The sequence below is a fragment of the Lysinibacillus sp. UBA5994 genome (assembly GCF_002429725.1).
Lineage (GTDB): Bacteria > Bacillota > Bacilli > Bacillales_A > Planococcaceae > Lysinibacillus > Lysinibacillus capsici.
The window spans coordinates 1-43,868 of sequence record NZ_DJAU01000014.1 but is presented as its reverse complement, the minus strand read 5'-3'; the positions used below and the strand labels follow the sequence as shown (position 1 = coordinate 43,868).

Here is a 43,868-nt window from a genome sequence, read left to right as displayed (position 1 = left end):
TGACATGTGAATTTCCTCCTAATATGTTTGGTTTTTATCCTCCGCATTTATCATATACAACAAGCTACCCTAATCTTAGAGCACCACTTACTGCATCAAAATGCGTGTGTAGTAATAACACCATTTGCAACTATATCATAGCTTTTAACGATTCGCAACAATTTAGTGATGGAATTTCAGTAAAAGCTCGATTTCTGTTTTACCCTTTTGCAGTTGTTTAGCTATTTCCTCTGGTGATTTTCCCTGTTTTGCTAATTCTAGAGCCTGTTGTTCCACTGTCAGCAATTTTTCAGCTTCTTTTTGCTCCTCCACTTTTAGAGGTGGAGCTGTTTTCACCATTTTCGAGCTTGTATGTTGCTGACGTGAATAAGCATTTGCGACAATATTTTTAGGTACATAGATACGTGCATCTTTCTCTAAAGATAGAGAACTATCACTTTTCACCTCGTGTACTACAGGCAAAGTTGGCTGCTCCTGAGGTGTCATATATTGTTCCGTTTGCAGCAAGCTACTAGCAGCTATTTCCGACTGTGAGACACTTTGTAGCTCTTTAATAAGACGGTCATTTTCATCTTTCATTTCAGCTAAATACACACTAATGGTGTCGTCCATTTCTCTCATTAAACGTTCTTGCTTCTTTTCCAAATCTTTAAACTTTGCTAACTTTGTATTTAAAATAATAAGAAAGTAAAATGAAATTAGCTGTAAAAAGAATAGCACCGCTATTAGAATGGTTGTCATTGTAAACTCCTATCCACTAAAATCCACGAAATTCCCTTTAAACGGATGTTGTGCCTGTTTTTCTTGTTGATCCTTTTTTTTCTTTTTATGAATCCCTGTTAAATACTCACCACCTGCATCTTCATCCTCACTAATTTCATCCATACCTTCTGATGTGTTGACAATTTTTTGTTTGCGCTCTACTTCTTTTTTTAATGCTTCATTTGCATGTGCTTGTTGAGCCAATACTTGCTGCTGTGCCTGATCAACCATTTTTCCTGCTTCAAATGTTTTTGGAATAGCAATCTGTAACTCGACACCTTTTAAACTCATTGGAATCTCTCCCTCAAGGATATTTACGCATTAATCATTTCACTAGATAATAGCTTTCGTAGCTTTAATAGCGCTTTTGAATGAATTTGTGAAATACGAGAGGTTGATAGTTCAAGCATTTCACCAATCTCTGTCAAGGTTAACTCCTCCGTGTAAAATAAACTAAGAACAAGCTGTTCTTTTTCATTGAGTTTCTGAATATTTTCCGCAAGATCATCTAACAATTCTGATTTAATGATGGCTTGCTCAGGTGTTTTTGTTGTATCGTCTCGTATGACAAATGACTTGCCATCTGTTTCTTCTTGGTCCTGTTGTTCATTAATAGAAAGAACATTTGAAAAAAAATGCTCTTGCACAGTTTGATAGACATCTTCAACAGATACTTCCATATGCTCCGCAAGTTCCTCAGGTGTTACATGACGCATATATTTTTGTTCTAGTTGTTCAATTTGTGCATCTAATTTTTTGGCTTTTTCACGCGCTGACCGTGGTAACCAGTCTTCTTTTCGTAAACCATCAATGATGGCTCCTCTTACTCTAAACGAAGCATATGTATCAAATTTTAAATCTCTGTTAATGTCAAATTTATTTAATGCATCAAAAAGTCCTACCATCCCTAAGCTCGTTAAATCGTCTCGTGATACGCTTTTTGGCAGACCTGCACCAATACGTTGGACATGATAAGATACTAAAGAAATGTATTTTTTTATAAGTAAATCACCAGCATCGGGATCACGCTCATGTATCCAGCGATTCCACAGTTTTTGCTCATCGTTCAGAATTGGTTGTGTCATGAAATCCACCTCTCTAAAAAACGCTTTTTCACGCCTGTTTACTAACGACTACTTGCGCTCTTAAAATTTATCATTCAACAGGATTTCTTAGTTGTTTTTTTTAAAAATCCACATTTAAGCTAATCTAGACGTGAGCCTGAATCGTTAAAGCCCGATAAGCAGTTGCCATCTTTCCTATATTATAACAAGTATCGACTATAATTTCATTTGTTTCTCTTAGTCTCTAATATATTCCTTTGTTTTTGAAAGACATAGAAAAACTGTATCCTAATTGTGTAATGACACTTGGATACAGTTGGATATGATTAAGCTTTTACTAAGAAGCTACTGAATTCTTTTGATATAGTTTTAGCACTACTGTAAAGCAAAGAACAAATTAAACAAAAGGGCAATAATACCCAATATAAAAAAACCACTCTTTATCAATAAATTATGCTTTAAATCGAACTAGAGACAAAGTTTCCATTGAATATAGTTGCCTTACGTAGAGATCTTCGAGCAATTGCTTCAGCAGAGCAAGAAGCCTCCACAAACACCATATTTGCACTATCTCCCACTTTTGGCCATGTTTGCTCACCTTCTTGATTGAGTGGGGTTTTTCCCCCTGTAATAAATTGAAGGGTTTGGGCTAATGAGCGTTCATCTCCCCAACCTGAGCATTTTGCCAAACGACCAGCTCGTTCTAATAAATCTCCGTTACCAAATGGGGACCAAACATCAAAGATATTGTCACACCCAATTGCAACGGGTACTCCTTTACTGTGTAATAAACCAACAGGTGGAAACTTTCTACGCAGGGGGACACTCGTCACAATCGTAATACCTGCATCACGTAAGATGTCCGCCATTTCTTCTGCCTCAGAGTGTGAAACATCTCCTAGCCCAAAGGCATGGCTAATGGCTACTTTGCCTTGTAAACCAGCTTCCTTTGTTAATTGGGCTAATCTCTTCATTGTAAAAGTACCTAATTGATCTGGGTCATGCAAATGCAAGTCAATCCCTGCGTTTCCTTCAACAGCGAGTTCCACCATTTGTTGTAAGGAAGCCTCAATATCTCCATCCACAGTAGCTGGATCGACACCTCCTACAAATCCTGCCCCAAAACGTAGAGCCTCCCTTATTAAATTGGTTGCCTTTGTTCGTAATAGACCATGTTGAGGAAAGGCAACGATTTCATAAGACAACTTTCCTTCAAAATTTTGTAAAGCTTTTTAACCTCTTCTAAATTTTTCAACCCTACCTCAGGATATAAATCCACATGCGTACGTACATGTGTAACTCCAAACTGGACATAACGACTAAGTAGTTTCTCAGCGCGTTGTTGCGTAGTTGTATGTAAGGTTGGAAGTACCTCTTTTTCAATTTCACAACGTTCAAAAATATTATTCACTGGTGTGACTGCCCGCCATTTGTCGCTCAACAGAGTTTTATCCAAATGACAATGTTTTTCTATAAATGAAGGTAGTGCTAATAGCTGTTTCATATCTTTTTTTGGATAATCATCATCTAATAATAGGCTATCAGCAGAAACTATTTCTGCAATTTTCCCATCTTTAATGAATAGATGAGAACAAGCCGAGTTCGTTTTAGTAATCGTGTCGTTTTCAAAGTGATAATCTGTTTCAAGACGTACATTTGTTAACCAAAAAGTAGAATTCATTTCAGATTTATCCTTTCTTCTTCAAAAATTAAAGCTCACCCGCAACTATTTTCCCTGTAAAGAGCACCGCCACTCTTCTTGCTCTTCTTGCAACTGCTTCTGCGGAGCAAGTTGCATCTACAAACACGACATTCGCCATATCTCCAATTTTCGGCCATTGGGGCTGTCCATCCTTGTTTAAAGGTGTTATGCCTCCAGCAATATACTTTAGACTTTGACTAAGTGAACGTTCATCACTTAAGCCAAAGCGTTCAGCTAGCGTGCCTAGTTTTTCTAGGCTGTCACCTATACCAAACGGGGACCAGTGATCTGTAATACTATCTTCACCCAAAGAGATTTGAACACCTTTTTGATCTAATAACGGAATAGGAATGGTATGATCCAATGGAACAGACGAAGTAATGTCAATACCGTGATGAGCTAGTAACGCTGCCACTTCACTTGCTTCATTAGTTGAAACATCGGCTAAGGCCATGGCATGACTAATTGTCACTCGGCCATGCCAACCCGCTTCCTCCGTTAATGCAGCTAATCGTTTAAAGGTAAAAATACCAAGATGACTAGGATCATGGATATGCAAATCAACATTTGCATCAGCTTCTACCGCTAATTCCATCACCGTTTGTAAGGATTTTTCTATATTTTCATCAATCGATGCAGGGTCTACACCGCCTACTAGAGACGCTCCACTTTGCAAAGCTTCCCTTACTAAAGAAATGGATTTACTACGTAAGAGGCCATGTTGTGGGAAAGCGACAACCTCTAAATCAACTTTATCTTTGTAAGCCTCTTTAGCTCTTAAGACTGCTTCTAAATTTTTCAATCCAATAAATGGATCAATATTACAATGAGTACGAATATGTGTTGATCCTGCATGTATAAGCAAATCTAGTAATTTTTTTGCTCGTTCCTCTGCAACAGGCAATAACCCTGGCAGTAGAATCTCTTCTTCTTTTAATCTTGTAATAAGACCTTCTGTGGGAATCGAAGGAGCCTTCCATGGTCCACCAAAATAGGTTTTATCTATATGAATATGCATATCTCTAAAAGAAGGGAGCATTAAGTAACCATGTGCATCTCGCTTAGGCAAATCAGTTTTTAAAGGCTGATCTACGCTAAGAATTTGGTTTATTTCACCACTTTCTACTTGTACATTAAAAAGAGCAGTTTTTGTTCCTATAACGACCCCATTATCGTAATGATATCCTGTTTCTAATCGTACATTTGTTAGCCAATACGCTGTTGGTATCATTGATTGAACCTCCCGAAATTCATTAAAGATTGATAGCTAGATGAACCATTTGAATGGCCCTCTCCTGATGGGGTAAAGAAAGTTCATGATAGATATAATCTTGACTAGGATTACTAGCATTAAAATAATAAACTGTAGAAATTTTAGAATAGTAAATGGCACTCAAACACATAGGACAAGGTTCTGTACTTGCATACATTTCACAACCTTCTAAATTGGTCGTTTTCAGTGCGTGACAAGCTTGACGGATTGCTTGAATCTCTGCATGATTCGTCAAATCATTGGTGATTGCAACCTCATTTACACCAGAGCCAATAATCTGTCCATTTTTAACTACAATTGCACCAAAAGGAGCACCATGTTTTGTTCTTTCATTTTCTTTAGCTAACTCAAGTGCTTGTTTCATAAAGTCATGAGATCTCATGTCGTTCCCCTCCTAGAAAAAGCGAAATTCTCTTTTCTTTTTATATATTGAAATGGTCCATTTATTGGAAATATGTTACTGCCAATACATCCTCCTGTGAAAAACTAAGCACTGCCGTCTGAGGTGTTTCTCCTACAAGACCAGTAAATGGTGCCATAATCAATATCTTTTCAGTTGATAAATTCCCCGGACAAGCTACATTTTTATATTTTGGAGTTTTTAGATCTAAAGCTATTTCCTTTGTATAAATATGCTAACATGAGGACTATATATATGAATAATATAAAAATAATTAATTTCACTTAAGTTTTTCGTATACTACAAACTCCAAAGCCAAAATAAAAAAGAGTCGTTAGTCACGACTCTTACTTTTACGCATTTACTTGTTGATCTTCTTCTCGATTCATCATCGTTCTTACTACTTGTGCAATTTCCTCGGAATTTTCATCTTGAAATTCAACCGTGGAATTAGCTATTGGCACTTCTTGTTTTACGCCTTCTATTGATTCAAGTTCCTTTTCTTCTATATCGACTTCAACCGCTTCCTCATCTTCCTCTGGTGTAAACAAGATGTAAGCAATTAGAAAACGTACAATAAACATTACAAAAAATGCGATGATTGCTACAATAAAAGAGCCAATCAGGATTCGCAGAGGCGTAAATGGTTTTTGAAATGTACTAAAAAAATAAATAGAAAAGGCAATTAATGCTCCCCATAGATTGTAAAATATAGAACCAAACATTAGATTTCACTCACTCCCTGGTTAACTGTTCGGATATGTAATATCGACGTTGCAGGATTAAATTCAATCGTTCTACCACTATTTCCACCAGTATCCTCGGCCACTAAAGGGATGCCCTGCCTCTTTAATTCATTTTTGACAGCTTCTACATTACGGGGACCAATACGCATTGTATCTTTGTCGGAAGTAAATTGGAACATCTGCGCACCCCCTGCAATTTTTGCCTTGAGTTTAAATTTTTGAACGCCTTCTAACTTTAGTAAATCAATCATTGCAGCAATCCCTGAATCTGCAAATTTCGCGACATTGATTGACTCAGCTCTTCCTAAACTTGAATCTGGTAACATCACATGGATTAAACCAGCAATTTTTTTTGACTCATCATACAAAATAACACCAACACATGAACCAAGACCAGAAGTTCGAATCGTGTTAGGTAGCTTTACTACATCCATTTGTGCAATTCCCACTTTAATCACTTGTCCACTACTATTGGTTAACATATCACGAAACCCCTAATGCTTTAAAAATGGCATCAAACGAGTCAGGATCTGGTAGTAGGAAGAAATGGCCCCTCACCGTTTCATGGTCTTCCACACCTTCTTCAAAAATGGATGTATTTATCACAATAACATTATCACTGACATGAGATAATTCTATTAAACCAATGCTTATTATAGCTCCAAACATATCAACACTTAGACCTGGCACAGTTGGATAAATTTTTAAATTAGTAAAATCCGATAAGGCAGATAAATAGGAGCCCGATAAAATATTACCCATTTCTTGCATAGCTGATAAACCTAACTCTGAAACAGGTCGTTTTTTAAAGTCAAAAGAGTCATCGAAAATAAGCCGACGTATAAAGCGGTTTGCTTGTTCGATAGGTAATATAAAGAACATACTTCCCTCTGCATCACCTTCAATACGAAGGTAAATGCCAACAACTACGTTTTCTGATCCGCCAGCCAACTCCATCATATCGTTAAAGGACACCATCTCTACCTTTGGAACACGCATATCAATTTTTTTCCCAAGTAAATTGGAAAGTGCTGTCGCGGCATGCGCAGCACCGATGTTTCCAATCTCCTTTAATACATCTAAATGTAGTGATGTAATTTTTTGATTAAATGTCATTATCGATCCCTACTTTAGTGGATTTAATACTTTTTCTAAATGTAATAAGATTAATAATCGCTTCTCTACTTTAGCAACGCCTGAAATAAATTCTTCTTCAAGTGAGCCAACGACTTCTGGTTGCGGTTCAATAGCACTTGCTGGAATATCGATAACGTCGTTAGCGGAATCAACTACAAAGCCTACTTCCATATCTTCTAATGAAATAATAATAATGCGTGTTGTTTCTTCATGTTCAGAAATAGGTAATTCAAAACGTTCACGTAAATCCACAATTGGTGTGACAACACCTCGTAGATTGATTACACCTTTTACGTATTTCGCTGTTTTCGGTACACGAGTAATATGCATTAATTTCTCAATTCCTTGAACATGGGACACTGGAATTGCATATTCTTTATCTGCTAACTGAAAAACTATTACTTTAATACTTTCTTGCTCCACTGCATTTGTCATACTTTACACCTCTCTTATTCATTCACCTTATTTAATTAGTGCGTTGCAATCTACAATTAAGGCTACTTTACCATTGCCTAAGATTGTTGCTCCTGAAATGGCAAAGATATTTGTTAAGTAATTTCCTAAAGACTTCAAGACAATTTCTTGTTGGCCAATGAATGAATCCACCACTAAACCAGCAAGTTTTTCACCTTTACGGACGATCACTACTGAGTGGAATTCTTCATCTTGATGCTCTTGACGAGGTACCTCAAAGATTTCCTCTAAGAATACCAACGGCACAACTTTGCCACGGAAGTCGATTACTTTTTGATTATGCGCATTCATAATCTCTGATGAACGGATAATAGATGTTTCAATAATAGAAGATAGTGGAATTGCATAAATTTCCTTTTCAATCTCCACAAGCATAACTGAAATAATTGATAATGTCAGTGGTAATTGAATCGAGAAGATGGATCCAACATCCTGTGTTGATTCAATTGAAATATTGCCACCTAGTGATTCAATCGTTGTTTTTACAACATCTAAACCTACTCCACGACCAGATACATCTGAAATAACATCTGCAGTGGAGAAGCCTGAAGCTAGAATAAGCTCATTAATTTGTTTATCAGACATTGAATAGGATTGTTCTTGTGTAACAATACCTTTTGAAATAGCTTTCGCTAATACTTTTTCTCGATTTATGCCCGCGCCATCGTCTTCAATTTCAATAAAGACATAATTTCCGCTATGATAGGCACGCAATACGACCGTTCCTTCTTCAGGCTTGCCTTTTGCACGACGAGCAGTTGGATTCTCAATGCCATGATCCACAGAATTACGAATCAAGTGAACAAGCGGATCTCCAATTTCATCAATTACTGTACGATCTAGTTCGGTTTCAGCACCAATAATTTCAAGGTTGATTTTCTTATTTAAATCACGTGATAGTTGACGAATCATTTTCGGGAAACGATTGAAAACTGTTTCTACAGGTACCATTCGCATTGTTAAAATAATAGTTTGCAAATCACCCATCACACGACTCATACGCTCTACTGTTTCATTTAGTTCGCCATGATTTACTTCAGTAGAGATAGATTGCAATCGACCACGATCAATGACAAGCTCTTCAAACAAGTTCATTAAAATATCTAGACGTTCAATATTTACACGAATTGTTTTATTACCTACAGGTGCATGATTTTTGTCAGCCTTGGAAGGTGTAGCTTCTTTAGCAGGTTTTGCAACAGGCTCGGCTTTAGCAGCAGGCGTATTTGTTGGTATTGCGGCTACCTCAGCCACTGCTGTTGCAGTTGCTGCTACTTCTTGGTGCGCTTCAAATACTTTTTCACTAAATTTCCTTTGGTCAATTGTAGTCACAATAACCCCATCAACTTCAGAAACTTTCATTAGCTTTTTCTGCATATCCTCAGCTGTTGTTTTTGTGACAAAAGCTACATAAAATTGTTGATCAAACTGCTCATCTTCTAGCTTTTCAACAGATGGACTTGATTTAATGACATCCCCATCTTTTTCTAAAATCTCAAACACCATAAATACACGCGCTGCCTTAAGAAGGCAATCCTCACGTAATGTTACTGAAATTTCAAAAGCATTAAAGCCTTGTTCAGCCGATTGTGTAATGACTGTTTGTTCAAACGAATCATATTCTAATACACTTTCAACAACCGGTGCAGCAACCGTTGCTACCACCTCTGGTATTACTTCCTCACCTAGTTCTATACGCTTTAGTTGTGCGACAGTTGAGGAAACATCACGCTTACCATCTCCACCGTTAGCAATATCCATTACCATTTCTTCTAAATGATCAACAGATTCAAATACGACATCTAAAATTTCAGGTGTAACATGAATCTTCTCGTTACGGATGGCATCTAAAACATTCTCCATTTTATGGGTTAAATCTGCTAAATCTTCGAAGCCCATTGTGGCAGACATACCTTTTAATGTGTGTGCAGAGCGGAATATTTCCCCAACAATTGCCAAATCGTCTGGATTTTTTTCTAATTCTAATAAATGTTCACTACACGCTTGTAAATGCTCTTTACTTTCTTCAATAAACATCTCTAAATATTGATTGACTTCCATAAGAGGACACCCCTTTTAAGGCAAATATTTCATTATTGTTTGTGCAATATCATCTACATCTGCAACCTCATCAACAAGTTGCGTTTCTACTGCTGCTTTTGGCATACCATATACAATGCAAGTTTCTGCTGATTCTGCAATAGCAATGACATTGCCAGTATTTTTTAATGCTTTTAGACCATTAGAGCCATCATGACCCATACCTGTCATAATCACTGCTACTTTATCAAAATCTTTATATTGACTAACATCTTCGAACATTACATCTACAGAAGGTCGGTGGCCAGATCTTGGTGCTTCTTGATTATCAAGAACAATGCCAAAAGTTGTCCCTACTTTTCTAAGTTTTAAATGATATCCACCTGGTGCAATATAAGCTACTCCATTTTGCAAAATATCGCCCTGTTCAGCTTCTTTAACAGAAATTTCACTTAGCTGATCAAGTCGGTTAGCAAGCGATTTAGTAAATCCAGCAGGCATATGCTGTACAATTAATATAGGAGCTTGAATAGACTTAGGAATTTTAGTAACAACCTCCTGAAGTGCGCGAGGTCCTCCTGTTGATGTGCCAATTAACACAATCTTCTTTCCTATTTTACTCCATTCTACCATTGGTTTAGTTACGGCTACCTTAGTAGAAACAACATTAGTAGACGTATTTGTTCGTCCATGCTGTTGTGGTTCCTTTATTACGGTACTCACCCTTGTCACTTGTTCTTGTTGTCGTTTACTACCAGAAGGTTTTTTCAATTTGGAAATTGGCACCGTTGCAGCTTGTTCCACTTTGTGCACAAGTTCATTTTGAATTTTATGTAAATCAAGGGAGATGGTCCCGCTCGGCTTGGCAACAAAATCTACTGCCCCGCCCTCAATTGCAGCAATTGCATTTTCTGTCCCACGTTGAGTGGTACTTGAGAGCATTACTACAGGAACTGGACATTGTATCATAATTTCTTTTAAAGCATCGAGCCCATTCATTTCAGGCATCTCAATATCCATTGTCACAACGTTTGGCTTCAACGATTGTATCTTTTTGATCGCATCTTTTCCATTTCGAGCTGTTCCAACTACTTCCACCTTCGAGTTGCCAACAAAAAAGTCACTAATTAGCTTTCTCATAAAAGCAGAATCATCCACAACTAAAAGCTTGCTTTTATGCAAAAAGTCCAATTAATCACGCCCTTTCGAGAAAATACTTCTAAGTTTCGTTAAAAATTTTTTCGTTGTTTGATCATGTGCATGTATTTCCCCCGCACGTTGCTCCATAAAACGAACGACTATAAGTTGCAATGTCTTTGATATTAATGCGTCTGGATAAGCAAGTGAGAATGGCACTTGCTCGCGCACTGCCTTACGCACAACAGGGTCTTCAGGTAATGAACCAAGAATGATCGTTTCTTTGTCTAAAAAACGTTTCATTGTTAACTGTAAACGTTCATTCGTTTCTATTCCTTCTTCTTTACTGAAAGCGCGGTTACAGAGAATATAAAACTGCTTATCTGGATCTCGAACATGAATATATTTCATCATGGAGTACGCATCTGTAATAGAAGTAGGTTCCGCTGTTGAAATGACGATAATTTCATCAATAGATGTGAGTAAATCTAACGACCAATTAGTAGCACCAGCGCCCATATCAAATAAAATATAATCATAGTTTTTTTGAAGTTCTTCAAATGCTTGAATAAGTCGTTCAAACATACTATGAGACCAATCAAGCACACTCGTCATACCTGACCCACCTGAAATATACCTTAAATCGTAAGGCCCTTCAAATATTACCTCATCTAGTAGCTTATTTCCTTCTAAGTAATCTTTTAAACTATAAGAAGCATTTTTCCCAATTAAGATATGGATATTCCCCATCCCAATATCCATGTCTACAATGACAACTCTTTTTCCCTTTTGGGCTAAAGTCATGGCAAAGTTCATTGTGAAGTTACTCTTACCTACTCCACCTTTGCCACTTACAACTGCAATCGCTCTACCTAGTTCGCCTTGCTGTTTCATCATTTTTAAGCGTAATGCTTCAGCTTGGTCTCTCATTTTTCTTCACCTTGAAAAAACAAATTAAGTACTGCTTCTAAATCAGCTTCTTCAATATCTTCTGGTACTTCTTGACCATTCGTATAGTAAGCAAGTCCTTTATTATATTTAATCATTAAATTGATCATTGTGCCAATAGAATTTGTTTCATCAATTTTTGTAAAAATAAATTTTTGAATTGGTAATTGCTTAAATTGATCTACAATATTCTCCATATCCCTTTCTTTCGTTGTCATTGCAAGCACTAAATAAGATTCTGCATGATCATCGAATTTTATGAGGCGTTGGAGATCATCAACATACTTGACTTCTTTATAATTTCGACCAGCTGTATCAATAAAAACCAAATCTAAATGTGATAATCTCTGGATTGCTTGTTCAAAATCTGTTGCATTGTAAGCAATTTCTACAGGAGCTTGTAAAAGACCAGCATATGTCTTGAGCTGCTCTATTGCCGCAATCCGATAAGTATCTGTCGTAATAAAGCCAATCTTTTTCTTTTTTTCTAACACAGCTCTAGCAGCCATTTTGGCAATGGTTGTAGTCTTTCCAACCCCTGTTGGCCCTAAAATGTTTATATATTTTCTTTCGTAGGATAATCCTCCGACTGGAAGTACTTCTAGCTTCTTACGTAGTAAATTTTTTGCTATCAATTTACATTGTGAAAAATTTATTTCGGATGCTTCTTTAAAATGCATAAAAAGCTCATCACCTATCGTTGTGATGAGCTCTTCACTTAGCTCTTGCTGTCTTAAGTATTCAATGAAGGGTAAGAGTTCATCGGGATATTGAGCTTGGGTAGTCTTTTTATGCATCGATTGCATTAATGATTTTAAATCAGCAATTTCTTTTCTCAATTCTTCTGACATGCTAGCGTCCTCATGTACTGCTGCTACATCAAGGGGTGGTTCCTGATGCATTTTTGCTTGAATAGCATTTGTAATCTCTTGTAACCTTGCATTTTCTTTTTTTACTACAGGCAGTACAGCTGGTGTTGGAACTGAAGCCACTTGCTGGGGCTCCATTGCATCAATACCCGCAACCACTTCAAAACTTTTCTTTTTTATCATGCCAAAAAATTTCTTTGTGATGACGACTTTTGAATTTAAAATGACTGCGTCCTCACCTAATTCTGCTCGCACTTGCTTCATCGCCTCTGGTATGGATGATGCATAATACTTTTTCATTTTCATTGAACATTCACCACCCCAACACTTTGAATTTCAACCGAAGCATCCAATTCATTATAGGATAGAACCGGAATTTGTGGGAAATAACGCTCCGTTAGTTGTCGTAAATACATCCGAACGGCTGGCGAGCATAATATAATAGCTGATTGCTCCATAAACGAAACACGCTCTACTTCCGCTGCAATAGTTTCTAATACTGTTTGAGAATCTTGTGGGTCCATAGCTAAATAATTACCGTGATCCGTTTGTTGGATACTATCAGCAATCATTTTTTCTACTTTACCTGAAACCGTAATCACCTTTAATACTGAACTATCCCCAACATATTGCGCTGTAATTTGACGAGCTAAAGCTTGACGCACATATTCAGCTAAGATATCTGTATCACTCGTTAATTTTGCATAGTCTGCAAGTGTCTCAAAAATAATAGGTAAGTTACGCACTGATACATTCTCTCGCAGAAGCTTACCCAGTACCTTTTGGATTTCTCCAGTAGATAAAGGTGCAGGTGTTAATTCTTCTACTAAAATTGGATGGGATTCGCGTAAGTGATCGATTAACTGCTTTGTCTCTTGACGGCCTAATAACTCATGAGCATTTGCTCGAATTATTTCAGTTAAATGTGTTGACACCACACTTGGTGGGTCCACAACTGTATAACCATACATTTCCGCATCCTCTTTTACTTGCTCTGTAATCCATTTAGCTGGTAATCCAAATGATGGCTCGACAGTATCAATACCCTCAATAGAATCATCGTCTCCAGGGCTCATCGCTAAATAATGATCTAGTAAAAGTTCGCCTCGTGCCATTTCGTTCCCTTTTATTTTAATTCGATATTCATTTGGTTGAAGCTGAATATTGTCTCGAATACGGACTACTGGGATCACGATACCTAACTCCAAAGCAAGCTGTCGACGAATCATGATAACACGGTCTAATAAATCCCCACCTTGAGCGGCATCTACTAAGGGAATTAATCCATAACCAAATTCGAATTCAATTGGGTCCACATTTAATAAATTCACAACATTCTCAGGGCTCTTCATGCCGTCAGTAGCCACTTCTTCTTCAATCTCCTGTAATTCTTCTTCATCCTCTGGCTTCTTACGTTCCATCATATAAGCTCCCGCAATTAATGAAAGACCTATTGGCAGCGTTACCCAGTTTGGTATTGGCGTAAATAGCCCTAGTAATACAATGGTACCTCCTGCTACATAAAGCAGCTTAGCTTGAGCAAACAATTGGCCTGTAATGTCTTGACCAAGACTACCTTTAGAAGAGGCTCGTGTTACGACAATCCCTGTAGCAGTCGAAATAAGCAAGGCAGGAATTTGGGATACAATACCGTCCCCAACTGTTAGTTTCGAAAAATGTGTTGCTGCTTCTGCAAATGGAAGCCCCATTTGTACAACGCCAATGATGATACCAAATAATAGATTGATAATAACCATTACCATTGAAGCGATGGCATCCCCTTTTACAAATTTCGTGGCACCATCCATTGCACCGTAAAAGTCCGCTTCCCCTGCAACTTTTTCACGTCGCTCGCGCGCTTCTTTTTCGGAAATAATCCCCGCATTCAAGTCAGCATCAATACTCATTTGTTTACCTGGCATCGCATCAAGTGTGAAACGTGCCGCTACTTCTGCTACTCGTTCTGCACCTTTTGTAATTACAATAAACTGAATTAACACTAAAATTAAGAAGACGACTAAACCAACAAGTATATTTCCTCCAACTACGAAATCACCAAAAGTTTCAACGACCGAACCTGCATCTCCATTTGCTAAGATGGCACGAGTAGTGGAAACACTTAGTCCTAATCGGAACAAAGTTAATAGTAAAATTACCGAAGGAAAAATGGAAAAATCCAATGCTTCTTTCATACTCATTGCTGTGAGCAGTACAATTAATCCTAATGTAATATTAATGACAATTAAAAAACTTAACATCCACGGAGGAAGAGGGATGATGAGCATCGCAACGATTAAAATAACCGCACCTAAAACCCCAATATCGCGAACTTTCATTTGTGTCCCTCCTACAAAAAGCCTTAAATTTTTCGCTTAATACGGTAAACATAAGCGAGTATCTCTGCTACTGCTTTGAAAAATTCTTCTGGTACCTGATCGCCTATTTCTACCTGGTCATACATAGCTCGTGCTAAAGGTCGATTTTCAACCATTATTACATCATGTTCTTTGGCGATCAGTTTAATTTTTTGAGCAATAAAGTCTGTCCCCTTCGCAATAACACGAGGAGCATCCATACTGTCCTCATTATATTTGAGGGCAATTGCATAGTGAGTAGGGTTGGTAATAACTACATCCGCACTCGGAACCTCTGACATCATACGTCTCATCGCCATCTCACGTTGGCGTTGTTTGATTTTTGATTTGATTAGGGGGTCACCCTCACTATTTTTATATTCATCTTTAATATCTTGCTTAGACATTTTAAGATTTTTTTCATACTCATGTTTTTGATACATCCAGTCTAAAACGGATACACAAAGTAATACTAAAGAAGCTGCTATACCCATAATACCAACAAGCTTCCCTACCGTAATGAGAGTCATCCATGGACTTTTAAACGATAACGCCAAAACTTCTGGTAAGTTTGACCAAATAATAATTGTTGTAACACTTCCGATAAAACCAATCTTTAAAACAGACTTTATTAACTCCACAATGGCTTTGACAGAAAATATCTTTTTTAACCCTTTAATAGGGTCCATCTTTTTCAAATCAAACTTCATTGGCTCTAACGTAAAAAGAAAACCAAATTGCAAAAAGTTACCTGCAAGTGCTCCGACAAATGCAATTGCCATAATGGGCACAATGATAAAAGCCATTTGAATCAAAGTTTCTGTAAATAGGTGCATCACACTATCAATAGTCAGTGATTCGATGCGTATGTTATGAATAAAGGTTTGCCTGAAAAAAGCTAATAGCTCGTCACGCAAAGAGCCTGCAAAGAAAAACAAAAAGATAAATACCATTAACATTACAATGGCGCTAGAAATATCTTGACTCTTGACAACTTGCCCTTTTTTCCGAGCATCCTGTCGTTTCTTAGGGGTTGCCTTTTCTGTTTTTTCACCCGCAAAAAATTGTAGCTCTAAATTCAGTAGTAGTCTCATATTATCCACCACCTAAAATGGCCATTAAATCACGCATCCCATAAATCATAATCGTAATAAGCTTTTGAATAACTTGAATCATAACGGCCATCATTGTAAATAACACTAAAAAACTAACACCAATTTTAATAGGAAAACCGACAACAAATATGTTTAATTGCGGTACTGTTTTTGCAGTGATCCCTAAAGCTAAATCGACCAAGAATAAGGTCGCTACAACAGGAGCAGCCATCTGGAATGCTATGGCAAAAACTGCTGTGAAAGTTGTGATAATAAATTGAGGAAAGTTTTCATTCATAAAACTAGGGAATTGATCCATCGGGAAAAATTGATAGCTGTAGTAGATTCCATTAAGAATCATATGATGGCCATCAATCGCTAACAATAAAAGCAGTGCTAGCATATTAAAAAACTGACCGATTAATGGACTTTGAGCACCTGTTTGCGGGTCAATTATATTAGCAATGGCAAAACCCATTTGAAAATCGATAAAGCTTCCTGCAATTTGAATTGCGGACATGATGATATAGCCCATTAGACCGAGTAATAGTCCAACTAGTGCTTCTTTCACCACTAATAATATGTAATCATCATTGAATGCAAATGGCTCAACATCAATTGTATAGTACATCATCCAAGCTAAAACCAGTGCGAGAGTAATTTTGACTTGAGGTGGAATGGTTCTATAGGAAAAAAAAGGAACCGTAGCAAAAAAGGCTGAGACACGTACAAGTACTAATAAGAAAACCGTTAAATGCGGAATTAATTCATTCATGTACTCACCCTATATAACGAGTTAAATTCTCGAATATGTCTCTCGCATAGCTTGTAACTTGAGATAGCATCCAAGGGCCAAAGAATACGATGGCCACTAAGACAGCAATAATTTTTGGTACAAATGCTAACGTTTGCTCTTGTATCGAAGTTGTGGCTTGAAAGATACTTACCGCTAAACCCGAGATTAAAGCAACTAATAGTAGCGGACCGCTTGTTAGAAGGATAATCATTATAGCACGCTCTGCAATGGAAATAACCAACTCACCTGTCATACTGTATCATCCCCTAAAAACTTTGTAGTAACGATTTCATAACGAGATACCAGCCATCAACCAGTACAAATAATAATATTTTAAATGGCAATGAAATCATTACTGGCGGTAACATCATCATCCCCATCGACATTAATGTACTTGCGACAATCATATCGATCACTAGGAATGGAATAAAAATCATAAAACCAATTTGAAATGCTGTTTTAATTTCGCTTAAAGCAAAGGCAGGTACAAGCATAGTCAGTGGGATTTCCTCCACTGATGCTGGTTTTTCTGCTTGATTATATGTTAAAAATAAATCAAGATCTTTTTGCCTAGTATGCTTACTCATAAACTCTTTAAATGGCACACTAGCACGGTCATAGGCTTCTTCTATACCAATTTCTTCAGCAAACAATGGTTGTAATGCCTCTTTATTGACCTCTTGAAAGGTTGGTGCCATGATAAAAAATGTTAAAAATAGTGCCAGCCCAATGATCACTTGATTTGGTGGCATTTGCTGTGTTGCCAATGCTGTACGCACAAATGATAAGACTATGACTATACGAGCAAAGGATGTCATTAAAATTAAAATACTTGGTGCAAGTGATAAAACTGTTAGTAACAGTAAGAGCTTTACAGATGTAGAGACATTCGTTGGATCGCTGTTGGAAAAAATATTGATTAAATCATTCATTTACCATCCTTCTCCTTCTGCTTCCATCTCTCTATCTCATCACTACGCTCCTGTTTTATTTCTGATAGCTTTTTTTCCAATAGATTGCCAAATGAATCCTGCTTTTGCTGCTCATTTTGCACCTTCGCGCTATCTTTTCTCTTAAACTTAGAAAATACTTCTGCAATATACGGTGATGTTGCTGCAAATTCTTGTCTTTCGTTATATAGGGCTAAAAGAGCTTCAACTTCTTCAGGATCTGTAATTTCTCGTAAAAGTTGAACGTCTTCTCCGACCCCAACTAAATACAATGTTTTACCTACCTGTAAAAGCTGAACTGACTTTTGTGCACCTAACGATAAACCGCCTAAATTTTGTACCATTTGATTACGTTGGAAGTTTAAATTTCGTTTATTTAAAAACTTCATCAATCCATAAAATAAAGCTACAACAAAAATAAGCGCCAAAACCATTTTTATGTATTCCCATGCAGATATATCTCCAGCTGCTGTTACAGTTGTTTCTTGTTTAGCAGCTGGATCAGTCGTATCTCCATTACAAGCTTCTGGGTCTTTAATGCAATCCGTGACACTATTTGTATCAGCGTCTGCATAGACAGAAGTCGGTGTCGGGTACAAAAACAGGAAGGATACAAGAAATGCGAAAATCATCGTTAAACGAAATGATTTTAACATTTTCATGCAATCATCCTAGCGCTTTTTGAATCGCTTCAATTACACGATCTGCTTGGAAAGGTTTTACGATAAAGTCTTTCGCACCAGCTTGAATCGCATCGATTACCATTGCTTGTTGCCCCATTGCTGAACACATGATTACAGTTGCACTTGGATCTGTTCCCTTAATTGCTTTAAGAGCTGCAATACCGTCCATCTCTGGCATTGTGATATCCATTGTTACTAAATCTGGTTTTAGTTCATTGTACTTTTCGACAGCTTGTAAACCATCTGCTGCCTCTCCAACAACTTCAAATCCATTTTTTGATAAAATATCCTTGATCATCATGCGCATAAATGCAGCGTCGTCTACAATCAAAATTCTTTTAGACATGGTTAACTCCTCCAATTGAAACTATCTTAAATTATTTAAACGCTCTGCTTGACTTAAAACATCTGTAATACGGACACCAAAGTTTTCGTCAATAACAACGACTTCCCCTTTAGCAATTAAACGACTATTGACTAAAATATCAACCGGTTCTCCCGCTAATTTATCCAGTTCAATAATTGAACCACTTGATAGTTCTAAAATCTCTTTAACAGAACGTTTCGTACGTCCTAACTCTACAGTAACTTGCAATGGAATATCAAGTAGCATATTTAAATTTCTAGCTTCAGATTGAGAGATTACATTTGTATCGAAGCTAGCAAACTGCGCTTGTTGCACATTTACAGGTTGTGCAGGTCTTGCTGGTTGTGCAAATTGTTGTGGCTCCTGATAAATCGGTTGCTGCATCGGTGCTGACTGCTGTTGATAAACTGGTTGTTCAGATGGTGGTGCTACAGGTATTTGCTGTTGAACAGGCGGTGGTGTAACTGGTGGAGCCTCAGGTGCAATAGTTGCTGCCACAGGTTCCTCAAACACTCCTGTTTCACCTAATAAAGATTTTACAATATTTTGACTAAATTTAAGCGGTAATAATTGCATTAAATTCGAATCAATTAAATTACCAATTCTTAATCTAAATGACACTTTCACCAGCAAATCGTCTTCTGGAATATTTTCTCGACCTTCATCTTGCGAGATGTTCATTAAATCAATTGTCGGTGGAGAAATATCTACTTTTTTGTTGAAGACCGTCGACATAGATGTAGCAGCTGAGCCCATCATTTGATTCATAGCCTCTTGAACAGCACTTAGCTGAATTTCACCTAAGTCTGGCTTCGGATTTAATCCATCGCCACCTAACATTAAATCTGCGATAATTGCTGCATCAGATTGTTTAATAACAAGTAAATTCATACCTGTTAAACCAATTGTATATTCAACTTGTACAGCTACATATGGATGAGGAAATTCCTCTTCTAATTTATTACGATTAATCATCGAAATACTTGGAGTTGTAATATCTACTTTTTGACCCAATAACGCTGAAAGAGCTGTGGCAGAGCTACCAAAGGATATATTGCCTACCTCTCCTAATGCATCTTGTGCAAACGAATCAAGGTAATCCTCCACTCGTATCTCATTTATTTCTTCATTTGTTGAAGCATCAGTGTCGTTGTTTTTATCTCCCAACGTCTCGCCCCTTAATAGCGCTTCAATTTCTTCTTGGGAGAGCATTTCATCACTCATCTTCGTCTCCTCCTTTCAAAGGGTCGATAATCTGGATTGCTAATTTTTTGCCCTTTTTACCTGGTTGAACAGTGAACTTCGGCAATGTACCTACTTTTAGTAGTAATGGCGCTTCAATTTTTTGATCTAACTGTATGACATCCCCAACTTGCATTGTTAGGAAATCTTCAATAGTGATGTCCGTTAATCCTAATTCAACTGAGAGTGGTAATTGGGCTTGTTTCACACGTGTTTCAAGCATTTTTGTTTGCTCTGGTGACATCTCTTTCGTATTGGTTTGCATCCAATAGCGAACCGAAAGATTTGGAACAATTGGCTCCAATACAACATGCGGAATACAAATATTAATCATCCCACTTGTCTCACCAATTATCGTATTTAATGAAATTACGACAACCGTTTCATTAGGTGAAATCATTTGTAAAAATTGTGGATTTACTTCAAGTTCCACTAATATAGGATCAATTTCCGCAACATTCTCCCATGCTTCGCGTAAATTGTCGAATGAGCGTTCAAAAAGGTTTGTCATAATTTTTGTTTCTATTTCCGTTAGGTTATCTACATTACTATGACTTGCCCCACTACCGCCCATTAGGCGATCTAACATCGAATAGGCAATATTCGGATTAATTTCCATCAATATATTACCATCTAATGGTGGCACTTCAAATACATTAATGAGTGTCATATTTGGAATGGAACGAACAAACTCTTCAAATGGTATTTGGTCTACTGATGCAACCGTAATTTGTACATAGCTTCTAAGCTGTGCAGAGAAAAAGGTTGTCAATAGTCGTGCGAAATTTTCATGTATTCGGGTCAAACTTCGGATTTGATCTTTTGAGAATCGAAGTGCTCGTTTAAAATCATAAACTTTAACCTTACGTCCCTCGTCCTCTTTTTTTATGTCATCCGCTGACATTTCCCCTGTCGATATAGCGGAAAGCAGCGCATCTATCTCGGATTGAGATAACACATCTCCTGCCATTTGCCCACCTCCAATTCAAGCAGTTTCTGTTTTATTGAGTAATGAAGGAGGTAAAATATACTTCCTGGACTTCTCCCTCTTGCATCAACTCATTTAATCTTGTTTTTAATGATTTTTGGAAAATCTGTTTCCCTTGCTTACCTTCTAAGTCCTTTTGCTCCATTTCAGAAAGCTCTTGAATGGCGATATTTTGCACTTGGAAAACGCGCTTTGTTAATTCTGCAGCAGCATCTTTGCTTGTCGTTTGAATTTTCAATGACAAGCGAACAACTCTTTTATCTGCAAGATTTGTCGTGATCTCTGGTATCTCCACTGTTGCCTCTACAATCTCATCAATGGACGGCTCAACAGCTCCTGTGGGTTTATTAAATTGCGTAAGCAATACAAACAAAATAACCCCAATCAGAATGACTGCTACTAGTAAAATAATAATCATTGTTAGCATTTTATTATTCTTCATCTTCTTCACCTCGTAGATGCGGGTTGGATAGTATTTGTATATTGTTATAAAAGGCAGTTACCTTTTGTCGCACCTCATCTTCACTCTCTAAAACAATTAATTTTGTTCCAGTTGTTAATGTAATAGTCGTATCTGGAAATGATTCGACTGTTTCTATGTATAAAGCATTTAATGTAAATGCTTTGCCATTTAGACGTGTTAGTTCAATCATGAATTAGGGCCGGGTCTAGCATGAGAGCCGGCCCGACCCTCCCTCATATGAAAATATGTTTGTTAAAACGTCCGTTTTGAAAGGACTATTTTATTATCGTTTTAAGTTTACTAGTTCTTGTAATATTTCATCAGATGTTGTGATGATACGCGTATTTGCTTGGAAACCACGTTGTGCCACAATCATCTCAGTAAATTCCTCTGAAAGGTCTACGTTCGACATTTCAAGTGAACCTGCTATCGGTTTGCCTAAACCTGCTTGACCACCTGCTTGTAAATAGGGTTCTCCAGAGTTTGCTGAAACTGTATAGTAATTACCGCCAACTTTCTCAAGACCACCTGCGTTGGAGAATTTAGCCATTACCAATTGACCACCCCATTTCAAGTCTCCATTTGCATCAACAAAAGTAACTTGACCGTCTGGTGCAATACTCATCGATTTTGCATCAGTTGGAATACGGATACGTCCCCATTCTCCACTGTTTTCTGTGGCCGCTGTTGGTAAACCCCAAGTGCCATCAACATTTAAATCCTCACTTGTTACTTCATCCAACTCCGCTGGTGCATCGAAGTCAGTAGACATTGAATCTAAATTTTCAGAGTTAGCAGCCGCAGACCCCATTAGATATTTACCATCTGCATTAACTAGAAAACCTTGTTCATCCATATAAAAATTCCCTGCACGTGTATAGAGAGTATTTGTAAATGGCGTTTCACCAGTTCCTTCACCAGTTCCTGACACTAAATCACCTACTATGAAGAAACCTTCTCCCTCTATAGCTAAATCTAATCCGCGTCCAGTATATTGTCGTGATCCTGGATTATGAATAGTATCGATAGATGCAAGTTCTGCCCCTAACCCAACTTGTTTTGGGTTAATACCTCCTATAGTACCTGAAGGAGCTGAAGCACCCGCTGATGTTTGCGACATTAAATCTTTGAAAATTACTCGCCCTTTTTTAAAGCCATAAGTGTTCACGTTGGCAATATTATTACCAATCACATCTAGCTTTGTTTGGAAGTTTTTAAGACCTGAAATACCTGAATACATAGAACGTAACATATGTTTTCGTTCTCCCTTCGTTTTATATAGGTGAGCTTCTATCACTCAGCATCACCAAGGCTTCCTTACGTAAGAAGGTCCAGCCTTTAAAGCACAATCGTGCCATCAATATTTGTAAATAACTGCTGTTTTGCTTCCGTGCGATCCATTGCTGTAATGACAGTAGCGTTTTTAGCACTGACAATTAAAGCTGCTTGATCCATCAAGACTAATGGTTGTTTGACACCTTTTGAGTGTGCTTCAAATACCTTATCCGATACAACCTGCCATTCATGTTCAGTGATATTAATTTTACGCTCAATAATACGTTCATTCGCATGCTTACTCACCTTTAGCTCTTGTTTAGAAGCTTCCTGTAAATGAGCCTTAAACGATTGTTGTGTATTAATTGGCTTAGGCTGTGTTGAGCGAATAGATGGATGCAAGGGTACACGATGAATTGAAAATTTATCCATCACTTTTCTCCACCTTTATTCGCTAATCACTGTAAAATCTTTATCTGTTAGTCTTTTATCATTATCTAATACATAATTAATGACCCCATCTTTATTGGAAACAGAGACGATTCGTCCTTTTAGTTCTTGGTCACCGTCTTTATACGTTACATTTTTACCAATCAATTGGCTAGCTTTCACTAATGGAGATTCAGGTACATTATTATTGCCATTGGAACTAGAATCGCTAGCTCCACCTAAAATACCAGATATATTACCAGGAGCAATCTCTTTCCCATCAGCTAATTTGAACACAACATTTCCATCTACAAATTTAAGGGATTCAATGACGCCTGTTCCTTCATTAACCACAGGATTACCTTTTTCATCTTTCTCCTCTGTAATCTCATGCCATTTGACTTCTTTGCCAATAAAAGTTGTATAACTCATCATCTGTGTTTGTTGCTGAGATGCTAGTAAAGATTCCATTGCCTTTGTCATATTTTGCATTTGCTCTAAAGAAGAGAACTGCGCCATTTGAGAAATAAATTCTCGATCATCCATTGGATTTGTTGGGTCCTGATGCTGTAATTGTGTAATTAACAATTGTAGAAAGGCATCCTTACCAAGCTCACTATTGCCTGTTTGCTTCACTGGCTTCTGATAATTTGAGTAATAAAAATCATCAGTTATAGCCGGATTTGTCACCTTCGTAGTAGTATCTGCCATTGTTACACCTCCTCACTTATTAAATAGTCACTAAAGGACATTCCTTCATCTTCATCATCACTTTTTTGATCCTGTTCTTCGTCCTGCTGTTGTTTAAAGAAATTATTGAAGAAGCTTTGATCACGTTGTTGACGATCGGCATCTTGCAGAGATTGTGCAATATCAAGACGATCTACTTGTATATTTTGCTGAGCAAAAGCCTGTTTTAGCTGGTGTGCTTGGTTATCAAGCAATTCACGTCCATGGGCTGTAGAAGCCAGTATACGGGCTGTAAGAACTCCATCATTTTGTACAAGTTCAATACGAACTGTCCCTAGATTTTCTGGATACAATTTTATGGTTAAGCGTGTAATGCCTTGAGCATTCGAAATCTGCGCTCGATTGATAATGGCTTGCATTTCTTTTAGTAAAGCTTCGGATTGAGCAGGCTTAGCCGTTGGTAACGTTACATGGAATGTGTCTGGTTTCGTTTGTACAGTTTGTGGTGTAACCATGTCATTTGTATTTGTTTCACTTTGTTTCGTCATTTGGACTTGCTGAACAACTTGCTGGAAGCCTTGTAATGGCAATGTAACAGTTGTTTTAGTTGTTGTTACCTGCAAAGTTTCTACCTGCGTTTGTAAAGTCGTTAATAGGCTTCTCACCGTTGTTAACAGGTCTTCTTGAGGTGCTGTTAAGTCTGTCTTTTGTCCTACCAATTGCGCTAATTTCAACACTTGAAGAAGTTGTGATGCCTCTTTTGGTGTCACTTGACCTTCGCCTTGTAAAGCAGTGCTTATATTCGCCTGTAGTACCGGCGCTTGGGCATCTACTAAAGTTAAGAGCTCCCAAACATCCCTTGCTTCCTTTTCTTCTCCTAGTAGCTGTTGGACGATTTTTTGAAGCTGCTCTTCATCAATCCCTAATGCATTTAATATATTTTCTAAATGAAGCATTTCATCCAGTGCCACTGCCTTACCGTCTTCTCCAAATTGAAGCAATAATAAACCATCATCGTGAGAAATCCCCAGTAAATCTAGTACTTCCTCCATTGATTCAGCATTTAATAACGCTTGTAAATCCCCAAGTTCATTTGATGAAGTCGTTTTTGATGATTGAGTTGTTTCATTTGAAGAAGTTAATACTTGCCCAAAAACAGAACCAAAATTTGATAAATTTTCTTTCTTCGGTGTGCTGCCTATTTTTCCTTCAGCGTTTCCAACTGTTGTTGATTTTGTTGCTGCAGTTTTAGTAGGTACTGTTTTATTAATCATTTGCATCATTGCTACATCCACTATTTTTCACCTCCTTTCAATTATTCTACTGTTTAGCCATAAGCTCCGTATATTTTGCTGCATCTTTTGCATCCATTTTTTCTAAAATAGCTGCTAATTTATCTGGCTTTAAATTCGTTAAAATCCGCAGTGCTTCTGTATCACTCATATTGATTAACACAGGTGCCGCAGCTTTCGGCGACATCTTATCAAATGTTGATAAAATATCGTTAAAGTCACGCTTCACATCATCTTGTTCACGATTTAGTTTTTCAATTTCAAATTGAAGCTGTTCCTTTTCTGTCAGCAGCTTCTCTTTTTCAGTTATTGTTGAATCTAATTTTTTTTGAAGCTGGGTAATCTCTGCTTCTTTTTCTTGTACCTCTGCCTGTAAACTCACTATTTTAGAGTCGTTATTAACGACAGCATCCTTTGCTTGTTGTTCTTCAGAGGGAATAAAAGGTAAACTACCAATTGCCTTTTTTCCTAAATCAAAGACATTTGTATTCATTAAAGTTGCCACAACAAGCAAAACCGCTACTACAAACATAATCGGCAGTACAATCCAAGTAAAAAACTTAAGAAAGCTCCCAGATTTTTTCTTTGGTTGCTCTTCTACTAACTCTGTTGCTAATCGATTGTCTTTCTTTGCCATGAAATCACCTGATTTCTTTCTTGTTATACGTTTGTAATGAAATTTCATCTAAAAAAAGGCTTTCTATACGATCTTGCTCTTGTTGGAAATGCTTAAAATCCTTTTCTCTCATTTTTTCAAATTTACGTACTTCCAAGTTTTTTTCTAATAGTTTTTCTTCGTGCCAATTCATCTTTGCACGAGCTTGTATCACTTTCTGTTGTACATCTGCAATTGTTTTTTCGAGACTATCAATGAAACGACTATAATGATGGATTTCATCTATGGATGAACCAACCATTAAACGCTCCTGCTGAAATGCAATTAAATCTTCTTTCTTTTTTAGCAAGTCATATAATTTCGTTGCTATTTCTTCAAAAGAACGGACAGATTCCTTATAAGCCATTTCGGTTTCGTTTTTTTCTTGTTCGCGAATGGTTAACACTTTTTCAAAACGATACACATAACTGACCATCTATTTCGCACCACCGTTCGATAATGTTATTAACTCATTGACACTTTGTTCTAGTGTCACTTTATCTAAGTAACCCTGTTTAAGATAAGCAGTAATGAGCGGTTCATATTGAATTGCTTCATCAATTTCTTTAGAGGTTCCTCTTTTATAAGCACCAATATTGATCAAATCCTCTGATTTGTCGTAAGTATAATAGAGTTCTCTTAATCGTTCAGCAGCTTTCTTATGAGTTGGCTCTGCAACATGATTCATCAAACGACTCACACTTTTCAAGACATTTATGGCTGGATATTGCCCCTTGTTGGCAAGATTTCGATCCAATACAATATGACCATCTAATATCCCTCGCACAGTATCCGCGATGGGTTCATTCATATCGTCACCATCTACTAAAACAGTATAAAATGCTGTTATAGAACCCTTCTCATTGGTGCCTGTACGTTCTAGTAATTTAGGCAATATCGCAAAAACAGAAGGCGTATAACCTTTTTGTGCTGGTGGTTCTCCTGTGGCAAGTCCAATTTCACGTTGTGCCATAGCCACACGTGTCACGGAATCCATCATCAGCATGACATTTAAGCCTCGATTTCTAAAATATTCGGCGATTGCTGTAGCTGTAAATGCCCCTTTAATCCGCATTAATGCTGGTTGATCAGATGTGGCTGCAACAACAATCGATCGACTTAAGCCCTCAGCACCCAAATCACGTTCGATGAATTCCCGAACCTCACGACCACGCTCACCTATTAGCGCAATAACATTCAAATCTGCTTGTGTATTTCTTGCGATCATACCAAGTAAAGTACTTTTACCTACCCCAGAACCAGCGAAAATACCAACACGTTGTCCATTTCCAACTGTTAGCATACCGTCAATAGCCTTGACTCCCACTTCAAGCCTTTCATTAATTGGTGGACGAGTTAGTGGGTTTGGTGGATCTTGTTCTGTAGGGACTGTCATGAGACCTTTAGGTAATAGAGTGCCATCAATTGGATTCCCCATAGAATCCAATACTTTGCCGATTAACTCAGGACCCACTTTTACTTCCAGTGGAGCTCCCGTTCCTTCAACAAGGCAGCCAATAGATATTTCACGTAAGGAGGTAAAAGGCATCAAGACGACTATTTCATCTTTAAAACCAACGACCTCTGCTAAAATAATCTGGTGACCATGATTTACAGTTTCCACATGAATTTTACAGACATCACCTATAGAACTATCTGGACCTTGCGACTCAATCATTAAGCCAACAACTCTAGTAACCCTACCGAACTTTTTAAAAGTTGGGATATGCGGAATTTGTTCAATTAATTGAGCCGCTTTCATCAAGATCATTCCTTACTCTCTAATATTTCATGTAACTTTAATCTGAGAGCATTTAATTGCTCATCGATGCTAACCATAATTCTTCCATGATTTGTTTCAATATAGCAATCTGTCTCATTATCCAAATCTTCATTAACAAAAATCATTAATGGTACGTCTATTGGGAACATTTCTGCTAATTCATCTCGGTTGGTCGTAATTAAAGCATAATAAGCTGGCGAAACATAAATTTTAATTTCCTTCATTTCTCTTGCTTCTTTTAGCCCTCTACGCACAATCGATACAAATAGTTCGTTATCCTGTTCTAACGAAGTACCAATAATTCTTTCTGCAGCAGTTAAACCTAACTCTAAAATTACCGCTTCTTGATCTTCAATATATTTTTGAGCATTTTCTTTCGCTAACATCATTATTTCGTTCGCTGTTTGAAGTGACTGAGCCATTGCTTCAGTGGCCTTATTCATACCATCTTCATAGCCTTGTCCAAATCCCTCATCATAAGCTTCTTGAACACGATTGGGTCTCTCTTCCTCCCAATTTAGCTTTAAATGTTCAATTTCTTGAAAGTGCCTATGCTTTTCCTGTTCAAACATCTCTCGTTCAGCTTGCAAAGCAGTTCTAGCTTCAGTAAGTAAACGATCTCGCTCTGCCACGACTTCATCCAACGTTAATTGATGCTGAGGAGGTCCTTCTTCTTGGTATTCTTCCATCGCTTCAAACATATCACGGATTTGTATTTCTTTGACATTATCGCTATCAGACTTAGTGTAAATAGAACGGATGATTCTAGACAATGACGTCATCTCCTCCACCACGAGCAATAATAATCTCTCCAGCATCCTCTAGACGACGAATAACAGCAACAATTCGAGATTGTGCCTCCTCTACGTCACGTAAACGTACAGGTCCCATAATTTCCATTTCTTCTTTAAATGTTTCAGCCATACGTTGTGACATATTGCGGAATATAATATCTTTTACCTCTTCACTTGATACCTTCATTGAAAGCAGTAAGTCTTCGTTTTCACAATCACGAATAACACGCTGAATGGAACGATTGTCGAGTGTAACAATATCCTCGAACACAAACATACGTTTTTTGATTTCCTCTGCAAGTTCTGGGTCTTGTATTTCCAGTGCATCGAGTATTGTTTTTTCTGTTTGTCGATCTACTCCATTTAAAACTTCAACAACTGCATCAATACCACCAGTTTCTGTATAATCCTGCGTAACGGTTGATGATAATTTACGTTCTAACACAGATTCAATTTCGCTAATCACTTCTGGTGAAGTCGATTCCATGACCGCTATACGTTTAGCAATGTCAGCTTGTACTTCCTGTGGTAAAGAAGATAAAATAACCCCCGCTTGCCCTGCCTCTAAATAAGAGAGGATTAGGGCAATTGTTTGAGGATGTTCATTTTGGATAAAGTTAAAAATTTGCGCTGGATCAGCTCTTCTAGCAAAATCAAACGGGCGTACTTGTAATGAAGATGTTAGTCGATTAATGATTGTTTGTGCTTGTTCTACGCCAAGTGCTTTTTCTAATACTGTTTTTGCATAGCCAATACCACCTTGTGTGATATAGTCCTGCGCGAGTGCAATATTGTGAAATTCTTCAATAATCTCTTCTTTTACATTTGATTCTACTTTTTTAACACTTGAAATTTCTAATGTTAAACGTTCAATTTCTTCCTCTGTTAAGTGCTTATAGACAGAAGCTGAAACTTCAGGCCCTAATGAAATTAACAAGAGAGCGGCCTTTTGTTTTCCGGTTAATTCTTTATCTTTCTTGGACACAGCCGAACCTCCTAGTTAGTCTTCAGCAATCCAACTACGCAGTAACTTTGCAAAATCGTCTGGCTTTTCTTTGGCCATTTTTTCTAGCTGCTTACGACGCATTGTAGCTTCCGTTTCAATTTCTTCATTAATATCTTCAACCATTAATTCTTCTTGTTCTTCTAGGATACTTAACTCTTCCTCTTCCTTCGCACGTTTACGTGAACGGATAATGAAGAATGCTAGTAATAAGATAACAGCTAACAAAATACCTCCGATAACCCAAACCCACCATGGAATGATTGGTTTTTCATCAGCTACCTCTGTTGCCTTACCGTATAATGGTTGTACAGATACCGCCACTTTTTCATCGATCTGCTCTTGAGTAAGTTCTGCTGCTACGTCTTTGGAAATTGTTGTACGTACAATTGTACTTAAAATTTTCTCAATATCTTCTCGAACACCGTCTGGTAATGACGCTGCGTCAGTTGCTGTCGGTGGTTCAACAATTACTTGAATACCAATATCCTGAATTTTATAAGGAGCTTCTTGAATATCCTTACGTATACGGTTCACATCATTATTAATCGTTTCTTCCGTACGTTCGTAATCACCATTTCCTGCTGTACCTTCATTATAAGTTGTGAAGTTATCAGTAGTTGTTTCAGCTTCAGGTGTTCCAGCAGCGGCAGCTGCTCCTGTACCAGAATATTGCTCTGTAATTCGCTGAGCACTTATGGCAATACCTTCCATATTTTCTTCATCAACAGGTGTCACAAGATTTTCTTCACGATTTTCTTTCTTGAAATCAATATCCGTTGTGACAGAAACCATTACTTTATCTTGTCCCATCAACGTTCCAAGCATATTTTGTACTTGACGTTGTAAATCTCGTTCTACCAATTTCTTCATTTGTAATTGGCCTTCAGCTGTTGTTGTGGAAGTACCATCAGCTGTTGCTGCATTCAGATCAAAGTACTCTGAAAATTGGTTAGAGATCACTATATTTTCAGTCTTTAAATTCGGAATACTTTTTGACACTAAATTGTACATTGTAGTTATTTGCTGTTCCGTAAATTTATAGCCAGGATCAGTATTTAAAACGATAGATGCTGTTGCCTCTCCTTGAACATCCGTTACGAATACACCTTCCTCAGGAACAGTAATCATAACTTTTGCATCTTTTACACCTTCCAGATTTTTGAAAAGTTTAGCAATTTCAGTTTCAGTAGCTGCTTTTTTTAATAGGTTAAATTCATTATCAGTCATACCAAATCCTGAACTATTAGCAAATGAGTAATCGATTGATCCTGTTTGTGGATATCCCTCTGAAGCTAATTGCACTAATAAGGAGTCAACTTGCTCTTCTGGCACTAAAATAGATGTTCCACCTGGAGCAATTTGATAGGTCACACCTTGGGAATCTAGCGCTTCCTTTACCTGTCCAATTTCCCGTGTTGATAAATCTTTATAAAGTGGAACATATGTAGTTTTGGAAGCAAAAAATGTCACAATTGCTGCTAGTGCGATTACAACTACCACGGAGCCAATCATAACTATTTTTTGCTTTTTACTTCGACTTGTCCAAAATTGACTGGTGTCGTTTTTTATTTTTGTCAATCGTTCATTCATTATGAATCCTCCGGTTATAGTGAATAACCTAGCCATCAATAATTTGCGAACATAATGAGCCACTCTGATTTGTGGTTGTTAATTTATATTGAAAAGAGGTTTCTTATCTTTACAATAAAATTAAACACTCATGCGCATTATTTCTTGGTAAGCTTCAATCACCTTATTGCGAACTTCAATTGTTGCGTTTAGGGTAATGCTTGCCTTTTGCGAAGCAATCATCACTTCATGCAACTCCACATCTTCACCTTTAATTAGCTTCTGAGTAAATTTATCAGAAGTTATTTGTTGATCATTTACTTTTGCAATTGCTTCTTTTAACGAGTTCGCGAAGCTTTGTTGCGCTTCATAAGGTGTAGCATTCAGTTTATTCGTGTTATTTACAACCTGAGTAGGTGTCATTAGCGAAATGGACGAAATGGCCATGTATGTATCTTCCTTTCTACTTAAATTTATTTACCAATCTCTAAAGCCTTTGTAAGCATGGATTTATTCGCATTAAATACAGTTATATTCGCCTCATAAGAACGAGTAGCCGACATTAAATCAACCATTTCTTTTAATGGATCGACGTTAGGCATGTTTACATAACCATCTGCATTCGCATCTGGATGAGTTGGGTCATATACAAGTTTGAAAGGTGTTTCTTGATCTTCTGAGATTCGAGTAATTTTCACACCATTACCAACACCACTTTTTGCATTTTTACCTAGTGCTATATTCAAAAAATTAGAAAATTGTCCTTCTTGAGCTGACAGCGTCACGGACTTACGTCGATATGGTTCCCATTCCCCATTCACTTGACGAGCGCGAGTTGTATCCATGTTAGCCATATTAGAAGAAATAACGTCCATACGTAAACGTTGCGCTGTTAATGCGGAGGCAGTGGTATTCATCCCATGAAAAATAGACATCTATTACTTACCTCCTTTAATAACAGTATTCAATGTGTTTAATTTCCCATTAACACGATCGATTAGAGCATTATAATAAATTTGATTCTCTGCTAATTTCGCTTGTTCAGCATCCATATCTACAGCATTGCCATTGTTTCTATATCGCAAGTTCTCAACAATATTGACACCTGGTGTAGATTGTCGAAACGTGAAATCATAATGTCTATTATCAGTGCGGTATGCAGAAATAGCTATGCTCTTCTGCTCTTCCAACATATCCTTAAAACTAACATTTTTCGCCTTATAATTAGGTGTATCGACATTCGCGATATTATTTGCGATTGTTTTATGATTTAAAGTGGCATAGGAAAGTCCATTTTCCAAGCTACTAATAGTTCCTCCAAATAAATTCAAAACTGTTCACCTCATTTTATTTAAAATCTATGTACTTGTTAATTTATCCAATAATACAATTGTAATTAAGATGCTACCTAGTGTCTATTGTCTTTTGTCACTTTTTAATAGTCTATACGCCCTATTTTTTCTCCCTCTCAACCATGACAAAACTTCCCCATCCTTTGCGTCTCTAGGCTTCAGTAAAGATTGATAATCATCTAGTTATTTTACACCATTTCGACAGTGTTTACGATTTTATTGTGAAAAATGCCTTTTTATGAGGTTTATCGCCTTTTTTAATCCTTTTAAATAAAGGTCCCTTTTTACTAGTTTAATCACTATGGGAGTATTTTTTATACAGTGACTATAAGTTTATTCACCATTATTCAAAAGTAACATATCAGCATTTTTTATATGCTAATTGTAGTGACAAATTATCGAACATTTTTAGGATAAAAGCAACGAAATCCATGTTTTTATATTAATTCTCTAAAAAAACAAATGCCCTAAAATTTCGAAAATACACAAAAAAGCGTCTATATTTACCATAGACACCATCATTGTTTTGAAAAACAATACATTTTATGAAAGATGAAAACGGCTTTCATTCCACACTACCTGCTTGCCACTATACTTCTCTCTCACTCAGTTTAAAGTACAAAACTACCGCTCTGTTTAAGGTCTCCCCTTTCTCACATGGGAATCAATTAGCCTTCTACTCCACCGTTCTACATTAAAAGCAAAAATTACAATCACTAGTCTGAAAAGTCACTTTTCCTCATGTTCGACTAACGGATTCATTGTACGCTCCTCTGGATTGGACGATGACGAAACCTAAAGCACCCCTCACCTTTCTAAAAGGTCTTTTTCAATATTATCTTTTTCAACAACATAAAAAGCGTCTATGCTTACCATAGACGCTTTCATTAGCTTATTAAAAGAAGTATTTATTTCATTTTAATTTCTGCTAAAGCATTTAAGAATTTATCGTTTAGTACTTTAATATAAGTACCTTTCATACCTAAAGAACGAGATTCAATGACACCTGCTGATTCAAGTTTACGTAATGCATTTACGATCACCGAGCGTGTAATACCCACTCGATCAGCAATTTTAGAAGCAACTAGTAAGCCTTCATTACCATCAAGTTCTTCGAAAATGTGTTCAATTGCCTCTAACTCACTGTACGAAAGTGAATTAATAGCCATTTGCACGACAGCTTTGCTACGAGCTTCTTCTTCAATTTCTTCCGACTTTTCACGTAAAATTTCCATACCAACCACTGTTGCACCATACTCAGCTAAAATTAGATCATCATCTTCAAATTGTGAAGATAAACGAGCAAGGATTAATGTTCCTAAACGCTCACCACCACCAACGATTGGTACAATTGTTGTTAAAGCATTTTGGAATAAATCTTTATTTTCTACCGGGAAAGCAGTATGTTCATTATTAATATCTAAATTTGATGATGTTTCAGAGATCGTAAATAAGCTATGTGTATATTCTTCTGGGAACTGTCTCTCTTCGAACATTTTTTTCATACGTTCATTTTCAATTTGTTGGTGAATTGAAATACCTAATAATTTACCTTTACGACTTAAAATATAGACATTACTATCGATAATATCGCCTAATGTATCGGCCATTTCCTTAAAGTTTACTGGCTTACCAGCAGAAGCTTGAAGCATCGAGTTAATTTTACGTGTTTTTTCTAATAAATTCATTATATGTTCCTCCTATAAATAATCCGAAGAGTATTTACTAAATATTCTAAAGGTTTTTATTATTGAATGATACTAATCAGCTTTATCTTACAGTATAAACTGTGACAAATCTTTGTTTTTTACTATTCCCGCAAGTTTTTGATCCACATACGCCGCATTGATTGGGATACTGGCAGGCGCAATTTCAGATGCCTCAAACGATAGTTCTTCCAGTAAACGTTCTAATATCGTGTGTAAACGACGAGCTCCGATATTGTCTGTTTCCTGATTCACTTCAGTTGCTATCTCAGCAATTCGTTCAATAGCATCTGTCGTGAAATGAATTTCTACGCCTTCTGTCTCTAAAAGTGCTTTATATTGCAAAATTAATGATTGATCTGGTTCTTGTAAAATACGAACAAAATCCTGTTTTGTTAATTTTTCTAGCTCTACTCGAATTGGGAAACGGCCTTGTAACTCGGGAATTAGGTCTGATGGTTTTGACATATGAAATGCCCCAGCAGCAACAAACAGCATATAATCCGTTTTCACTGCACCATACTTTGTAGTAACCGTAGAACCTTCTACAATTGGTAAAATGTCACGTTGAACTCCTTCACGGGAGACATTCGCCGAAGTATTTCCTTCTTTACTAGCAATTTTATCGATTTCGTCAATAAAAATGATACCTGTTTGCTCAGCTCTATTAATGGCTTCCTGTGCTACTTCATCAGCATCTATCAGCTTATTTGCTTCTTCTATTGTTAAAATACGACGCGCGTCTTTTACTTGCACACGGCGTTTTTTCTGTTTTTTAGGCATTAAACTAGAGAGCATATCCTGCATACCACTATTCGCAGACATATCCATCCCAGTTCCTTGTAACGCATCAAAAATGGATGGATTTTGTTCTGTTACCTCTACAGTAACCCACTCATTTTCTAACTTACCATTGCGTAAATCAATGGCAATTTGAGCACGCTTCGAGCGAACTTCTCCATCATCTGCTGATGAATCATCATTTGTTGGTTGTTCTTTCCCACCAAATAGCATTTCAAACGGATTTTGCATCGCCTGTTTTTTACGTAAAGAAGGCACCAAAAGTTTCACGATTGCTTCATTTGCTAATTCTTCTGCTTGTTCCTTGACAGACTCCATCATTTCTTCTTTAACTAGACGGTGAGAAGCTTCTACCAAGTCACGGACCATTGATTCAACATCTCTACCCACATAGCCTACTTCGGTAAACTTTGTCGCTTCAACTTTTACAAAAGGTGCATTGGTAAGCTTTGCAATCCTTCTGGCTATTTCTGTTTTGCCGACACCAGTTGGCCCAATCATCAAAATATTTTTTGGAATAACTTCAGCCTTCATATCTTCATTTAACAACGAACGACGATAGCGGTTTCGTAACGCAATAGCTACTGCTCGCTTAGCTTCATTCTGCCCAACAATGTAACGATCTAAATGCTCAGTAATTTGTCTTGGCGTTAAATTTTTTTGTGTCATTAGTTCAGCGCCTCCACGATAATATTATGATTTGTAAATACACAGATTTCAGCAGCTGTTTCTAATGCCGCTTCAGCTATTTCACGAGCAGTCATTGTTTCACCTGCATATTTTTTTAATGCTCTACCCGCAGACAATGCATAATTGCCTCCAGAGCCAATGGCCAAAATGCCATCATCAGGTTCAATCACTTCTCCTGTACCCGAAACGAGTAATAAAGTCGTTTTATCCATTACTAGTAGCATTGCTTCTAGCTGGCGCAGCATTTTATCACCACGCCATTGCTTCGCTACCTCAACGGCTGCCCGTTGCAAATTACCGTTATACTCATTTAATTTGCCTTCAAACATTTCAAAAAGTGTAAAGGCATCAGCAACTGAACCTGCAAAACCAGCGAGGACCTGCCCATTAAACAGACGTCTGACCTTCCTTGCTGTACCCTTCATCACAACTGCATTTCCCAATGTTACTTGACCATCACCAGCCATAGCACAGCCTCCGTTATGATGAACCGCAAATATCGTTGTTGCATGAATTTGTCCCATCTGCCTTCCTCCTTAGCTCTATTATGCCCTTGGATGAGCATTCATATATGTTTGACGAAGATGCTCTTTTGTTACATGTGTGTAAACTTGTGTAGAAGATAAATGTGAGTGACCTAATAACTCCTGCACCGTCCGTAAATCTGCGCCATTATTCAATAAATGAGTAGCAAAAGTATGGCGAAGCATGTGTGGGTAAATTTTCGTATGGAGTGAGGCCTTATCAATCATTTCGTTTAAAATATGACGTACCCCTCTAGGAGTAAGTTCCCCACCACGCATATTGACAAACAACTGCAGATGATTCGTTTTTTTCATCAATCGTGGACGAGCTTGCTCTATGTAGTCCTGCATTGCTAAACTCGCAAATTGACCAAATGGAATGATTCGTTCTTTTCGACCTTTGCCCATTACTCGTATAATCGAATAATGAAAATCTACATCCTCTACTTGAATTGAAGTCAGTTCACTCACACGAATACCTGTTGCATATAACAGCTCTAATATAGCTATATTTCTTAATGATTTCAAATCATCACCAGTATTCGCATCAAATAACTGTTTCAATTCCTCTTCGTAGAAAAAATTAGGTAAACGTGATTCTTTTTTCGGATGATAAAGCGAACGAAAGGCTCCGTCATCTAATCCGTACTGTCTATTTAGAAAGCGAAAAAAGGAGCGTATTGAGGAAATTTTCCTTGAAATAGAAGCCCTTGCCCTTTTCTCATCGTACAACTTTGTTACATAAAGACGTGCATGTATATATTCAACACTTGCTAAATCATCCATTCCCTCCGTTTGTAAAAAGGTTAAAAAATCTAGCAGGTCTGATTCATATTCTCGCACTGTATGAACAGAGAAGTTCTTTTCAACTTGGATGTAAAGCATGAACTGTTCGAGTGCATCTTGGGACGAAACTAACACAGAAAGATTCACCACCAATAATTTATTAATAATTTTCTTAAATGACTGACACTTGTAATATAACGGATATACAATCCTTTGTCATCTCTTACAAGTTTGTATCGTTTTCCTTATCATTAATAAACATACATATTGACACTAAACCTATCTTCATAATATAGCAAGTGTAAATAGTTATATTTTGAGAAAAACTCCATACAAAATAATAAAATACGTCTAATTAAGCATTTTGTCTACAAAAAGAAAAAGCCTCTAAGAGTATAACAACTTTTAGAGGCTTTTGGCAATTAAATTGTTTGTGAATTCACAAAATTTCGAATTGTGCTTATTGCGCGTGTTGCATGCATTTCCGCACGCTCTGGCTTAGAACGACGACCAGGTGGTAAGTCAGGGAAGATGCCGAAGTTTACATTCATAGGCTGGAAGTTTTTCGACTGTGCTTCTGTTATATAACGCGCCATGCTTCCTAATGCCGTTTCGAATGGGAAAATAATCGGCTCTTGTCCTAAGGCTAAACGAGCTGCATTTATTCCTGCAATTAATCCACTACCTGCTGATTCAACATAGCCTTCAACACCAGTCATCTGACCTGCAAAGAAAATATTCTTTTGCTCACGAAGTTGATATGTTTTTTCTAAAACTTTCGGTGAATTGATGAAGGTATTTCTGTGCATGACGCCATAGCGAACAATTTCTACATTCTCTAACCCAGGAATGAGCTGTAGCACTTCCTTTTGTGGCCCCCATTTTAAATGCGTTTGGAAGCCTACAATGTTGTAAAGCGTGCCTGCTGCATCGTCTTGACGAAGTTGAACAACTGCATATGGACGTTTTCCTGTTTTAGGATCCTCAAGACCCACTGGCTTCATCGGACCAAATAACATAGTTTTCTCTCCACGAGCTGCCATGACTTCAATTGGCATACAACCTTCAAAGTAAATTTCTTTTTCAAATTCCTTCAATGGTACAACTTCAGCTTCGATTAATGCTTGGCGGAAACGATCGAATTCTTCCTTTGTCATAGGACAGTTTAAATAAGCCGCTTCCCCTTTATCATAACGAGATTTTAAATAAACTTTATTCATATCAATACTATCTTTTTCGATAATAGGTGCTGCTGCATCGTAAAAGTATAAATAATCTAAACCCGTTAAACCTTGAATTTTTTCAGCTAAAGCTTTTGAAGTTAATGGTCCTGTTGCAATAACTGTAATACCTTCTGGAATTTCTGTGACTTCTTCATGAATAACCTCCACAAGTGGATGGTTTTTCACAGTTTCTGTTACATACCCTGCAAATTCGTGACGATCTACTGCTAAGGCACCTCCAGCAGGTACTGAACATTGGTCTGCTGCCTTTAAGATAACAGAATCTAACATACGCATTTCTTCTTTTATAACGCCTACAGCATTTGTTAACCCGTTTGCCCGCAATGAATTAGAACAAACAAGCTCAGCAAATTTATCAGTATGGTGCGCTGGTGTCTGCTTTACTGGACGCATTTCATAAAGTTTAACTTTTATACCCCGCTTAGCAATTTGCCAAGCTGCCTCACTACCTGCCAGCCCTGCTCCAATTACATTTACTACTTGTTCAGTCATGTTTCTTACCATCTTCCTATCATTGAGTTGGTGCTTCTTCATAGTCACACTTCGTACATTGAATTTGCACACCTTTTTTTATCTTTTTCTCTACTAATAATGCACTACATTTTGGACATGGTCTATTAATCGGCTTGTCCCATGAGACAAATTCACATTCAGGATACTGATTGCAACCATAGAATAGACGCTTTGTTTTACTTTTTCGCTCCACAATTTCGCCCGTTTCACAGGAAGGACATTTCACACCAATAGGCTTCATAATCGCTTTTGTATTTCTACAATCCGGGAAATTAGAACAAGCCATAAATTTGCCATATCGTCCAAGCTTAAAGACCATTGGAGATCCACAAAGCTCACAGTCTTCTCCTGCAGGCTCATCTTTAATGACAACCTTTTCCATAGCTTCATCCGCATGTTTTACATGGACTTCAAAGTCTTTGTAAAATTCCTCCACAACTTTTTTCCATTGTCGATTGCCTTCTTCAATATCATCTAAATCTTGTTCCATTTGTGCTGTGAATTCGATGTTTATGATATCTGGGAAAAATTCTAGTACGAGTTGGTGTACGATCTCTCCTAGCTCTGTTGGCATAAAGCGTTTAGCATCTAATACAACATAGCCACGGCGCTGAATTGTATCGAGGGTCGGTGCATATGTGGACGGGCGCCCAATTCCTAGTTCTTCCATTGTTTTAACAAGTCGCGCCTCAGAATAACGTGGTGGTGGCTGTGTAAAATGTTGTTTAGGCTCGATTTCAAGCGATTTTACTTGATCACCAATTTCCATCTCAGGTAAAAGTTTTGTCGTCTCTTCAGTTTGATCATCAGTACCTTCAATATATAGTTTCATAAAGCCTGCGAATTTAACTTGAGAGCCATTTGCACGGAATAAAACATCACCATTTTGAAGATCTACAGCTACAGTATCAAGTACTGCCGGTGCCATTTGACTCGCAATAAAGCGCTCCCAAATTAAGCGATATAAGCGTAACTGATCACGGCTAAGTACCGCCTTTAATTCATCTGGTGTCCGCATTGTACTTGTTGGACGTATTGCTTCGTGCGCATCCTGTGCATTTGAAGCTTTCTTTGTTTGTTTTATTTCTGTTGCAATGTATTCTTTTCCATATTTACCCTCAATGTACGTAACCGCTTCTGCTTTTGCCGTATCAGAAATACGTGTGGAATCGGTACGCATATAAGTAATTAACCCGACTGTCCCCTCTTTTTTTCCAATATCTATACCTTCGTATAATTGCTGAGCTAGCATCATGGTCTTCTTAGCACGGAAATTTAATTTTCGTGCAGCTTCTTGCTGTAAAGATGATGTTGTAAAGGCTGGTGCAGCATTACGCTTACGTTCCTTTTTCGTTACATTGACAACATCAAAGTTTGTTCCTTTAACATCTTTTAAGATTGCCTTTACTTGTGCTTCATTTGTTAATTTTATTTTGTCTTTACCATTTCCATAGTAAAGGGCATCAAATGATTTTTTTCCCTTTTCAAACGTTCCTTCAATTGTCCAATATTCTTCAGGTTGGAAGTTTTTAATTTCATTTTCACGATCAATGATCATGCGTAGTGCTACAGATTGTACCCGACCCGCTGATAAACCTTTTTTTACCTTTTTCCATAGAATTGGGCTAATGTTATAGCCAACAAGTCGATCCAATATACGTCTTGTTTGCTGCGCATCTACTAAATCCATGTTAATTGGACGTGGGTTTTTAAAAGACTCTATAATTGCATCTTTAGTAATTTCATTAAATACAACACGACAATCTGAGTGAATATCAATATTTAATGCAGTCGCAAGGTGCCAAGCAATCGCTTCTCCCTCGCGGTCTGGATCGGCCGCTAGATAAACTTTCTTTACTTTTTTAGCAGCAGACTTTAATTCCTGTAACACAGGTCCTTTACCACGTATCGTAATATATTTAGGCTCGAAATTATTTTCCGCGCTAACGCCCATCTGACTACGTGGAAGATCCCGTACGTGTCCAACCGACGCTTTCACTTTATATTTCTTTCCTAAATACCGTTCAATTGTTTTTGCTTTTGCTGGTGATTCTACAATCACTAAATAATCCGCCATCTATGTCTCCCCCTTAGCGAGGTCTATTACTAATTTTTTAAGTTACCTGTTGCAAAATGTATAACAGATTTTAAGATAATGCAACTTTTTTTCAATTTTTGTTAGAAAAGAGGTCTAATGTTTCAATGATTTGATGACCATTCACTATGGGAATTGCTCCTTCAAAAAGCAATTGATTTGTCCCTTTTGATTGCGTTGCGTCTATAGGTCCTGGCACCACAAACACATCTTTTCCTTGCTCTAATGCAAGCTCTGTTGTAATAAGCGTGCCACTTTTTAATGCCGCTTCTGTCACAACTAATGCTTGAGATAAACCACTAATGATTCGGTTACGCATTGGGAAATGCCATTTTTCAGGCTTCATATAAGGAGGATATTCTGTCATTAATAACTGGTGCTCTGCCATTTGCGTAGCAAGAATGCGGTTTTCTGATGGATAGAGATAATTAAAACCATGTCCAAGCACAGCTATTGTATGACCGCCCATATCGATAGTCGCCCTATGTGCCATTGTATCTGCACCTCTTGCAAGCCCACTAACAACCGTATAATCACGTTGAATAAGCGGCGGGACAATTAAGTCTATCGCTCTTTTTGAATACGCTGTCGCCTTCCTAGAGCCTATAATAGCTATCTGTTTTTTGTTTGTTAACAGGGAATATTGACCTTTCACATACAATACAGTAGGTGGACTTGATATTTCAAATAATTGCGCCGGGAAATAGGGATGATAAAATGGGATGGGGAATATATTAGCCCGTGCATAGGCCTCTTCAAGTGGTGTTGTCATAATTTGTCGAAAGAGCTGAGAAAGTTGATGTGCTTTTTGTGCCGATATTTGTAAAACTTTTGCGAGGTCGTCATAATGAATGTCTTCAAAAGAGCTTAAAATATTCACAGGGGACAACAATTGCTGAAGTTTCTGTAGTGGTAATGGGTACACATAATGTAAGGCTAGTAATCTCTGCGTATCTACTGCGAGAATCATTCAATAAACCTCCTTTTATAATAGAAGAAATTAAATGACCGCATGATAATTTTCAACACAACATTGCATTATTATTTATAACATCTGCCACAAAATTGTTGATTTCTTCATAAGTAAGTAGGTAATTGTTGAATGAAGTATGATAAACAGTGTATAAATAATGAAAAAGATGTAGCCGTAATGGCTACATCTTCCATTTTAATGGGTTTTACACTTTTCGTATAGCCCTTTTTCTTTAATTACTTTAATTAATGTTTCACCAATTACAGAAGGTGTTTCTGCAACTTCAATACCAGCTTCGTTCATTGCTTTAATTTTCTCCGCTGCTGTTCCTTTACCACCAGAAATGATAGCACCAGCGTGACCCATACGTTTGCCAGGAGGTGCAGTTTGTCCACCAATAAAGCCTACAACAGGTTTTGTCATATTTGCCTTAATCCATGCCGCTGCTTCTTCCTCAGCTGTACCACCGATTTCACCAATCATAACAACTGCGTATGTTTCTGGATCATTATTAAAGGCTTCAAGCACATCAATGAAGTTTGTACCGTTGACAGGGTCTCCACCAATACCTACTGCAGTTGTTTGACCAATTCCAGCTTGTGTTAATTGGTGTACTGCTTCATATGTTAATGTACCAGAACGAGAAACAACTCCTACATGGCCTTTTGTATGAATATAACCAGGCATGATACCAATTTTACATTCATCAGCTGTTATAACACCTGGACAGTTTGGACCTACTAGTCGAGTGTTTTTACCTTCCATATAACGTTTAACCTTAACCATATCAAGGACAGGAATATGCTCTGTGATACAGATTGTTAATTCTAATTCAGCATCAACAGCTTCTAAAATTGCATCTGCCGCAAATGGTGCAGGTACATAGATAACTGAAGTTGTAGCACCTGTTGCAGCTACAGCTTCTGCTACTGTATTGAAAACAGGAACTCCTTCGATTTCAAGTCCACCTTTACCTGGTGTTACACCTGCTACGATTTTAGTACCATACTCAAGCATTTGCTTCGTATGGAAAAGAGCTGTTTCGCCCGTAATCCCTTGTACAATTACCTTCGTATCTTTGTTAATAAATACAGCCATTGTTCTCCCTGCCTTCCTTAGCCTACTAGTCCCACAATTTTTTGTGCACCGTCAGCCATTGAATCAGCTGCAACGATGTTTAAACCAGATGCATTTAAAATTTCTTTTCCAAGTTCAACATTTGTACCTTCTAAGCGTACAACTAATGGCACAGCTAAACCAATCTCTTTAGCAGCCGTTACAACACCCTCAGCAATAATGTTACACTTCATAATTCCACCAAAGATGTTTACGAAAATGCCTTTTACGTTTGGATCAGAAAGGATAATTTTGAAAGCCTCTGTTACTTTTTCAGCTGTTGCACCGCCCCCTACATCTAGGAAGTTAGCAGGGCTTCCGCCATAATAACTAATTGTATCCATCGTTGCCATTGCAAGACCAGCACCGTTAACCATACAGCCAATATTTCCATCTAATGAAATATAGCTTAGGTCATATTTCGAAGCTTCGATTTCTTTTGCATCTTCTTCGTCAAAATCGCGTAATTCGACAATATCCTTATGTCGATATAATGCATTGGCATCAAAATTGAATTTAGCATCTAATGCTACTACTTCGCCTTGTCCAGTTACAACAAGTGGATTAATTTCTACAATTGATGCATCTTTGTCGATAAATGCTTGATATAAGCCTAACATTAATTTAACAGCTTTCCCTACAAGGTTTGCTGGAATATTCATATTAAACGCCATACGACGTGCTTGGAAGCTTGTTAATCCAACTACAGGATCTACAACTTCTTTGAAGATTTTTTCTGGATTTGTTTCTGCTACTTCTTCAATATCCATACCGCCTTCTTCAGATCCCATCACTGTCACACGAGATGTAGCACGGTCTAATACTAGACTTAAATAGTATTCTTTTTGGATATCAGAACCCTCTTCAATATACAAACGTTTTACTTCTTTTCCTTCTGGACCTGTTTGATGAGTCACTAAAATTTTTCCTAATAACTCTTTTGCGTATGTGCGCACCTCGTCAAGGTTTTTAGCGATTTTGACACCGCCTGCTTTACCGCGTCCACCTGCATGGATTTGCGCCTTGACTACTGTTACGTTTGAGCCAAGTTCCTTCGCTACTTTTACTGCTTCATCAGGGGAAAAA

The 43,868-nt window shown here is 37.5% G+C and carries 46 protein-coding genes and 1 pseudogene; all 47 read right to left on the bottom strand.

Going from position 1 to position 43,868, the window contains the following annotated elements; genetic code table 11:
• Positions 1-162: 162 nt before the first annotated feature.
• A complete protein-coding gene (locus tag B3D98_RS05010; RefSeq protein WP_054550526.1) occupies positions 163-741 on the bottom strand; it encodes a hypothetical protein in 579 nt (192 codons plus the stop codon).
• A gap of 9 nt (positions 742-750) precedes the next feature.
• Positions 751-1,053 carry a hypothetical protein gene (locus tag B3D98_RS05005; RefSeq protein WP_048391575.1) on the bottom strand — a complete coding sequence of 101 codons (303 nt, stop codon included), beginning with the start codon at positions 1,051-1,053 and terminating at the stop codon, positions 751-753.
• 23 nt (positions 1,054-1,076) lie between these two features.
• The gene (locus B3D98_RS05000; RefSeq protein ID WP_036080567.1) at positions 1,077-1,847 is read right to left on the bottom strand and encodes a FliA/WhiG family RNA polymerase sigma factor; all 771 of its coding nucleotides are present in this window, start codon (positions 1,845-1,847) and stop codon (positions 1,077-1,079) included.
• 437 nt (positions 1,848-2,284) lie between these two features.
• Positions 2,285-3,507, bottom strand: a pseudogene (locus tag B3D98_RS04995) (amidohydrolase).
• Positions 3,508-3,535: 28 nt separating this feature from the next.
• Complete coding sequence (locus B3D98_RS04990) at positions 3,536-4,759, bottom strand: amidohydrolase (protein WP_288581236.1); 1,224 nt, start codon at positions 4,757-4,759, stop codon at positions 3,536-3,538.
• A gap of 22 nt (positions 4,760-4,781) precedes the next feature.
• Positions 4,782-5,183, bottom strand: a complete 402-nt coding sequence (locus B3D98_RS04985; RefSeq protein ID WP_054550523.1) for a nucleoside deaminase — start codon at positions 5,181-5,183, stop codon at positions 4,782-4,784.
• A 371-nt stretch (positions 5,184-5,554) separates the two neighbouring features.
• On the bottom strand, positions 5,555-5,926 hold the full coding sequence (locus B3D98_RS04980) for a hypothetical protein (RefSeq protein ID WP_054550522.1): 372 nt from the start codon (positions 5,924-5,926) through the stop codon (positions 5,555-5,557).
• A complete protein-coding gene (locus tag B3D98_RS04975; RefSeq protein WP_004269269.1) occupies positions 5,926-6,429 on the bottom strand; it encodes a chemotaxis protein CheD in 504 nt (167 codons plus the stop codon). Before B3D98_RS04975 ends, B3D98_RS04980 begins: the two co-directional genes overlap by 1 nt.
• Before the next feature lies 1 nt (position 6,430).
• Positions 6,431-7,063 carry a chemotaxis protein CheC gene (locus B3D98_RS04970; RefSeq protein WP_004269270.1) on the bottom strand — a complete coding sequence of 211 codons (633 nt, stop codon included), beginning with the start codon at positions 7,061-7,063 and terminating at the stop codon, positions 6,431-6,433.
• A gap of 9 nt (positions 7,064-7,072) precedes the next feature.
• Positions 7,073-7,519: a chemotaxis protein CheW gene (locus B3D98_RS04965; protein ID WP_004269272.1), complete on the bottom strand. Its 447-nt coding sequence runs from the start codon at positions 7,517-7,519 to the stop codon at positions 7,073-7,075.
• A gap of 27 nt (positions 7,520-7,546) precedes the next feature.
• The gene (locus tag B3D98_RS04960) at positions 7,547-9,619 is read right to left on the bottom strand and encodes a chemotaxis protein CheA (RefSeq protein ID WP_103117587.1); all 2,073 of its coding nucleotides are present in this window, start codon (positions 9,617-9,619) and stop codon (positions 7,547-7,549) included.
• Positions 9,620-9,634: 15 nt separating this feature from the next.
• On the bottom strand, positions 9,635-10,789 hold the full coding sequence (locus tag B3D98_RS04955) for a protein-glutamate methylesterase/protein-glutamine glutaminase (RefSeq protein ID WP_081011047.1): 1,155 nt from the start codon (positions 10,787-10,789) through the stop codon (positions 9,635-9,637).
• Entirely contained in the window at positions 10,790-11,665 is an 876-nt protein-coding gene (locus tag B3D98_RS04950) for a MinD/ParA family protein (protein WP_066037807.1), read from the bottom strand.
• On the bottom strand, positions 11,662-12,858 hold the full coding sequence (gene flhF, locus B3D98_RS04945) for a flagellar biosynthesis protein FlhF (protein ID WP_115673189.1): 1,197 nt from the start codon (positions 12,856-12,858) through the stop codon (positions 11,662-11,664). Before flhF ends, B3D98_RS04950 begins: the two co-directional genes overlap by 4 nt.
• Positions 12,855-14,888: a flagellar biosynthesis protein FlhA gene (gene flhA, locus B3D98_RS04940; protein ID WP_036080453.1), complete on the bottom strand. Its 2,034-nt coding sequence runs from the start codon at positions 14,886-14,888 to the stop codon at positions 12,855-12,857. Before flhA ends, flhF begins: the two co-directional genes overlap by 4 nt.
• 23 nt (positions 14,889-14,911) lie before the next feature.
• Positions 14,912-16,000, bottom strand: a complete 1,089-nt coding sequence (flhB, locus tag B3D98_RS04935; protein WP_048391594.1) for a flagellar biosynthesis protein FlhB — start codon at positions 15,998-16,000, stop codon at positions 14,912-14,914.
• 1 nt (position 16,001) lies between these two features.
• A complete protein-coding gene (gene fliR, locus B3D98_RS04930; RefSeq protein ID WP_048391595.1) occupies positions 16,002-16,775 on the bottom strand; it encodes a flagellar biosynthetic protein FliR in 774 nt (257 codons plus the stop codon).
• Positions 16,776-16,779: 4 nt separating this feature from the next.
• Positions 16,780-17,049: a flagellar biosynthesis protein FliQ gene (fliQ, locus tag B3D98_RS04925; RefSeq protein WP_004269285.1), complete on the bottom strand. Its 270-nt coding sequence runs from the start codon at positions 17,047-17,049 to the stop codon at positions 16,780-16,782.
• Between the two features lie 13 nt (positions 17,050-17,062).
• On the bottom strand, positions 17,063-17,728 hold the full coding sequence (gene fliP / locus B3D98_RS04920; protein WP_048391597.1) for a flagellar type III secretion system pore protein FliP: 666 nt from the start codon (positions 17,726-17,728) through the stop codon (positions 17,063-17,065).
• Positions 17,725-18,402 (bottom strand): flagellar biosynthetic protein FliO, encoded by a 678-nt coding sequence (locus tag B3D98_RS04915; RefSeq protein WP_288581208.1) that lies wholly within the window; start codon positions 18,400-18,402, stop codon positions 17,725-17,727. The genes fliP and B3D98_RS04915 overlap by 4 nt, the downstream gene beginning before the upstream one ends.
• Positions 18,403-18,412: 10 nt before the next feature.
• On the bottom strand, positions 18,413-18,775 hold the full coding sequence (locus tag B3D98_RS04910; protein WP_004269288.1) for a response regulator: 363 nt from the start codon (positions 18,773-18,775) through the stop codon (positions 18,413-18,415).
• A 21-nt stretch (positions 18,776-18,796) separates the two neighbouring features.
• Positions 18,797-20,020 carry a flagellar motor switch phosphatase FliY gene (gene fliY / locus B3D98_RS04905; protein WP_048391599.1) on the bottom strand — a complete coding sequence of 408 codons (1,224 nt, stop codon included), beginning with the start codon at positions 20,018-20,020 and terminating at the stop codon, positions 18,797-18,799.
• Entirely contained in the window at positions 20,013-21,008 is a 996-nt protein-coding gene (gene fliM / locus B3D98_RS04900) for a flagellar motor switch protein FliM (protein ID WP_004269290.1), read from the bottom strand. Before fliM ends, fliY begins: the two co-directional genes overlap by 8 nt.
• A 31-nt stretch (positions 21,009-21,039) precedes the next feature.
• Complete coding sequence (gene fliL / locus B3D98_RS04895) at positions 21,040-21,468, bottom strand: flagellar basal body-associated protein FliL (protein ID WP_004269291.1); 429 nt, start codon at positions 21,466-21,468, stop codon at positions 21,040-21,042.
• Positions 21,458-21,679: a flagellar FlbD family protein gene (locus B3D98_RS04890; RefSeq protein ID WP_048391601.1), complete on the bottom strand. Its 222-nt coding sequence runs from the start codon at positions 21,677-21,679 to the stop codon at positions 21,458-21,460. Before B3D98_RS04890 ends, fliL begins: the two co-directional genes overlap by 11 nt.
• Before the next feature lie 93 nt (positions 21,680-21,772).
• Complete coding sequence (gene flgG, locus B3D98_RS04885; protein ID WP_279494194.1) at positions 21,773-22,741, bottom strand: flagellar basal body rod protein FlgG; 969 nt, start codon at positions 22,739-22,741, stop codon at positions 21,773-21,775.
• Positions 22,742-22,827: 86 nt separating this feature from the next.
• On the bottom strand, positions 22,828-23,196 hold the full coding sequence (locus B3D98_RS04880) for a TIGR02530 family flagellar biosynthesis protein (RefSeq protein WP_279494193.1): 369 nt from the start codon (positions 23,194-23,196) through the stop codon (positions 22,828-22,830).
• A gap of 15 nt (positions 23,197-23,211) precedes the next feature.
• Positions 23,212-23,904, bottom strand: a complete 693-nt coding sequence (flgD, locus tag B3D98_RS04875) for a flagellar hook assembly protein FlgD (protein WP_257961813.1) — start codon at positions 23,902-23,904, stop codon at positions 23,212-23,214.
• A 2-nt stretch (positions 23,905-23,906) separates the two neighbouring features.
• Positions 23,907-25,178, bottom strand: a complete 1,272-nt coding sequence (locus B3D98_RS04870) for a flagellar hook-length control protein FliK (protein ID WP_288581183.1) — start codon at positions 25,176-25,178, stop codon at positions 23,907-23,909.
• A 25-nt stretch (positions 25,179-25,203) separates the two neighbouring features.
• The gene (locus B3D98_RS04865; RefSeq protein ID WP_048391611.1) at positions 25,204-25,812 is read right to left on the bottom strand and encodes a MotE family protein; all 609 of its coding nucleotides are present in this window, start codon (positions 25,810-25,812) and stop codon (positions 25,204-25,206) included.
• A 4-nt stretch (positions 25,813-25,816) separates the two neighbouring features.
• A complete protein-coding gene (gene fliJ / locus B3D98_RS04860) occupies positions 25,817-26,266 on the bottom strand; it encodes a flagellar export protein FliJ (protein WP_048391613.1) in 450 nt (149 codons plus the stop codon).
• Positions 26,267-27,592 (bottom strand): flagellar protein export ATPase FliI, encoded by a 1,326-nt coding sequence (gene fliI / locus B3D98_RS04855; RefSeq protein ID WP_048391695.1) that lies wholly within the window; start codon positions 27,590-27,592, stop codon positions 26,267-26,269.
• A 5-nt stretch (positions 27,593-27,597) separates the two neighbouring features.
• Entirely contained in the window at positions 27,598-28,386 is a 789-nt protein-coding gene (fliH, locus tag B3D98_RS04850) for a flagellar assembly protein FliH (RefSeq protein WP_066037815.1), read from the bottom strand.
• Positions 28,379-29,392: a flagellar motor switch protein FliG gene (fliG, locus tag B3D98_RS04845; protein WP_008180783.1), complete on the bottom strand. Its 1,014-nt coding sequence runs from the start codon at positions 29,390-29,392 to the stop codon at positions 28,379-28,381. The genes fliH and fliG overlap by 8 nt, the downstream gene beginning before the upstream one ends.
• 15 nt (positions 29,393-29,407) lie before the next feature.
• Positions 29,408-31,003, bottom strand: coding sequence for a flagellar basal-body MS-ring/collar protein FliF (fliF, locus tag B3D98_RS04840; RefSeq protein WP_279494188.1), 1,596 nt, complete (start codon positions 31,001-31,003; stop codon positions 29,408-29,410).
• 120 nt (positions 31,004-31,123) lie between these two features.
• Positions 31,124-31,429: a flagellar hook-basal body complex protein FliE gene (gene fliE / locus B3D98_RS04835; RefSeq protein WP_004269303.1), complete on the bottom strand. Its 306-nt coding sequence runs from the start codon at positions 31,427-31,429 to the stop codon at positions 31,124-31,126.
• A 26-nt stretch (positions 31,430-31,455) separates the two neighbouring features.
• On the bottom strand, positions 31,456-31,917 hold the full coding sequence (flgC, locus tag B3D98_RS04830; protein ID WP_054550512.1) for a flagellar basal body rod protein FlgC: 462 nt from the start codon (positions 31,915-31,917) through the stop codon (positions 31,456-31,458).
• Positions 31,918-31,920: 3 nt separating this feature from the next.
• Positions 31,921-32,313: a flagellar basal body rod protein FlgB gene (flgB, locus tag B3D98_RS04825; RefSeq protein ID WP_048391621.1), complete on the bottom strand. Its 393-nt coding sequence runs from the start codon at positions 32,311-32,313 to the stop codon at positions 31,921-31,923.
• 929 nt (positions 32,314-33,242) lie between these two features.
• Complete coding sequence (gene codY / locus B3D98_RS04820) at positions 33,243-34,022, bottom strand: GTP-sensing pleiotropic transcriptional regulator CodY (RefSeq protein WP_004229266.1); 780 nt, start codon at positions 34,020-34,022, stop codon at positions 33,243-33,245.
• Between the two features lie 87 nt (positions 34,023-34,109).
• Positions 34,110-35,510, bottom strand: coding sequence for an ATP-dependent protease ATPase subunit HslU (gene hslU, locus B3D98_RS04815; protein WP_004229268.1), 1,401 nt, complete (start codon positions 35,508-35,510; stop codon positions 34,110-34,112).
• A complete protein-coding gene (gene hslV / locus B3D98_RS04810; protein ID WP_004229270.1) occupies positions 35,510-36,055 on the bottom strand; it encodes an ATP-dependent protease subunit HslV in 546 nt (181 codons plus the stop codon). Before hslV ends, hslU begins: the two co-directional genes overlap by 1 nt.
• A 21-nt stretch (positions 36,056-36,076) precedes the next feature.
• Entirely contained in the window at positions 36,077-36,976 is a 900-nt protein-coding gene (gene xerC, locus B3D98_RS04805) for a tyrosine recombinase XerC (protein ID WP_288581154.1), read from the bottom strand.
• Positions 36,977-37,263: 287 nt separating this feature from the next.
• A complete protein-coding gene (gene trmFO / locus B3D98_RS04800) occupies positions 37,264-38,577 on the bottom strand; it encodes an FADH(2)-oxidizing methylenetetrahydrofolate--tRNA-(uracil(54)-C(5))-methyltransferase TrmFO (protein ID WP_016994086.1) in 1,314 nt (437 codons plus the stop codon).
• A gap of 19 nt (positions 38,578-38,596) precedes the next feature.
• Entirely contained in the window at positions 38,597-40,675 is a 2,079-nt protein-coding gene (gene topA, locus B3D98_RS04795; protein ID WP_016994084.1) for a type I DNA topoisomerase, read from the bottom strand.
• 91 nt (positions 40,676-40,766) lie between these two features.
• Positions 40,767-41,663, bottom strand: a complete 897-nt coding sequence (gene dprA, locus B3D98_RS04790) for a DNA-processing protein DprA (protein ID WP_288581150.1) — start codon at positions 41,661-41,663, stop codon at positions 40,767-40,769.
• Between the two features lie 198 nt (positions 41,664-41,861).
• Entirely contained in the window at positions 41,862-42,764 is a 903-nt protein-coding gene (gene sucD, locus B3D98_RS04785) for a succinate--CoA ligase subunit alpha (RefSeq protein ID WP_004229280.1), read from the bottom strand.
• A gap of 17 nt (positions 42,765-42,781) precedes the next feature.
• Positions 42,782-43,868, bottom strand: a 1,087-nt coding sequence (gene sucC, locus B3D98_RS04780; protein WP_288581147.1) for an ADP-forming succinate--CoA ligase subunit beta, incomplete at its 5' end; no start/stop codon positions are given.

What these genes read in the sequence shown, in the direction of transcription:
- flhF (WP_115673189.1), bottom strand. Translation starts at nt 12,858, where the DNA reads ATGAAAATGAAAAAGTATTATGCATCATCCATACCAGAGGCGATGAAG.
- fliI (WP_048391695.1), bottom strand. Translation starts at nt 27,592, where the DNA reads ATGAAAGCGGCTCAATTAATTGAACAAATTCCGCATATCCCAACTTTT.
- B3D98_RS04975 (WP_004269269.1), bottom strand. Translation starts at nt 6,429, where the DNA reads ATGTTAACCAATAGTAGTGGACAAGTGATTAAAGTGGGAATTGCACAA.
- B3D98_RS04990 (WP_288581236.1), bottom strand. Translation starts at nt 4,759, where the DNA reads ATGATACCAACAGCGTATTGGCTAACAAATGTACGATTAGAAACAGGA.
- B3D98_RS04880 (WP_279494193.1), bottom strand. Translation starts at nt 23,196, where the DNA reads ATGGATAAATTTTCAATTCATCGTGTACCCTTGCATCCATCTATTCGC.
- hslV (WP_004229270.1), bottom strand. Translation starts at nt 36,055, where the DNA reads ATGGGACAAATTCATGCAACAACGATATTTGCGGTTCATCATAACGGA.
- codY (WP_004229266.1), bottom strand. Translation starts at nt 34,022, where the DNA reads ATGAATTTATTAGAAAAAACACGTAAAATTAACTCGATGCTTCAAGCT.
- fliQ (WP_004269285.1), bottom strand. Translation starts at nt 17,049, where the DNA reads ATGACAGGTGAGTTGGTTATTTCCATTGCAGAGCGTGCTATAATGATT.
- flhB (WP_048391594.1), bottom strand. Translation starts at nt 16,000, where the DNA reads ATGAGACTACTACTGAATTTAGAGCTACAATTTTTTGCGGGTGAAAAA.
- B3D98_RS04950 (WP_066037807.1), bottom strand. Translation starts at nt 11,665, where the DNA reads ATGAGAGACCAAGCTGAAGCATTACGCTTAAAAATGATGAAACAGCAA.
- B3D98_RS05010 (WP_054550526.1), bottom strand. Translation starts at nt 741, where the DNA reads ATGACAACCATTCTAATAGCGGTGCTATTCTTTTTACAGCTAATTTCA.
- B3D98_RS04890 (WP_048391601.1), bottom strand. Translation starts at nt 21,679, where the DNA reads ATGATTGAACTAACACGTCTAAATGGCAAAGCATTTACATTAAATGCT.
- fliL (WP_004269291.1), bottom strand. Translation starts at nt 21,468, where the DNA reads ATGAAGAATAATAAAATGCTAACAATGATTATTATTTTACTAGTAGCA.
- trmFO (WP_016994086.1), bottom strand. Translation starts at nt 38,577, where the DNA reads ATGACTGAACAAGTAGTAAATGTAATTGGAGCAGGGCTGGCAGGTAGT.
- B3D98_RS04910 (WP_004269288.1), bottom strand. Translation starts at nt 18,775, where the DNA reads ATGTCTAAAAGAATTTTGATTGTAGACGACGCTGCATTTATGCGCATG.
- flgC (WP_054550512.1), bottom strand. Translation starts at nt 31,917, where the DNA reads ATGTCTATTTTTCATGGGATGAATACCACTGCCTCCGCATTAACAGCG.
- sucD (WP_004229280.1), bottom strand. Translation starts at nt 42,764, where the DNA reads ATGGCTGTATTTATTAACAAAGATACGAAGGTAATTGTACAAGGGATT.
- hslU (WP_004229268.1), bottom strand. Translation starts at nt 35,510, where the DNA reads ATGACACAAAAAAATTTAACGCCAAGACAAATTACTGAGCATTTAGAT.
- B3D98_RS04915 (WP_288581208.1), bottom strand. Translation starts at nt 18,402, where the DNA reads ATGTTAAAATCATTTCGTTTAACGATGATTTTCGCATTTCTTGTATCC.
- B3D98_RS05005 (WP_048391575.1), bottom strand. Translation starts at nt 1,053, where the DNA reads ATGAGTTTAAAAGGTGTCGAGTTACAGATTGCTATTCCAAAAACATTT.
- fliP (WP_048391597.1), bottom strand. Translation starts at nt 17,728, where the DNA reads ATGAATGATTTAATCAATATTTTTTCCAACAGCGATCCAACGAATGTC.
- fliF (WP_279494188.1), bottom strand. Translation starts at nt 31,003, where the DNA reads ATGAATGAACGATTGACAAAAATAAAAAACGACACCAGTCAATTTTGG.
- fliJ (WP_048391613.1), bottom strand. Translation starts at nt 26,266, where the DNA reads ATGGTCAGTTATGTGTATCGTTTTGAAAAAGTGTTAACCATTCGCGAA.
- flgD (WP_257961813.1), bottom strand. Translation starts at nt 23,904, where the DNA reads ATGGCAGATACTACTACGAAGGTGACAAATCCGGCTATAACTGATGAT.
- fliR (WP_048391595.1), bottom strand. Translation starts at nt 16,775, where the DNA reads ATGAATGAATTAATTCCGCATTTAACGGTTTTCTTATTAGTACTTGTA.
- fliM (WP_004269290.1), bottom strand. Translation starts at nt 21,008, where the DNA reads ATGGCAGGAGATGTGTTATCTCAATCCGAGATAGATGCGCTGCTTTCC.
- B3D98_RS04965 (WP_004269272.1), bottom strand. Translation starts at nt 7,519, where the DNA reads ATGACAAATGCAGTGGAGCAAGAAAGTATTAAAGTAATAGTTTTTCAG.
- B3D98_RS04865 (WP_048391611.1), bottom strand. Translation starts at nt 25,812, where the DNA reads ATGGCAAAGAAAGACAATCGATTAGCAACAGAGTTAGTAGAAGAGCAA.
- B3D98_RS04970 (WP_004269270.1), bottom strand. Translation starts at nt 7,063, where the DNA reads ATGACATTTAATCAAAAAATTACATCACTACATTTAGATGTATTAAAG.
- dprA (WP_288581150.1), bottom strand. Translation starts at nt 41,663, where the DNA reads ATGATTCTCGCAGTAGATACGCAGAGATTACTAGCCTTACATTATGTG.
- B3D98_RS04980 (WP_054550522.1), bottom strand. Translation starts at nt 5,926, where the DNA reads ATGTTTGGTTCTATATTTTACAATCTATGGGGAGCATTAATTGCCTTT.
- fliY (WP_048391599.1), bottom strand. Translation starts at nt 20,020, where the DNA reads ATGAGTGATGAAATGCTCTCCCAAGAAGAAATTGAAGCGCTATTAAGG.
- B3D98_RS04985 (WP_054550523.1), bottom strand. Translation starts at nt 5,183, where the DNA reads ATGAGATCTCATGACTTTATGAAACAAGCACTTGAGTTAGCTAAAGAA.
- B3D98_RS05000 (WP_036080567.1), bottom strand. Translation starts at nt 1,847, where the DNA reads ATGACACAACCAATTCTGAACGATGAGCAAAAACTGTGGAATCGCTGG.
- topA (WP_016994084.1), bottom strand. Translation starts at nt 40,675, where the DNA reads ATGGCGGATTATTTAGTGATTGTAGAATCACCAGCAAAAGCAAAAACA.
- B3D98_RS04960 (WP_103117587.1), bottom strand. Translation starts at nt 9,619, where the DNA reads ATGGAAGTCAATCAATATTTAGAGATGTTTATTGAAGAAAGTAAAGAG.
- flgG (WP_279494194.1), bottom strand. Translation starts at nt 22,741, where the DNA reads ATGTTACGTTCTATGTATTCAGGTATTTCAGGTCTTAAAAACTTCCAA.
- fliE (WP_004269303.1), bottom strand. Translation starts at nt 31,429, where the DNA reads ATGGCCATTTCGTCCATTTCGCTAATGACACCTACTCAGGTTGTAAAT.
- flhA (WP_036080453.1), bottom strand. Translation starts at nt 14,888, where the DNA reads ATGAAAGTTCGCGATATTGGGGTTTTAGGTGCGGTTATTTTAATCGTT.